Annotated in this window: 30 protein-coding genes and 3 pseudogenes; 19 read left to right on the plus strand and 14 right to left on the minus strand. The window is 68.2% G+C overall.

The genetic code is table 11. The features are described from left to right. Positions 1–482 precede the first annotated feature (482 nt). From QC283_RS39710 to QC283_RS37840, 7 genes are all read left to right on the plus strand, one after another. Entirely contained in the window at positions 483–1,154 is a 672-nt protein-coding gene (locus tag QC283_RS39710; protein ID WP_443032751.1) for an HNH endonuclease, read from the plus strand. Beyond that, complete coding sequence (locus tag QC283_RS37815; RefSeq protein WP_279566323.1) at positions 1,144–3,810, plus strand: DEAD/DEAH box helicase; 2,667 nt, start codon at positions 1,144–1,146, stop codon at positions 3,808–3,810. The genes QC283_RS39710 and QC283_RS37815 overlap by 11 nt, the downstream gene beginning before the upstream one ends. Before the next feature lie 161 nt (positions 3,811–3,971). Beyond that, positions 3,972–4,766, plus strand: a complete 795-nt coding sequence (locus QC283_RS37820) for a TnsA-like heteromeric transposase endonuclease subunit (protein ID WP_279566324.1) — start codon at positions 3,972–3,974, stop codon at positions 4,764–4,766. Then, entirely contained in the window at positions 4,763–6,670 is a 1,908-nt protein-coding gene (locus QC283_RS37825) for a transposase (RefSeq protein WP_279566325.1), read from the plus strand. Before QC283_RS37820 ends, QC283_RS37825 begins: the two co-directional genes overlap by 4 nt. Next, entirely contained in the window at positions 6,667–7,014 is a 348-nt protein-coding gene (locus QC283_RS37830) for a hypothetical protein (RefSeq protein WP_279566326.1), read from the plus strand. The genes QC283_RS37825 and QC283_RS37830 overlap by 4 nt, the downstream gene beginning before the upstream one ends. Next, positions 7,008–8,033, plus strand: coding sequence for a TniB family NTP-binding protein (locus QC283_RS37835; protein ID WP_279566327.1), 1,026 nt, complete (start codon positions 7,008–7,010; stop codon positions 8,031–8,033). The genes QC283_RS37830 and QC283_RS37835 overlap by 7 nt, the downstream gene beginning before the upstream one ends. A gap of 356 nt (positions 8,034–8,389) precedes the next feature. Continuing rightward, entirely contained in the window at positions 8,390–11,341 is a 2,952-nt protein-coding gene (locus QC283_RS37840) for a helicase associated domain-containing protein (RefSeq protein ID WP_279566328.1), read from the plus strand. Between the two features lie 115 nt (positions 11,342–11,456). On the opposite strand, the gene QC283_RS37845 is transcribed toward QC283_RS37840, so the two are convergent. After that, positions 11,457–11,615: a hypothetical protein gene (locus tag QC283_RS37845; RefSeq protein ID WP_279566329.1), complete on the minus strand. Its 159-nt coding sequence runs from the start codon at positions 11,613–11,615 to the stop codon at positions 11,457–11,459. Between the two features lie 63 nt (positions 11,616–11,678). Between QC283_RS37845 and QC283_RS37850 the strand changes: the two genes are divergently transcribed. Together QC283_RS37850 and QC283_RS37855 are read left to right on the plus strand one after the other, a co-directional pair. Next, positions 11,679–12,611 carry an ABC-three component system protein gene (locus tag QC283_RS37850; protein WP_235617476.1) on the plus strand — a complete coding sequence of 311 codons (933 nt, stop codon included), beginning with the start codon at positions 11,679–11,681 and terminating at the stop codon, positions 12,609–12,611. Beyond that, positions 12,604–13,083 (plus strand): three component ABC system middle component, encoded by a 480-nt coding sequence (locus QC283_RS37855; RefSeq protein WP_279566330.1) that lies wholly within the window; start codon positions 12,604–12,606, stop codon positions 13,081–13,083. Before QC283_RS37850 ends, QC283_RS37855 begins: the two co-directional genes overlap by 8 nt. A 1,458-nt stretch (positions 13,084–14,541) precedes the next feature. On the opposite strand, the pseudogene QC283_RS37860 reads toward QC283_RS37855, so the two are convergent. Continuing rightward, positions 14,542–15,678: pseudogene (locus QC283_RS37860) on the minus strand (IS701 family transposase). A 313-nt stretch (positions 15,679–15,991) separates the two neighbouring features. Between QC283_RS37860 and QC283_RS37865 the strand changes: the two are divergent. Then, positions 15,992–17,044, plus strand: coding sequence for a hypothetical protein (locus QC283_RS37865; RefSeq protein ID WP_279566331.1), 1,053 nt, complete (start codon positions 15,992–15,994; stop codon positions 17,042–17,044). A gap of 49 nt (positions 17,045–17,093) precedes the next feature. On the opposite strand, the gene QC283_RS39715 is transcribed toward QC283_RS37865, so the two are convergent. The 4 genes from QC283_RS39715 to QC283_RS37890 all read right to left on the minus strand — a co-directional run bounded on the left by QC283_RS39715 (position 17,094) and on the right by QC283_RS37890 (position 21,126). After that, positions 17,094–18,530 (minus strand): transposase, encoded by a 1,437-nt coding sequence (locus QC283_RS39715; RefSeq protein WP_383531235.1) that lies wholly within the window; start codon positions 18,528–18,530, stop codon positions 17,094–17,096. Positions 18,531–18,759: 229 nt separating this feature from the next. Continuing rightward, positions 18,760–19,842, minus strand: coding sequence for an RNA-binding protein (locus tag QC283_RS37880; RefSeq protein WP_279566332.1), 1,083 nt, complete (start codon positions 19,840–19,842; stop codon positions 18,760–18,762). 44 nt (positions 19,843–19,886) lie between these two features. Next, on the minus strand, positions 19,887–20,300 hold the full coding sequence (locus QC283_RS37885; protein WP_279566333.1) for a DUF5958 family protein: 414 nt from the start codon (positions 20,298–20,300) through the stop codon (positions 19,887–19,889). A gap of 64 nt (positions 20,301–20,364) precedes the next feature. Further along, a complete protein-coding gene (locus QC283_RS37890; RefSeq protein WP_279566334.1) occupies positions 20,365–21,126 on the minus strand; it encodes an SMI1/KNR4 family protein in 762 nt (253 codons plus the stop codon). A gap of 1,100 nt (positions 21,127–22,226) precedes the next feature. Here QC283_RS37890 and QC283_RS37895 point away from each other — a divergent pair. The 6 genes from QC283_RS37895 (at position 22,227) to QC283_RS37920 (ending at position 31,449) form a co-directional block, all read left to right on the plus strand. Then, positions 22,227–24,149 (plus strand): hypothetical protein, encoded by a 1,923-nt coding sequence (locus QC283_RS37895; RefSeq protein ID WP_279566335.1) that lies wholly within the window; start codon positions 22,227–22,229, stop codon positions 24,147–24,149. 23 nt (positions 24,150–24,172) lie between these two features. Then, complete coding sequence (locus tag QC283_RS37900; protein WP_279566336.1) at positions 24,173–24,676, plus strand: hypothetical protein; 504 nt, start codon at positions 24,173–24,175, stop codon at positions 24,674–24,676. Between the two features lie 231 nt (positions 24,677–24,907). Next, positions 24,908–27,430, plus strand: coding sequence for a DEAD/DEAH box helicase family protein (locus tag QC283_RS37905; RefSeq protein WP_279566337.1), 2,523 nt, complete (start codon positions 24,908–24,910; stop codon positions 27,428–27,430). Positions 27,431–27,672: 242 nt separating this feature from the next. Then, positions 27,673–29,337 (plus strand): hypothetical protein, encoded by a 1,665-nt coding sequence (locus tag QC283_RS37910; RefSeq protein WP_279566338.1) that lies wholly within the window; start codon positions 27,673–27,675, stop codon positions 29,335–29,337. 205 nt (positions 29,338–29,542) lie between these two features. Then, positions 29,543–30,709, plus strand: coding sequence for a hypothetical protein (locus QC283_RS37915; RefSeq protein WP_279566339.1), 1,167 nt, complete (start codon positions 29,543–29,545; stop codon positions 30,707–30,709). A 437-nt stretch (positions 30,710–31,146) separates the two neighbouring features. Next, positions 31,147–31,449 (plus strand): hypothetical protein, encoded by a 303-nt coding sequence (locus QC283_RS37920; RefSeq protein ID WP_279566340.1) that lies wholly within the window; start codon positions 31,147–31,149, stop codon positions 31,447–31,449. A gap of 141 nt (positions 31,450–31,590) precedes the next feature. Here QC283_RS37920 and QC283_RS37925 read toward each other — a convergent pair whose 3' ends face one another. Together QC283_RS37925 and QC283_RS37930 are read right to left on the minus strand one after the other, a co-directional pair. After that, positions 31,591–32,580, minus strand: coding sequence for a hypothetical protein (locus tag QC283_RS37925; RefSeq protein WP_279566341.1), 990 nt, complete (start codon positions 32,578–32,580; stop codon positions 31,591–31,593). Positions 32,581–32,998: 418 nt separating this feature from the next. Next, complete coding sequence (locus tag QC283_RS37930; protein ID WP_279566342.1) at positions 32,999–33,940, minus strand: hypothetical protein; 942 nt, start codon at positions 33,938–33,940, stop codon at positions 32,999–33,001. Between the two features lie 192 nt (positions 33,941–34,132). On the opposite strand from QC283_RS37930, the pseudogene QC283_RS37935 reads away from it, so the two are divergent. Further along, positions 34,133–34,850: pseudogene (locus QC283_RS37935) on the plus strand (IS6 family transposase). 336 nt (positions 34,851–35,186) lie between these two features. After that, positions 35,187–36,026, plus strand: a complete 840-nt coding sequence (locus QC283_RS37940) for an IS5 family transposase (RefSeq protein ID WP_279566343.1) — start codon at positions 35,187–35,189, stop codon at positions 36,024–36,026. Positions 36,027–36,050: 24 nt separating this feature from the next. Here the strand turns inward: QC283_RS37940 and QC283_RS37945 are convergent, their stop codons facing one another. From QC283_RS37945 to QC283_RS37965, 5 genes are all read right to left on the minus strand, one after another. Then, positions 36,051–36,500: a hypothetical protein gene (locus QC283_RS37945; RefSeq protein WP_279566344.1), complete on the minus strand. Its 450-nt coding sequence runs from the start codon at positions 36,498–36,500 to the stop codon at positions 36,051–36,053. Between the two features lie 272 nt (positions 36,501–36,772). Continuing rightward, positions 36,773–37,720, minus strand: coding sequence for a CU044_5270 family protein (locus QC283_RS37950; protein WP_279566345.1), 948 nt, complete (start codon positions 37,718–37,720; stop codon positions 36,773–36,775). A 1-nt stretch (position 37,721) separates the two neighbouring features. Next, positions 37,722–38,354: an RNA polymerase sigma factor gene (locus tag QC283_RS37955; protein WP_279566346.1), complete on the minus strand. Its 633-nt coding sequence runs from the start codon at positions 38,352–38,354 to the stop codon at positions 37,722–37,724. Positions 38,355–38,388: 34 nt separating this feature from the next. Beyond that, entirely contained in the window at positions 38,389–39,879 is a 1,491-nt protein-coding gene (locus QC283_RS37960) for a discoidin domain-containing protein (protein WP_336620689.1), read from the minus strand. A 148-nt stretch (positions 39,880–40,027) separates the two neighbouring features. Further along, the gene (locus QC283_RS37965; protein WP_279566347.1) at positions 40,028–40,819 is read right to left on the minus strand and encodes a helix-turn-helix domain-containing protein; all 792 of its coding nucleotides are present in this window, start codon (positions 40,817–40,819) and stop codon (positions 40,028–40,030) included. On the opposite strand from QC283_RS37965, the gene QC283_RS37970 reads away from it, so the two are divergent. Next, positions 40,778–41,581, plus strand: a complete 804-nt coding sequence (locus QC283_RS37970) for an NAD(P)H-binding protein (RefSeq protein WP_279566348.1) — start codon at positions 40,778–40,780, stop codon at positions 41,579–41,581. The genes QC283_RS37965 and QC283_RS37970 overlap by 42 nt on opposite strands. A gap of 295 nt (positions 41,582–41,876) precedes the next feature. On the opposite strand, the pseudogene QC283_RS37975 reads toward QC283_RS37970, so the two are convergent. After that, positions 41,877–42,029: pseudogene (locus tag QC283_RS37975) on the minus strand (SGNH/GDSL hydrolase family protein); the annotation flags it as partial.

Here is a 42,029-nt window from a genome sequence, read left to right on the forward strand (position 1 = left end):
GGGCTGCGCCCGGCGACGCGAACCACCGCGCTGTGCGCGGTGGTTGCGCTCCCGCTCCGCGGGAGCGCTGGTGGCTCGCTGCGCGAGCCACTCACCTCCGCTGCTGCTGCAGCTGCTGCGCAGCAGCAGCAGCAGCGGAGGTGACGCCCTGTCCGCTGCGCTCCCAGGGCCGCGGGGCTTCGCCCCGATGCCTCGAGTTTCCGCTTCGCTTCAACCCAGGGCCGGCGGGTCCGCTGCGCTCCCCCGCCTCAACGATCCTTTCGGCTGTGCCTCCGGTCCCTCAGGGCCCGCTGGCGCGGGCCTGGCTGGCTGTGGGGGCGGGGGCTCGTTCGTGTTGAGTTCCAGGGTATCCGGTGCCTCGTGCTGATGCACCATGTAGAGTTGGCGAAAATGTAGGACGTGCGTGGGGGTGGGGTCTAATGATTGATCAGGTGACGATAGGTAGGCGACTTCCTTCGAATCAGCCGTCCTGGGTCCAGCTGATGGTTCTGACGTCTCATCAAGGATTGTGTGTTTTCTGTGCAGCTTCGCCATCCGTAACCATAGACCATCAGGAACCTGTGGCTGATGGGGGAGCAGACATCTGGTGGAACTATCTCCCGGCTTGCTCCTCTTGCAATCGAAGGAAGAACAAGAGAACTGCACAAGATTGGGTCATTGATATGAAAATGGCCTACTCTCAACCCAAAGCTTACCGTGGTATGAAAAAGCTTCCCCTCGGTGTTTGTAACGGATTGATGGACCGCGTGAGAAGCACCCAAGATGAGATACGCGAATATTCTCGGCGTGAATGGTTCCGGCATCACTACGGAACGAGGCCACGGTCCCGCAATCAGCTTGAGATGTTGGAGCTGGTCGCTTCGTGTCAAAGGACACTCGCAACGTACCCCTACGCCCCATGGGAGAGCCCCGAAAGGCTGGACTATCCATTCGATTCTTGCACTAGGAGGATTTGCTGCGCATATACACACAAGGGGTGGAGCGTTGTAGAGGTTTACTTGACTGACGCTGAGCGCGAGGCGTTGGAGCGCCGCGCCTTTGAGCTCAAGATTCATAGGGGTGACTTGGTGGCGACGGCAATCCGTCAGTACCTGGCGAAAGAAGGGCCGAAAGGTATCGTCCTTACCGAAGAGGACACACAGGATGCGAATTAGCCTGCGCTCGCACCAGATCGATCAGAAATCAGCGTTCCGAAAATGGGTGGGATTTCCCACAAGGTCATCTGTGCCCCCGCAGGGTGCCCGTGCCACGATCGTGTCAGCGACCGGCTCGGGCAAGACGATCATGGCCGCCGCGTGCGCCTTGGAATCGTTCGCGGACGGCCGGATCCTCGTGACCGTCCCGACCCTGGACCTGCTCGTGCAGACCGCCCAGGCGTGGCGGGCGGTGGGCCACCGGGCCCCGATGGTCGCGGTGTGCTCGCTGGAGAACGACCCCGTGCTGAACTCGCTGGGGGTGCGCACCACCACCAACCCCATCCAGCTCGCCCTGTGGGCCAGGTCCGGACCGGTGGTCGTGTTCGCCACATACGCCTCGCTGGTGGACCGCGAGGACCCGGAGGACCCGACGGGCCGGCGGAAGGTTCGCGGGCCGCTGGAGGCCGCTCTGGCAGGTGGGGAGCGGCTCTACGGCCAGCACATGGCAGGCTTCGACCTCGCCATCGTGGACGAGGCCCACGGAACCGCCGGTGATCTTGGTCGTCCGTGGGCCGCGATCCATGACAACCAGCGGATCCCCGCCGACTTCCGGCTCTACCTGACCGCGACCCCGCGGATCCTCGCCGCTCCCCGGCCGCAGAAGGGCATCGGCGGCCAGGAGGCGGAGCTCGCGACCATGGCCGACGACCCCAACGGGACCTACGGCGCGTGGATCGCAGAACTCGGTCTGAGCGAGGCGATCGAGCGCGAGATCCTCGCCGGGTTCGAGATCGACGTGCTGGAGATCCGCGACCCCTCCCCGGTCCTCGGGGAGTCCGAAGAGGCGCGGCGCGGCCGGCGCCTGGCGCTGCTGCAGACCGCGCTCCTGGAGCACGCCGCCGCGTACAACCTGCGTACGGTCATGACGTTCCACCAGAAGGTGGAGGAAGCCGCGGCGTTCGCGGAGAAGCTGCCGGAGACCGCAGCCGAGCTGTACGTCAACGACGCCTCCGACGAGGACCTGGCGAAGGCGGAGAAGCTGCCCGCGTCGTCGATCGACGCGAAATTCTACGAGCTAGAGGCCGGCCGCCACGTCCCACCAGAGAGGGTGTGGTCGGCGTGGCTGTGTGGCGACCACCTCGTGTCCGAGCGGCGCGAGGTCCTGCGCCAGTTCGCCAACGGCATCGACGCCGCGGGCCGGCGGGTGCACCGAGCGTTCCTCGCGAGCTGTCGCGTGCTCGGTGAGGGCGTCGACATCGTCGGCGAGCGAGGCGTCGAGGCGGTCTGCTTCGCCGACACCCGCGGCTCCCAGGTGGAAATCGTCCAGAACATCGGCCGGGCGCTGAGGCTCAACGAGGACGGCAGCACCAAGGTGGCCAGGATCATCGTGCCGGTGTTTCTGGAGCCGAACGAAGACCCGACCGACATGGTCGCCTCCGCCAGCTTCAAGCCGCTCGTGGCCGTCCTCCAGGGCCTGCGCTCGCACGATGAACGACTCGTCGAGCAACTGGCCTCGCGGGCGCTGACGAGCGGCAAGCGTAAGATTCACGTCCGGCGGGACGAAGAGGGACGGATCGTCGGCGCCGGCGGCGAAAAGGACGGGGAGCACCAGGAGGGTGGCACCGTCGCAGCTGCCGAAGCCGCCCTGCTCCACTTCTCCAGCCCGCGCGCCCCGGCGACCATCGCGGCCTTCCTGCGCACCCGGGTCTACCGGCCCGAGTCCCTGGTCTGGCTCGAGGGCTATCAAGCCCTGCTGCGGTGGCGCAGGGAGAACGAGATCACCGGTCTCTATGCCGTTCCGTATGACGTCGAGGTCGAGGTCGGGGCGACGAAGGCGTTTCCGCTTGGGCGGTGGGTGCATCAGCAGCGAAAGGCGCTGCGGACCGGGGAACTGGAGGAGCGGCGCAAGACGCTGCTGGACGCGCCGGAGGCCGGGATGGTGTGGGAGCCGGGCGAGGAGGCGTGGGAGAACAAGCTCGCCGCGCTCAGGTCCTACCGGCGGGCGACCGGGCACCTCGAACCGCGGCAGGACGCCGTGTGGTACGACCCGGCCGGCGGCGGCCCCGTGCCGATCGGGCAGCACATGGCCAACCTCCGCAGGAAAGGCGGCCTCGGAAAGGACCCGGAGCGGGCGGAGGAGCGCGCGGCGCAGCTGGCCGCGATCGACCAGGACTGGAACTGCCCCTGGCCACTGAACTGGCAGCGCCACTACCGCGTCCTCGCCCACCTCGCCGCCGACGAACCCGACGGCCTCCTGCCGGACATCGCACCCGGCGTCCTGTTCGAGGGCGACGATCTGGGCAAATGGCTCCAGCGACAACGCCGCAGCTGGACGGAGCTCTCCCAAGAGCAGCAGCAGCGGCTGTCGAAGCTGGGCGTACAGCGCGACCAGGCGCCGCCTCCCGCCCCGGAAGCCGCTGGCGCAGCGAGGGGGCCGAGCAAAGCCCAGATGGCATTCCAGCGGGGCCTTGCAGCCCTCACACAGTGGGTCGAGCGTGAAGGCGCCCACCGGCCCGTACCACGCGGCCACAGCGAGGAGATCACGGTCGATGGCCAGGAGGAGCCGGTGACCGTGAAACTCGGCGTATGGGTATCGAACACCAAATCGAGGAGGGGCCGGCTGGACGCCGACCAGCTCGACGCACTACGACAGCTCGGCATGGAGTGGGCATGAGGCGTACCAAATGCGTACGAAAGGCGCATCTACCGCGTACACCCGTACTTGCACAGCCACGTCAGGCGGCGTGGCCACCTGCGGTGAAGAGTTCTCATCCGTTCGGGTGAGCGGCGAGGATCGGAACATCTGCGCTTCCGCTCATGCACTTGGCTTCGGGTATGGAGCCTGGCGGAGTTGTTGATGTGGATTCGGCGGGCGATCTCAAGGTGTCCGCCGCACCTGCGGTTACCGGCAGGGTCGACGCGTGCTTTCGCGATCTTCTGGGAAAGGCACATCGGGTTTCGTGGCTTGAGGCGGCGCAGGACGTCCCCTTTGAGGACTTTTCTACGGTACGGCCTTTCCCCGTCCGGCCCGGGCGGCGTGTGGCTCCGGGCTGGTGGTGGTCGTCGACGACCGGGCGGCTGGTGGCGTACGGGTCCGGTGTCATGCGGACCGAGCTGATGCTGCTGGACCGGGAACCGGCGGTGGTGGCGCTGGCCTGCCGGCCGGTGGAGCTGGTGTGGCGTGAGGAGAACAGGGTCGTCGGTCATGCGCCACAGCTGATGGCCAGGCTCCAGGACGGCAGCGGCCTGTTGCTCGACTGCGTCGGACGCAGCGGACCCTCCGCCCGGCTGGCGGCGCGGGCACGTGTTGTGGCGGCTGCCGCCAAGGCGGTGGGCTGGTCCTACCGGCTCGCGGGGCCGCCGGATCCGGTGCTGGTGGCCAATGTGCGGTGGCTAGCCGGTTACCGGCATCCCCGGTACGCCGCAGGGCCGTGGACGCCGGCTCTGGTGGAGGCGTTCGCCAGTCCGCGGCCGGCGGTGGAGGCGGTGTGTGAGCTGGGTGACCCGATCGCCGTATGGGCCGCGGTCTTTCACGCACTGTGGAGCGGCGTGCTGCGGGTACGGCTGGACGAACCGCTGCACGAGCATGCCGTCGTCTCGGTCGCACGGCAGGAGGCCGAAGCGGCGTGACGCAGGCGGTTGTCGAGGTCGGGGCGCGCCTTCGCTACGACGGACGGGTATGGAGGCTCGCCGTGCTGGAAGGCGCCCGGGCCACGCTGGTGACCGACGAGGGCGCCTCGGCGGTCGTACTGCTGCCCTACCTGTTCGCCCATCCGTCCTTCGAGGTGGAAGGCGGACCAGTGCCGGGGAGGGTGCCGCCGTTCGGCCTGCTGGAGGCGCTGCCGGTGGAGGTGCGGGAGCGGGCTCTGGCGTGGCAGCGGCATGTGCGGGAGGTGGAGACCGGCTTCCCGGACTCGGTCGGGCAGGGCGTCCCGCGTGAGCAGTTCGATCCGGCGACGCGGAGCCTGGCGCAGCGGGAGCGGGCGAAGGCCGAGGAGTTGACGGCGGCGGGCTGGGCGGCGAGTGCGGCGACGGTGCGCCGGATGCGGGCGCGCTACCGCAGCGAGGGCTTGTGGGGGCTAGTGGACGGCCGGGCGGTGCGGGAGCGGTCGGCCCTGGGGCGGGCCGATGAGCGGGTGGTCGCGGCAGTCAGGAAGGTGCTGGAGGGACAGCGGGAGCGGTCGACGGGCACGCTGGTGCGGCTGCGCCGCCGGGTGGGGTGGCTGCTGGAGGAGGAGTACGGCGCCGGGGCGGTGGCCCTGCCGCCGGCGTCGACGTTCAACCGGCTGGTGCACGCGGTGGCCGACGGACAGGGGCTGCTGGGGACAGCGGCGCAGCGGCGGTGGCATGCGTCGCGGCCGGCACCTCCGTTCACGCCGACGGTGGCACTGCGGCCGGGCGAGCTGGTGATGCTGGACAGCACGCCGCTGGATGTCCTGGCGGTGCTGGACGACGGTGTGACCGGCCGTCTTGAACTGTGTATCGCGCTGGACGTGGCGACGCGCAGCATCTGCGCGTCGGTGGTGCGTCCGGTGGGCACGACGTCGGTGGACGCGGCGATGCTGCTGGCGCAGATGGTGGTGCCGACGGCGATGCGGCCGGGCTGGGACGAGGCGCTGTCCATGCAGCGATCCGTCATCCCGTATGAGCGGCTGATCGCGTTGGACGCTCGGCTGGAGCAGGCGGCTGCACGGCCGGTGATCATGCCGGAGACGGTGATCGTGGACCAGGGCCGGGTGTATGTGTCGGCGTCGTTCGTCTCGGCGTGCGAGAGCCTGGGGGTGTCGGTGCAGCCGGTGCCGCCGGCGAACGGCCCGGCGAAGGGGAACGTGGAACGAACCTTTCGCGCCATCGCCGACGGGTTCAGCCAGTACCTGCCGGGCCACACCGGCTCGGACGTCTCCCAGCGGGGCGTGGCCGCGGAGCAGGATGCCTGCTGGAGCCTGGCGCAGCTTCAGGAACTGCTGGACGAGTGGGTCATCTGCGGGTGGCAGGAGCGCCGGCACGAGGCGCTGCGGCACCCGATGATGCCGCAGGTCGCTATCTCACCGAACGAGATGTGGGCAGCTTTGGTGGCGGTGACCGGGCACGTGCCCGTGCCGTTGTCCGCCGACGACTACGTTGAGCTGCTGCCCTTGCGGTGGCTGGCGATCAACGACTACGGCGTCCGCTTCGGCTACCGCACCTACGACCACCCCGGCCTCAACCCCTACCGGCGCCGCCGCTCACCGCAGGAGGACAAGAACGGACGGTGGGAGGTCCACCACAACCCCTACGATCCGAACCGGGTGTGGGTGCGCCTGTCCGAGGGATGGTTGGAGGTGCCGTGGGTCCACGCGGAGGCGGTACGGCGCCCCTTCACCGCGTTCACCTTCGACTACGTCCGCCGCACCGTGGAACGCCGCGAGGGCCGCGAAGAACACGAGGCGGCGATCGCCCAGGCGCTGGATGCGCTGCTGCGCCGTGCCAGCCAGGGACTGGGCAGCAGACGAGAGCGGACGGTAGCCGCCCGGCCCAGGCGGCCGCGCAGATGACCGACCCGTCCCCTGCCACCGCCCCGCAGCAGTGCCCTGCGCCTCTGGCGCCGGGGGCCTCGTTCGGGCTGCCTGGCTCCTTCACCGTCCCGCTTGAAGACGGCGACCGCTGGGACACCGACGACAGCCTGGACGACATCGAGGACGACCCGGACGGCGAGGACTACCTTCTCGCCGCCCTCGCCGACGGCCAGGACGCCGCGGCAGAACACGCGGATGAGGCCGAAGCGTCCGAGTCGACGGCCGGAACGGACCGGGACCAGGCCGCAGGGCAGACGCTGAACGCCGCCGGGGCGGGCGGCATGCTCATCTACGACCCGTACCAGGAGGCCCAGGCATGGTGACAGCGGCCCAGCCCGCCACCACGAGCGCTTTCAGCCCGCTGACCACGTGGGACGGGTGGCAGCAGTTCGTCGACACACCCCACGCCCCGGCACGGAACGCCGGCGACCAGGAGTGGACGCTGGAGCAGCGGGAGGACTACCACGCACGGTTCGTGGTGCTGAAGACCCCCGCCATGGACACCATCTCCACCGCGGTCCGCCGTCTGCTGCTGCTCAACCGCGGCCAGCAGGGCGGAGCTCGGCGCGGCCTGATCATCTCCGGGCCGGCGACCACCGGGAAGACCACCGCGATGCAGCAGCTCGGGCGCACCGTCGAACTCGCCGACCGGCGCCGCCACCCGAACCAGGACGGGCGGCTGCCGGTCCTGTTCATCACCGTGCCGCCGTCCTCCACCCCAAAAATGCTCATCAGCGAGTTCGCCCGCTTCCTGGGCCTGCCGACGCTGGAGCGGATGAACCAGATCCAGATCACCAACGCCGTGTGCGAGCTGCTCTGCGAGATGGGCACCCAGCTGGTCCTGGTCGACGACGTGCACCTGATGGACACCCGCAGCCGGGCCGGCGCCGAGACCTCCGACCAGCTGAAGTACCTCGGCGAACGGATCCCGGCGACGTTCGTCTACTCCGGCATCGACGTCGAAGCCTCGCCACTGCTGACCGGCGTGCGCGGCTCCCAGCTCGCCGGCCGCTTCAAGATCGTGCGCAACCAGCCGCTGCGCTACGGCAGCGCGGACAAGCAGGTCTGGAATGCCCTGGTGAACGGCATGGACAGCGCGCTGCGGCTGCGCCAGCACCGGCCCGGCACGCTGGTCACACACCCCGCCTACCTGCACGCCCGCACTGGCGGACGCATGGGCAGCCTCTCCCACCTCATCCGCGAAGCCGCCCTGGTATCCCTGCTGGACGGCACCGAAAAGATCACCAAGAAGCTGCTCGAACAGATCGAGCTCGACACCGCCGCCGAACAACGGGCCCGAGCACCCAGGCGCCACCGGATGCCCACGCAACGCCAGCCCTGACCGGCGGCGTCTGCCTCAACCGACCGCACCGATCCACCGTTCGGCCACGGCTCGGATGCCAGCACATCCGTGCCCGCCAGGAAACGACCTCTACTCCCTGATGCACGACTTTCTTCCACCACAGCCGCAGCCGCCGCGTACGGCTGCGGCACGACCGGGGCCAGCACGGCTCGCGCCGCTGCAGCGAGACGAACCTTTCGTACCTGGACCGGCTGGCCGACCGCTACCGGCTCGGCGTCAGAGACCTCGTCCCCGCGCTGCTGCATGTCGGCGGAGGCCTGTTCAAGGGCTACCGCCCGGACGGCGAGGTCTACCTCAACGCCGAAGCCCGCGCCCGTGTCTGCATGTTCAGCCGCGTGCCCGAGGAGATCCTTCAGCGTGCCCTGCCTGCCTGGACCGCCCAGGAACCTCTTTCGCCGGACGGGGCGGGCACGGCCGGGCGGTTCCGCTTCGGCTCCGTGGTCCCGGCTGCGGGGGAAGGCTGCTGGCTGTGCACAGCCGCACGCACCGGACGGGCCAAACCCGCACGGCTGTACTTACAGCCGCACACCCGGGTCTGCCCGCGCCACCGACGCTGGATGCTCGGCACCCACTGGATCGGCGGCTCACCGGCCGGCACCGAGCAGATCGACCTAACGGGGCTGCCGGAGATGATCACGGCACACCGGCGACACCTGAGTCTGCTGCGCCACCGGCCGGACGGCGTTCGTGCGTTCGAGGTCGCACATGCCGTGGCCGTCTCCTGGTGGGCACAGCAATGGCCTGAGGACGAGCAGTGGCCGCGCCGGGCACTGCAGCTCGCGCCCCCAGGCACCGATCCCGGCTGGTGGCGACTGCTGGCCAGGGACGCGGTCACCTACCCGGAGACGGTTGCCCTCGCCTCTGCTCTCGTTGACGAAGGCTTCAGGCGGCGACTGCTCGCCGAGAGCCGCGGCCACCTGCCGCACACCCTTGCGGACACACCCGCTCTGGTCAGCGAGCTGGCCCAGATCACCAACCGGGACTGGCTGCCCGAGAAGATCGCTTCGACCTCAGCCGGGCCCCTGCTGGTATGGGTGCACAACTGCGTGCGGTCCCCTGATGGAGCAGACGCCGCCGATCGTTTGTGGACGCTGCACATGGCACACCGGCCCCGGCCCATCACCCGGGAACTGCAGGCCTACCGCAATGGCAGTAAGCCGGAGGCGGTGGGAGGCAGCCCGTCGCGGGGCCGCGGCCTGCGGCTCACCCCCGAACAGGCATTTCATACCGGTCTGGCCCACGCCCGCGCCTACGCTGCCCTTCACGGCCACCTCGCGGCTCCGATCGGCGAGCGGTTCAACGGCTTCGCGCTGGGCCGGTGGCTGTCGAACCACCGGAAATCCCCCGCGGTACCGCCCGAACACGTCACGGAACTCGAGGCGCTGGACCCGTGGTGGCGGCCGCCTTGGACGGTGATGTGGCAACGCACCTACTACGAAGCCCGCGACCATGCCCGCGCACGGGGCGGCCTGCGGCCCGAGCGCGGCTTCCCCACCACCAACTTCGGTCTGGGTGAATGGCTGCACATGCAGTGCACCGGCTATGACGACCTGCACCCCGCGCAGCAGCGTCTGCTGTCTGACATCGGCCTCACTCCCGAGGCCGTACGGGCGGCCCAGCCTCGCCGCAAGCACATGGCCACCCACTTCGAACGCACCCTCGCAGGTGCACGCGCCTTTGCCCGCACCCACGGCACGCTGGTGACCGCGACCGCCGACACCGTCCAGGATGGATCCAAGCTAGGGCAGTGGCTGGCCAACCAGCGCAGCAAAGACCGGGCCTACCAGCTGCGTCATGGCGCTCCCTCACCCCGAGCACTGGCACTGTCGGCAATCGACTCCTGGTGGAACCCGCCCTGGGCCCTGAAGTGGCAGCGCTCCTGGCACCAGGCACACACCCACATCGCAGACGGTCACGTCCTGGACGCCGCGGCCGGATTCCCCGGCACCAGCCGCGCACTCGCCAGGTGGCTGACCAACCAGTGCGCCCAGTACGACACACTCCAGCCCGACCAGCAGGACCTGCTCACCCGGATCGGGCTGAGCGCGGTCCGGGCCCGCGGCGCGGCCGCACGGCCCGCCGAACGCGAAGCCGACTTCGCCGTCGGACTCGGCTACGCACGTTCCTATCACTCCACACACGGCACTCTCGCCGCCGCGATCAGCACCGTCCACGACGGGTTCGAGCTGGGGCGGTGGCTGCGCCGGCAACGCCAGCACGCCCGAACAGATGCCGACACGGGCGCGCCTCAGTGCGCCGCGGCGAAGGCGCTGACCGCGGTCGATCCGTGGTGGTGTCCGCCCTGGAGCCTGGCGTGGCAACGCGCCTGGCAGCACATCCACCATCAGGTCCAGGCCGGCCACCAGCCAGACGCCATGCACGAGTTCCGCAGCTTCGCCCCAGACGAGCGGGCCTGGCTACGCTGGCAGATCAGGCACTACGCCGGCCTGCATCCCGGCCAGCAGCGCCTCCTGGCCGACATCGGCTTCACCGAGGAGAGCACCCGCACCCGGCCCGTCACCCCGTATGCCGAGACCGCACTCGAGCACGCCCGCAGCTACACAGCCGCGCACGGCAGTCTGGCAACGCCGTACTGCGCCGTCCACGACGGCTTCCCCCTGGGATCCTGGCTCGCCCGACAACGTCTTCTGGCCCATAACGCGAACACCCCATACGCCGTTCACCGCGCACTGACCATGATCGACCCCTGGTGGAACCCACCCTGGCCCATGCGCTGGCAGCGCGCCTACCACCACGCCCGCACCACACCCATCAGCTCCACCACCCATTCCTGGGCATCCGCTCAACGCGCCGCCTGGCGCCGACTACACCCGCAACAGCACACGCTCCTCACACGCATCGGCATCACCCCGGAAAACCGCACCAGCACACAGCGCCGCAAAGCGACCCGCCCCTACCCGCCAAGCCCCGGCCTGGCCCACGCCCGCGCCTGGGCCAAGGAGACCGGCAACCTCTGCGTCCCCAAAAGCACGCACCATGAGGGCTTTCCTCTCGGGACATGGCTGATCCAACAACGCCGCAAAGCCGGCCAACGCCGCCTCTCCCCCACAACCCTGCACGCCCTCGACACCATCGACCCCTGGTGGAACCCACCCTGGCCCTACCACTGGCACCGCACCTACCACCAAGCCCACACATGCCACCGCACCGGCCAGCCCTACCCGCCACGCATCACCACATGGATCCACACCCAACACCGCAACTGGCCACGCCTGCACCCCCAGCAGCAACACCTCCTCAACACCATCGGAATTCACCCCGGGTAGAACCGACCACATCACTGCTGTCACACTTGTGTTCGATTACTGTGACGTTCTGGACTGGCAACATCAGAATCGGGAGACTGTGGCCATGACGTCCTCCGCGCATGAGGCATCTGCGTCAGCCCTGGGCTACATCTTCCAGGCGCAGCTCGCCCTCCTTGAGCTGCTGCGAGGACAAGAGGATCGCCCGGACGGGGCGATCAGCCTGGAGCTCCACGACGACGTTGCGTGGGAAGAAGACGGTCGGCCCGTTGAACTCCTGCAGGTCAAACACCACATCCGCAGTGTGCGGTCGCTCGGCGACAAGGACGACGACGTGTGGCGGACTATCCAGTCCTGGATGGACACCCACGCTCCTGGCGACGAGTACGGCCCCATGCTGACCCTGGTCACTACACAGGAGGCCCGGCCGGGTACGGCTATGGCCGCGCTCAAGGCACCCAATCCAGCCCCCGCACAGGCCCTTGACCTACTCATCGCCGCCGCGCAGGAGTCCAAGGCCAAGGACACGAAGGACGCACGGGCAGCTTTCCTGGCCCTTCAGCCGGCGCAGCGTGCCGTCTTTGTTCAGCGGATGAGGGTCATCGACGGTTCGCCGTCCATCGACGACCTTGACGCGCAGGTACGGGTGAAGCTCAGGGCCGCGCTTCCCGACGGGCACGCCGACTCCTTCATGCGGCAGCTGTGGGCGTGGTGGTACGAGCAGACGGTGGACATGCTGCAGAAGCGGCACACCAGCGTCTCCGTGACCCGGCTGATGCAGCGCATCAGCCGCATCCGCGACGACTACACCTCGGACAGACTGCCCACGCTGGTGGACCGTGAGGACTTCCCGCGGGAGGCCGAGACGGAGCTGGCCGATGCCTGCTTCGTCCACCAGTTGCGCTGGGTGGGCGCCAGCCGCCAGTTGAACAAGGCGATGGTGGACTACTACCGCGCCTACACCCAGACCGTGGCCTGGCTCGAAGACGACCTGGTGGACCTCGACGAGCTGGAACGGTTCGAAGGCAACCTCGCCGACGAGTGGCAGCGGGAGTTCGACTGGATGCTCGACGACCTGGGTGAAGATGCCACCGACCGGGAGCAGGAGCAGGCCGGCAAGGCGCTGCTGCGCAAAACCCTGGACCAGACCCGGTACCGAATCCGTGAGGCGTACGACGAGGCGTTCTTCTCCCGGGGCAAGCACCATGAACTGGCCGACCGCGGACGGGTCGGATGGCACCCCGACTTCGAGGCACGGGTGAAGAACCTGATCAGGGCCGCCCGTGCCTAGCTGGAGCCAGCGCCCGCAAGCCAGCGCCGCCTTCCTCAACCCTGCCCTCGTCGCCGCCGTCGCCGCCACCGCGGCACGCGACTACGAGCGGGAAGCCTCCGGCAGGCTGATGCCGTGGCCGATGGCCTTCGTCGTGGCCCCGCTCGTCCTGCACCGGCCCACGCGGCGAGCGCTGCCCACCTCGACGCGCACCCATCTGACGAACTGGGTGGCGGACCACCCGGCACTCGTCGCAGGCCTTGCCGCGCGCAGCACCTCACTGACACCCGCCGTACGGGAAGGCCTGCGCTTCGGGCTCCGCCACCAGATGCTCACCATCGAGCAGGGCTCTCTCAAGAGCAGGATTCCGTCGAAGTCCCGTACCGAGGGCGAACTCGCCGACCTGATCAAGGCCGCATCGCTGATAGGCCGCTGGACTGCCAAGTCCGACAACCCTTCCACCGTGTTCGCGCTGCTGGGCGTGAGACCCTGAGCCGGTGCAGATCCGGTCGATCATCCTTTACAGCAAGAGCGGCGAAAAGCGCGTCCTGGACTTCCGGCTCGGCGAGCTCAACATCGTCACCGGCACCTCCCAGACAGGCAAGAGCGCGCTGCTCGACATCGTCGACTTCTGCCTCGGCAGGGACGAGGCCACGCTCCCGATCAGCCCGATCTTCAACACCGTCGCGTGGTACGCAGTCATCCTGCAACTGCCCGACACACGCATCCTCGCCGCCAGGCCGGCACCTCGCCCCGGCGCCAAATCCGTCACCAACGCCATGCTCGAAGTCGGCAACGACCTCGGTGTCCCGGAACTGCCCGACCTCCGCGTCAACACCGACTCCACACAGCTGCACCAGCAGCTCGGACGCCGGATCGGCATCGGAGACACCCGCAGCGAGCCGGCACCGGGGAGCCTGCTCTCCCCGCTCAGCGCCAACCTCGGCCACGCTGTGCTGCTCTGCCTGCAGAACCAGGACGAAGTCGCCTCCAAGCGGTCGCTGTTTCACCGGCAGAACGAGCGCGGCATCCCCGAGAGCCTCAAGGCCACGATCCCCTACTTCCTCGGCGCGGTCCCCGAAGACCAGGCCGCACTCCAGCAGCAGCTGACCCAGGCCAAACGAGCCCTCCGCCGCGCCGAGAACGACCTCAAAGCCGCCCAGGAAGCAAACCAAGGCATCGAGGCCCGCCTTGAGTCCCTCCTCGCTGAAGCCCGCGTCCACGGACTGCTCCCCGACAGCGGTGTCGACACCTCTGACAGAGCAGCCGTCATCGAGGCCCTGCAGCAGGCTGCCTCATTCCGGCCCACCCCGGACAACGCGGTCGAGGAACAGCGGCGGCAGGAGCTCCTCCTCACCGAACAGTCATCCGCTCTCCGGCGGCAGCTGCGCTCCCTCGCAGAAGAACGCCAGCTCCTGAACGACCTGGAGACACAGGCTGCCGGCTACTCCGGCGCCGTCGCCCGCGGCATGTCACGCCTGTCCGCGCTCAACCTCGTACCCGACGGCTTCCCCGGCGAACACAGCTGTCCCCTGTGCGGAAACGAACTGGACGAGCCAGACCCCACCGTCGCCGATATGCACACCACCCTCGCGAACCTCCGAGGGCAGCTCGACAGCGTCCAAACCGTCCAGCCCCGCCGCGAGCAGGCCCTGCGCGAGATCGAGCAGACGGCGACGCGCCTACGCGAACAACTCCGCGGCATCGAAGGCGCCCTGAGCATCATCGCCGAACAGCGCAACCAGCAGGCCGGCCTCCTCGGACAGGCCGAAGCCCAGGCCTACACCCGCGGCAGGATCAGCGCCTACCTGGGCCAGATCAACACCGCGTCCGACAGCGGACACCTCCAGTACCTAGAGACGAAAGTCGCCGTCGCCCAGCAACTCGTCCAAAGCATCGAAGAACAGCTCGACACGGAGGCCGCCGATGACAAACTCACCCACGGGCTCAGCTACCTCAGCGGCAAGATGACCGGCCACGCCCGGACCCTGAAACTCGAACACGGCGACCGCCTGGTCCGTCTGGACCTCAAGAAGCTCACAGTCGTCGCCGACACCCTCGAGGGCAATGCGTGGGCAAGCATCGCGAGGGTGACCCAGCGGTGCCAGGACGTCCAGCGTCTGACCTGGTGTTCGTCCAGTCCGGCCAGCCCCTTCGACGATTGGAATGTCTCCTCCACCGTCCACCGGCGCCCCGCGGTCTTCACCAGAGCCTGCAGGGTGGTCGGGGTGGTCGAGTAGCAGCGGTAGTAGGCGAGTTCGCCGGTGCGGCGGTTGCGCCGGACGAGGAGGTGCCGGTGACCGGGACGCTCGTCGGCGATGGCGGCCAGTGCCCAGTCGTAGTAGCGCCGGCCTTCGGCTCCGGCCCCTGCGGACAGCTTCTGCCAGGCCTGTTTCGGGACCCGTTTGACCAGGGCGTCGGCGCGGATCTTCCCGGCCGGGGTGGTGATGTGGTGTCGGCAGGAGACGGCGAGGACGTAGTTCTGCCCGCGTCCCTCCAGAGTGTGCCGCAGGCGGGTGTTGTCGCCGTATGCCTCGTCCGCGGTGACCCAGCCCGCGGGGATCCCGGCGTCCAGGGCCCGTTCGATCATCCGGGCGGCGAGCTGGGGTTTTGTGGCGAAGGTGTGGGTGTCGGGAATGCCGGCCGCGTGGCAGCGGTCCGGGTCATCGGTCCAGGAGCGGGGAACGTAGAGCTCGCGGTCGATCGCGGCGTGCCCGCGTGGGGTGGAGTAGGCGAGGTAGACGGCGACCTGGCTGTTCTCGATGCGTCCGGCGGTGCCGGTGTACTGGCGCTGGACGCCGACGGTGCGGGTTCCCTTCTTCAGGTCGCCGGTCTCATCGACCACAAGGACGACGTCGTCGGTGCCGAGGTGGTCGACGACGAAGCCGCGCAGGTCGTCACGGACGGCGTCGGCGTCCCACTTCGCCCGCGCGAGCAGGTGCTAGTAGCCGTCCGGGGTGGCGTGACCGGCCTTCTCGGCGAGCGTCCAGCAGTTCTTGCGGGGCAGGCCCGCCAGCAGGCCGAGGACGAACTCCCGGGCGTGCCTGCGTGGTTCGACTCGGACGAACCGGCCGGCGATCCGGGCCATCAGGACCTCGACCGTCTCCCGCCAGCGGGCAGGATCTATGCTGTGGCCCGCGGCCACCAGCTGTTCTTCTGTCTTCACACCACTGATGATCACTGGTGGCCGTACGCGTGCCCCGGCACCCCTCAGCCAGCAAGATCAAGATCTACGGCTGGAGTATTAGCGCCATACGGGGAGCGGCGGTCTCGTACCGATGGTGCAGCGCCCCGAGCGGCCACAGCACCTGCTGGACGGGGGCTCGGCTGCCATTCATGCTGTGCAGATGTTCCGACGTAGATGGCGAGCGTGGCAGGACCGACGGGCACAGAACCGGGGCGTGGCGGCCCAGATGAACGCGTTCTACGACTCGCTGTCGGAGCAGGAGAGGACGCCTGTCCGAGGCGTCGCTATCAAGTACGGCCGAGAAGTCGACTACCTGTCTCTACTGCGCGCAAAGAACGCCTCGGCCGCCCCGTACTACGTCGGGCTGTCCTCAGAGATGGGGGGCTTCACGCATGTCACTAAGCGGGCTGTCCTGGTCGCGGACACAATGATGTTGTCCGAGCACGGCACCGGAGCAGTGCACGAACTCGGGCGCCTCGCAAGTGACCACCATAGAGTCGACCCATCAGAAACCGGAATTGCCTACGACACTGGTCTCATCCGCCGCTACGGGATGGTGACCAAGGACATTCGAGAGTTAGGCCAGTGGCTTTTGAACGCTGAGCCTCTGCTACGCAGCGGGCTGGTCTGGTATTGCCCGGTCAAAGTATTCGGGGACCCTGTCCCCCATTCGCAGCGTGACCCGGAGCCTGCGAGGCCTGATCCACTGCCTTCGTTCAGTGACCGGTCGATCGACTTCGTGGTGGAGCACGGCCGGGCCGTGGATCTGTCGAGGGACAAGCCCCTTGCCAGCCGGGTGGTCCGGCCGATTCTGGAGATCGATCTGCCCTTCATCAACGGGCTCAGCCTCAACGACTTCGCGCAGGTCACCAGCGAGGAGTTCAACTCCTACACCCAGTACCGTGACTTCATGCGCTCTCGGCTCCTCGAACTCGACGACGCGCTGGAAGCCGTCGACTCACAGGTCGCCCTGGAACGAATCGCGCTCGCCATCCGTGACGAGTTGAGCGCCGCTACTGCTGAGATACACAAGGCGACCCGGTCCCGGGCCCTGATCCGGTCCGGTGCTGTGCTGGGTTCGACGAGCGCCGTCCTTGCCGCAGTCCGCCCCGATGCCCTCCAAGGTGCGCTCGCCACCAGCGCGACGATCGCAGCTGGCGCAACCGGCCTGTGGCCGACCATCCAGGCATTTGCTGATATCAAACCCAAACGCGCACACGGCAAGTGGTACTACGTATGGATCCTGCAGAAGAAGGCCGCACGCTGAGCCTGCTGTCACTGTCACTTCTCTTGGCCGGGAGCGGCACCATCTACAACTACGTGCTCCAGATGGAGGGTGGTCGCCTCGCACGGGCGTCTGTTGCTCTGTTCGGACACGGAGTTGCAGATCGCGGAGTTCTCGCGGGGGAAAGCCCACCGTGCGGGCGCTGTCTGCGGTGCTGGTGCACTGCGCGCGGGTTGGGCAGGGGCGGCACTGGCTCCTGGTGAACCTGGCCACGATCAACGGGGCCGCGGTGGGTGAGGAGGTCGGGTAGGGGCCGTGCCAGCCGGCGCTGACCTGTCTCTGGGGGCAGGTGACCTGCTGGCGGTCGTAGTCGATGTGGAAGTCGTCCCGGGCGAAACCCTCGTTCCGAATGCTGGCGGGTGGGGTTGCTGTTCAGCGGCCCGGAGACGGTGACCTGGTGGTCACGGGCGGCTTGTTCCAGGTGGGGCAGGTACGTGTAGCCAGCGTCGACCAGGTGCTCGGCGGGCAGCAGTCCGCGACGGGCCAGGCGGGTGTGGATGCCGGGCAGGACCTTGCTGTCGTGGGTGGTGGCCGCGGTGGTGGCCACGTCCGTGATCACGTTGGGGCTGTCGGGAGCACAGGTCTCGGTCAGGTGAGCAGAAAACCCCTTCCAGCTGATGATGTGTCCATGGCGTGCGTAGCGGGCCGAGGTGTCGTAGGGGGAGACAATCGCCCGGGACGAGGGCGGCAGTCCGGGCCCGTCTTCCTTTTCGGCGGTGCGCCAGCGCAGGTGTCCCGCGGGGTCATGGTGGTAGTTCTGCACGATGATCTGGCGCAGGGCCTGGACGCGAGGGCCGGACGCGCGGGCCGCTCCGCGCTGGTAGAGGTGTTCCAGGAGCCGGACAGCATCATTGCCGGTGGCAAGGATCCTGGTCTTGGGCCTGGTGGGGTTCTTGCCCAGGCGGACCGGCCGCCCGTAGCGGCGCCCCCAGTCCTCGTCGACCAGTTCGTCCAGCAGGTGAGGGGCGGTGCCGGCGACTTCTTCGAGTGCGGCGCGGACCGCCTCGGTGATCAGCTCCAGGCGGGTCAGGTCGCGCACCAAGGCCAGGACGTGGGTGGAGTCGGTTCGCTGCGTGGTGCGCTCGCGCACCAGTCCGGCCTCCTTGAGGCGGGTCAGCGCGAGGTCGAGGAGGCGGTCGGCGCGGTCATCTTCGGCGAGACGGTCGCGGAAATCAGCCAGCACGCTGTGGTGGAAGCCGGGGTCATCCAGCTCCATGGCCATCGCGTACTTGAAGTCGATGCGGCAGCGGACCGCCTCGGCGGCCTGCCGGTCCGACAGACCAAGCAGGAACTGCAGCACACAGACGGTGGCCAGTTGAGCAGGTGAGAGACCCGGACGTCCGTCACGCGGGTACCAGTCCGCGAAGTCCTCGTCGCACCACAGCCCGTCCAGCCGATCGCGCACCCATATCGCCGTCGTGCCAGCCGGGTTGCTCGCCCGCGCGATCCGCGCAGTCAGAGGCGGCACTTGCTCACCGGAACGGGGGCGGAGGGACAACGGGCACCTCGACAGCTGTATCGGTCGGCTGAACTATCCGAGCATGCCCGTCGATCGTGCTGCCGCACCGGGAAACTCCAAGATCCCCGACAGAGTCAAGCTCAGGCAGGATGCCCGCTGTCTGGCCACTGAGACACACACGTCAGCGGCGCTTCCCGTGGAGAGCTAGAGGCTGGCCGCCCGCGGTGGCCGTGAGAGCTCATTTGGCCAAGTCGCTGAGGGATTGTTCGGCCTGCCAGCGCGCACGCACGACTCCGTCTCTGTCGGGCATGACAGCGGAGAGTAGAGGGACACGCTCATCGGCGTACACGGGCAGAAGCGCTGCAGCGTCGGCATCGGATATTCGGGCAGCCAGCTCCGGAAATTCGTCGTCGTCAGCGACGATGCTGTGGATCTGACCTTCCCTGTCCTGCCAGACGCCCTCGACGATGCCCTCGGTGGGAAGGGCGCCGAGGATGGCGCTGACGTCGGAGGAGAGGGCTGGCCACACGGCCAGGCGGGCGCGGGGAGCGAGCCCGGCGCGAACCGTGTCGATGGTGTCGCACGTGAGGCGATGCCATCGCGAGGCGTTTTGGACGTATATCTCTTCCAAGAGTCCAGCGCGGCCGCCGCCAACTGCGCTGTGCAGGCCGGCCCAGAAGTCGTCATCGCCTGGCCGTAGGACGCCTTCCTCCTCGGGCTCGAAGTCGTAGGGGGAAACGTCCAGGTGTTCTGGGAACAGCCCGAGTTCGCGGGCGCGAGCTAGAGCTCCTTGGCAGGGTCGGCTGCTGCCGACGTAGAGGTACTGGTCCCACCCGACGTGCACTGCGAAAACGTCTTCCGCCTCCAGCCGGCACCAGGCGCCGCTTTCGCGCAGCATGAGGCGAATCAGCTCCAGCCCGATGTCCAGCGGCATCTCTGCTCCGTCGTGGAAGTCGGCAAGACCGCCGGGAAGGAGCCTGTCGAGACCGAAGCCGTCCAGAGATCTCTCAACGCCGAAATGAGCAAGAGACGAGACCTCCGGCTCGCGGACAGACAGATGGTCGATGCTGGTGTCCGCGGCGAACGCCTTGACCGCCTGAAGATAGGCCGCCTCGATCTCGCCGTGATCGCTGATGGTGTCCTCGGTGCCGGTGTAGTGCCCGTGATCGTCACGGTCGGCGGGGTCGTACTTGCTGACGAGATAGACGTAGGGGAGCTGCACATCGCCATCTTCCAGCGCTTGCTGAGGAAGTGCCACGGCATTTGAGACAAGGGCATCGGTGCGCCCTCTGAGACCCATCCGAATCTTGCTGGTCAGCACGCTGCGTCATGACACGAGCCGCGAGATCCTACAAGTGCGAGGGATCAGGCCGAGGCTTCGGGGGTGTCGACAGACAGGCGATGCCACGCGTGGCCGCAACCGTCGGAGCAGAAGCGCTCTCGTCGGCGTTCGTCGGCGACGGCCAGCACCGCGATCAGTAGCCGGAATGACTTGAGGCGCTCGTCGTGCGGGGTGAGACTGGCGATCTTTCCGAGTTGCTGGTCGATCCGCCCTCGTGTGATCAGAACTGCCGGTGTGTGCGTGGCGCGAAGTCCGGCGCGTCGGATGCTTTCCGGGCCGTCCTCGGCGGTGGCGTGGGCCTGAATGCAGAAATGTGACAGGAGGCGCAGGGTGTTGGACTGCTCCTCAGTCGAGAGGCTCTCGAACCACTCGATTCCCTGTGGCATCGGCCGAAGTTCTTGGGCGAGTTCGTTGAGAATGATGTAGGGATCAGCCATTCTCGCACCCCCGTTGCGCTCGATTCACAGTCTTTCCCGGTCATCCAAGCAGACCCTCGGGTCCCTAGAAAGGCAGTTTGTCGGCTTCCAACGGCTCTGAGTACCCACGTACCCAGTGGCCGGGGAGGGCGGCGCAGAGCGACTCCAGGTCGGCGAACGTACTTCCCCGAACGTGCAGCCAGCTGTGGTCACTCCGTCCGTCGAGCCGCAAGAGCTTCCCCGGCGCGGAAAACCAGCACACGGGTGACTCTTCCTTCCCCGTCCACATCGGGTACTCGGGAAACTCCACCGGCGCGAACCGACTCGGCAGCTCTCGAATCAGGCTGGCGGGAAGTTCGCAGGCGTTGTAGAGCCGTCCTTCGCTGCCAAGCAGCGTCTCGCTGAGTACGAGCTCGACGCAGGCCAGGGAGACCCTGCCAAGGTAGCGGACCCAACCATCCCGTGACTGGACGAACACCGGCGGATCGTCCTGGCCGAGGTCCCGCAGCCGCACTCCCCAGACAGCGCATCCCTGGTTCTCGCTGCGGAAGACGAGCACTCCACCGAACTCGTCGTGCACGAACAGCTCGGAAGGGCGCAGCAGCGGGTCCTGGTTGCCGGTGAGGTCGTGACGCGTACCGAGAAGCGAGTACGCCTCGCGCAACGCGGTCGGCAGCGTGAGCCCCAGCATCTCCTCGGCTCGCTCCAGCTCGTCCGCTCGCGTACCCGCGCCGTCGGCGAGCGGCTCCGCCCATGCTGCGGCAAACTCCCGAACGAAGGCCCAGGCTCGCGCCCTGTCGGGTATCCCACCGCGCAGAGCTTGAGCCACATCGAACTCGTCAACCATGCGGTGGACCGTACAGGCCGGCCAGCTTCGCCGGACTCCGCCAGGTCGTTTGCCAGAACCACTGGGACTCGCCACATCTACTGAGAACGGACAGTCGGCACCCAGCCACAACCACCCTGACCACCCGATGCTGTACCGACCGGCAACTAAATGACCCGCATCAACACCAAAAACGTCAGCACCAAATCGGCATCCCTGACAGCAACCGAGGCACACACAACAACCCCCTGAACAGCAGAGAGTCCGATACTCACCCACTGACATCACGATGCCGAACCACCACCGACAAAACCCCGCAGATCATCATCCTGATTGCTCTCCAGGCGTACGAGACGGCCACAAAGTGGGAGACATGCTTGAGGCGCGCTCATGAGGCGTTGCTTGCCTCGCTTCCGCCAGGCACCCACCATGCCCCCCACCTGCTGGATGGGGTGTCGGACCATGCTCGCGAGCTCGTACGGACGGGCGCGGTGCAGGAGTTGATGCGGACGGGCGCGGTGGTCAACCTGGAGGGGCCCGACGACGTCGCCGCCGTTGCCATGATCACAATCGGATGCGCTCGCCGTGTCCGGGCGACGGCCGGTTCCCTGAGTACGGCGCGCGCCGGTCAGCCCGACCCCTTGCTTGAAGTGCACGGGCAGTTGGGGGCCGCGATCTCGGAGTTCGTGCGAGTGGCTCGCGCTCATCTCAACGGAACTGCCGGGTGACCTGCCGGGCGGTGCGGCGGGCGTCCTGCTCGGCCTCACAGGCCCGGAACGTGCGGCCCTTCATCCGCCGGCGGAACTGAGGAGGGTGAAGAGCGAGCTGTCGGCTTCGGGGAAGTGTGGCTGCGCACCCTGAATGAGCAGACGGAGGCCGGGGGTGCATCGGCCGGTGTGGGGTGAGAGAGGCGTGAGAGACACAGGGGTGTGTAGAGGTATTTCGAAATTGATGATCTTGTGGCTCTACGCGCGTAACTTGTCGGTTTTACCGCGTATCTGACACCCTGTCGGGGCACGTCAGTGGTCTCGACGACCTATCAGCCCCGTGCCGCCGTCGGCGGAGAGGGCGTGAGCCGTGCGCCGCGGTGCCCCGCTGCTTCTGCGCGCATCAAGGCTGAGTTGAAGTCCTGCGAGCAGGCTCTGGGCGAGCGGCGCCCGCTGCCGGTGGTGCAGGCCGTCACCGAGGACGGGATTCCGCTCGCGGCGCTCACGACGGAGGCGGTCCGCGCCGAGGTGGCCGTCGAGGTGCAGCGCTACGCCGTGGAGACGCTGCGGGAGCTGGCGCGGGGGCGCTCGTACGACCTGGTGGAGTCCCTGGTGCAGGAGGGCCAGCGGGATTCCACCGTGGTCGTGCTGCAGCGGACGCCGGTGATCGACCAGGACGGGGCCCGGCGGGAGATCTGGCGGGGCCAGCAGGCCACGGGTGCCAACCGGGCCGATGCCCGGCTGGACGTCCTGGGCGTATCGCCCCAGCACCTGCTGGCCGGGGTGCCGCAGTCTCTGCTGCGGCTGCCCGGGGAGGAGGACAACCGGCGGATGGTCGTGCGGGGGCTGGGCGAGATCCTGCGCCGGATCAGCTTTCTGCTCAACACCGAATACGCCGTCCCCGAGCGGGACCAGGAAGGGCGTGCGCAGCGGGCGGTGCGGATCGCCCAGGTGCCGGCCCGTGTCGTAATCGGCGCCAGGAAGCCTCAGCGGCTGGAGGAGTCGTTGCGCCAGCTGAACGTGCACGAGCACCTGCGCGGCCAGCTGGACTACGCGGACGTGGACCGCGCCCTGGGACTGTGGTCGACCCTGGTCAAGGCCTACCAGGCCGCGGGGCGGCTGGGTGAACTGCTCGCCCAGGAGGTCGCCCAGGGCCGTATCGCGGCCGGTGAGCTGGACGAGGACGCGATCGCCGACGCCCTGGTCGGGGCGCGGGCGCTCGACGTCCTCGCCGTGCTGCTGCCGCCGGGCGACGAGGTGAGTCCTCTGACCCTGCGGGACGTGGCGATCCGCTGCGCCACCGTCCTGGTCTTCCCGCCGTTTCCTCCGCGCCCGCAGAACCTGGCGCCGCGCGCGAAGATGCCCACGGGCCGGTACTGGCCGGTGGTACGCACCGCCCTGCAGGAGGCTTCCTGGGCCCGGGAGAACGCGGACAAGGCCAAGCGGCGGACGGAGATCTGGGCGGCCGTGGTCGCCCAGCACTTCCGCCGCCCCGGTCCCCTCGCCGCCGCCGAGGGCCTGTTCGGCAAGCACGAGGTGCAGTTCGGGGTGCGCCCCGATGCGCGCAGCCTCGCCTCGCTGCTGACCGCCTGCCGCCAGGGAGATGCCGGGGCTTGGGAAACCCTGGTGCGGCGGCACCTGACGCCCGGCCTGATCAGCGCAGCCGAGCCGTTCATCACGCCCAACCAGGGCTCGCTCGACAGCGCGGCCCGCAAGGGTGTGCGGCGTGCACCGTCCAACGCGGTCCAGGCACTGGTGAACGCCTACAGCGTCTCGCCCGAGGGCGTCACGCGGGAACTGCTGCTCGCGTTCGCCGAGGCGGTGCTGCGCACCCCGGACTCCCCGGCCGAGGACGGTCTCAGGCCGGGCACCTTCTGGGTGCCCGACCCACACGGCAATCCGCGCAAGGGAATCCTCGCCGACAAGGAATGGTTCGACGCCGTGTTCCCTCCTCTGGCCTCGGTCCGCAGGGCCAAGCGTCAGCAGCCGCCTGCGGACGTCGTCACCGGCGCCGGGAGCGAAAGCAACGGCGGGGACACCGTGGAACTCGACGACGAGATCCCCGAGACCCCGCTCGCCCGGATGACCCGCCTGCGCGCGGAACTGGCTTCCGCGGTGGCCAGCGGCACGGTGAGCGCCGCCGCCGTCGCCGAGGAGATCGGCCGGCTCCTCGAGATCGTCACGGAGGCCGTGCGCGCTCGTGAGGAGGCCGGCGACGAGAAGGAGCCCGCCGACGTGCGCGCGCTGTACGTGGAGGACTTCAACAAGATCAAGGAGGAAGCCGCCAAGATCGCGCCGCTGCCGGACAAGGCCACCCTGGCGGTGATGTCGCTGTGAGCCTGGACTGTTGCGCGGAGCCGGTGGCAGGGCCAGTGGCCGACGCGCGGGTGCTGCGGCATGCGTGGACGGCGCTGGGGCCGCTGCGGTGCGGCGGCTGGCCCACCCCGTACAGCCTGGAGCCCGGCCGGCGGGCGCAGACCCTCGCGGTGCTGGACGAGGTGCTGGCCGGGCTGTACCTGGTGGTCGACGCCGACGGGCGGCTGCGGTGGCTGGGCAAGGCGCACCGCGGCGACGGAGTGGGTGCCCGGCTGCGGGACCACTTCCGTCATCCCGAGCGCGCCCGCGTCTACGCGGGAGTGTTCGTCGTGGAGGCCGATCCGTTCAGCCCTCCGCAGGCGGTCGAGGCCGCTGAGGGCCGGGCCGCCGACCTGATCGGGCTGCGCGGCCGCATGGGCCCCCGTACGTGGCCCGTGGTCACTCAGGAGCAGTGGCTCGCCCTGGTCGCCTCCCGGCCTGCGTCACGGATCGTCCGTCCCCGGCCTGCCGGGGACGACACCGGTGACCGGCCGACGACACCGGCTTGACGAACCCGACCCGGTCCGCGAACGGGTGCCTTCCCGGCCGCCGCTTCCAGGCGGGCCGGTAAGGCACCCCGCCGGCGGGCCTACGTGCCAGAGCCGCAGGAGGGGCGGCGGCCCCCGATGCCGGGAGACGTCGGGGCGGCACGGGGGCTGTCGCCAGGTGTGCGACGGCCCTGAATGAACGAGGAAGTGCAGGCGGCGCGGGCCGCCGTAGCAGGCGAGGGAGGACGGCGCGTGGCGCTGGATTGGGATCGGATCGGTACGGGGGACAGCGAGGCGCTGCTGCGGCCCCGGGACATCTACGCGGGGCTGACGAGCCGGCCGTGGCCGTATCTGCGGCATGAGCAGGGCGAGGTGCTGGACAAGTGGTTCGAGCGGCGCGGTGACCGCGATGTGGTGATCAAGCAGAACACCGGTGGTGGCAAGACGGCCGTCGGCCTGCTGATCGCGCAGAGCACCCTGAACGAGGGCGTCGGCAAGGCCGTTTACCTGACCCCGGACAACTACCTGGTCAAGCAGGTGCGTGAGGAGGCCGCCAAGCTCGGTGTGGCCACCACGGACGATCCGTACGACCCGGCGTTCCGGGCGGATCAGGCCGTGCTGGTGACGAACTACCAGAAGCTGCTCAACGGCAAGTCGGCCTTCGGCGTCCTCGGGGACGGCAGGGAGCCAGTCGATCTGGGCATCGTCGTCGTTGACGACGCACACGCCGCGCTGGCCCGGACCGAGGACCAGTTCCGGCTGCGGGTGCCCGCAGCCCATGAGGCGTACGGGAAGCTGCTGGAGCTGTTCGCGCAGGATCTGCGGCACCAGTCGGTGAATGCCTGGGCGGAACTGCAGGACAAGGACCCCACCGCGTTGGCGCCGATCCCGTTCTGGGCGTGGGCCGACAAGCGCGAGGAGGTGCTGAAGATCCTTCGCCCGCACCGGGAGGAGACGTCCTTCAGGTTCGTGTGGCCGCTGCTCGCCGAGGTGCTGCACCTGTGCGCCGCGACGGCGACGTCGTCGGCGATCGAGGTCAGGCCCTCGTGCCCGCCGATTGACCGCATCCCGTCGTTCGTGCGCGCCCGCCGCCGGGTCTGCCTGACCGCGACGCTCGCCGACGACAGCGCCCTGGTCACCGACTTCGGTGCCGACCCGGCTCTCGTCGCCCAGCCCGTCACGCCGGGCAGCGCCGCGGACCTCGGGGAGCGGATGATCCTGGCCCCGGTGGCACTAAACCCGGACCTGGACGAGGAGGCCGTGCGCGTGCTGGCGCGCCAGTTCGCCGACGGGGACCAGGACGGCGACGGCATCGCCGAGACCGAACCGGTCAACGTCGTCGTCCTGGTGCCCAGCGACCGTGCCGCGGCGGCGTGGGAGCGTTACGCCGACCACACGTGGCGGGTCGGTGATCTCGAGACGGGCGTGAAGGAACTCCAGTCCGGTCACGTGGGCCTGGTGGTGCTGGTCAATAAGTACGACGGCGTCGACCTCCCGGCCCGTGCCTGCCGTCTGCTGATCCTCGACGGGGTCCCGCGGCCCCTGGACGGGGTGGAGCGGCGCGAGGCTGTGGCCCTGGCCGACAGCACCGTCCGTCTGGCGAGGGAGGTCCAGCGGATCGAGCAGGGCATGGGCCGCGGCGTGGGCGACGGCGAGGACTACTGCGCGGTCCTGCTGCTGGGCGCCAAGCTCGCCACGGCCATCCACGAGGCCCGTCACCTGGCCCTGTTCTCTCCCGCGACGCAGGCGCAGCTGAAGCTGAGCCGGGACATCGCCGGGCAGATCAGGGGCGAAGGGCTGGACGCGGTAAGGCAGGCGCTGCGGGCCTGCCTGGGAAGGGTGCCGCAGTGGACGCAGCGCAGCCGGCGGGCGCTGGCGGAGGTGCGCTACGCCGAGCACGGGACGGTGCGGGGCGAGGCCGTCGCACTGCGGGAGGCGTTCAACCTCGCGGCCACCGGCCGCACCCCGGCCGCGGCCGAGCGGGTGCAGAAGGCGGTGAACGACCTCGGCGGGAGCGACAGGGCGCTGCGGGGCTGGCTGCGGGAGCAGAAGGCCGCCTACCTGCACCTGACCGACCGCGCGGCCGCCGAGCGTGCCCTGGCCGGGGCTCTGGACGACAACCCGTTCGTGCTGCGGCCCGTCAACGGCGGCGCCCCCGTCCAGCTCAAGGCGGCCGCGGTGCAGTCCCGCGCCGCCGCCGAGTTCCTGGCCGGCCGCTACCGCGACGGCGTCAGCCTCAGGCTCGGCGTGCAGGCGCTGTTCGAGGACGTGGTGTGGGGCGAGGAAGAGCGCTCCGATGACGCGGAGCGGGCCTGGCAGGAACTGGGCGAGCACCTCGGCTTCGCCAGCAGCCGCCCGGAGAAGCTGCACGGCAGGGGCCCGGACAACCTGTGGGCGCTCACGGCTACGCGGCAGGCCGTCATCGAGCTGAAGACGGGCTGCACCACCGACACGATCGCGAAGAAGGACATGGACCAGCTCGGGGGCAGCGTCCGCTGGCTCAACGATCACAACCCGGAGGTGGAGGCCGTGCCGGTCATGCTGCACCCCAGCCGGGCCGTCGACGCCAAGGCCACCGCGGTGCCGGGCATGCGTGTCATCACGCCCGAGCTGTTCGGGAAGCTGAAGGGTGCCGTGACGGCCTACGCGGCCGCGCTCGCCTCCAGTCCGGACCGGTGGGCGGACGAGCAGGCCGTCCGTGAGCAACTCGCGCACCACAAGCTCACCGGCGACCGGTTCCTCACCGCCTACGCCGAACCCGTGCCCCCCTCCTGACGCCGTCCCCCGGCCGCGGAGGGCCCCGGGCCCGCCTCGTCTTCTGGCGGGCCCGTCCCGGTCGGCGGGCGGCAGGTGCGGCCTCTCCTTCAACAACCCGGTGGGCAGCCGGCTGGCGGCTGCCGGCTGGCGGCTGCCGGCTGCCGGCGCGGCGGCGCCCTTGGCCAGGAGCGGCGTCTGGATGGTGAGTTCGACGTAGCTGGGCAGGGTGTGGTGTCAGTGGGGGTTCGTAGGGTGGGCCTGTGGTGAGAGTTCCGTGGGAGAAGCTGGCCGAGAACCCCAGGCTGTCGGAGTCCTTGGTGACCTTGCTGGTGATGCGGCTGCGGGAGCGGGCGCAGCCGGTCGACGGGACAGGCGGTGACGGCGGCCGGGATCTGTTCGAGTACACCGACGACGACAAGCTGGTCGTGTACGAGGCGAAGTCGTTCACCGGCCGCATGACGCCCGGCCGCCGTCGGCAGGTACGGAAGTCTCTGGTGTCGGTAGCCCGTCACCAGCCGGATCACTGGGATCTGCTCGTCCCGATCGATCCGAACCCCGCCGAGCAGGCCTGGTTCGACGGCCTGCGCGGCGAGTTCGAATTCGTGCGGCACTGGCGGGGGCGCAGCTGGCTGGACGAGAAGTGCGCGGCTCATCCCGATCTGGTGCGCTACGCGTTGCAGGAATCGGCCGACTACATCCTGGAGCGGATCGCCCAGGCGCGTGCCGAGCGCGACGTGCTGCACGGCGGGATCAGTGACTACCTCGAGCGGGCCCGCGCGCTGCACGGGAGAGTCCAGGAGATCTCCCCTCACTACGCGGTGCAGACCCTTCTGGATGCCGACGGCCGCACGGTCGTGCACCTGTCGCCCCGCGGGCCCGACCCGGACGGGCAGGGTGCGATCCGGCTCACCGGCCCGGTCCGTTTCGCCGGACACGACGGGCAGGAGGCCCGTCGAAGGCAGCGGTTCGAGGAGGTCATGCGCTTTGGCGGAGAGGTGGAGCTGAGCGCGGACAATCTTGCCGAGGCCACGCTGTCGGGTCCCGCGGGGCTGGGGCTGGAGCGCGTCGCGGTGGGTGGTGTGCGCATCTCCTCGGTCCGGCAGGAGGTGACACCGCCGCTGCAGGGGCAGGTCGCGGTCCAGCTGTCTTCGGGTGTTCCGCTCGCTTCCCTGCCCGTGCGCTTCACGCAGCGGGTGAGCGGCTCGGACGGCGGCATCCTGTACGGCAGCGACATGACCGGGGTGATGCGCGTGCGGCTGCGCTACAGCCATCGCGACCGCTCCGCCCAGCTGAAGTTCACCTTCCAGCCGCCTGAGGCGGCGATGCCGCTGATGCTGGTGCCCGCGCTCAGACTGCTCAGCCAGGCCACGGCCGGCCATTTCATGGAGCTGGCCTTCGCCGGCGAGCCGGCCGGCCGGGTGCGGGCGCCGGTCAGCACCGGGATGACGCCTGTGGGCTGGGAGTCGGGCGAGGCCCGGCTGTGGGCCGACGCCTTCGACGACCTGAGCCGGCTGCAGAGCAGGACGGGCCGCTTCTTCCCGGTCCCCGACAACTTCACCCAACGCGATGCGCGCGAGGTCAAGGATATGCTCGCCCTTCTCGACGGTGAGGAGACCGTGCTGCGGGGCGGCACCGTGTCGGTGGGCGTCGACAGCGCCGAGGCCCTCGACAAACTGGGCGACATCCGCGCCGGGATGTTCCGCGTCACCGCCGGCTATCTGGGCCTGCTCTTCACCCTCGGCGAGCAGCAGTTCGACCTCGGGCCCTGCACCGAGATCTACACGATGGACAAGATCCTCAACATGAAGGAGGCACGGCGGGACCTCGCCGCGCACGGGCACGCGACTGTGACGATGCGCGTCGCCAAGCGCTTCCCGCCCGTGCGCTATCTCGGGCCCCTGCGCGACGGCGGCGCCGAAGGGTGACAGGCGAGAGCGCCGCGCCGGATCCCACGGGCAGGATCAGAACGTGGGCGCGGCGGTTCGGCAGTCGTGCGGGACGCGGCCATGGCGGGCGATCCCTCCCACCGAGTCCCTGCAGACGACGGTGGTACGGGAGGCAGAGGAGACGACCGCGGGAAGCGGACTCTGGCGGCCGTGCTGCTGGCGGCCGTGCTGCTGGCGGCCGACGATGTCCTGGAGGATCACGACGGGGGTGGGCGTGGAGCTGGCGGCGTTCTTCAGCAGCGGTGACGGATGGGCGCAGCCCTGGGTGCTCGACATCGAGCTGGTCGAATCCTTGCGGTTCGGTCCGCCGGCCGGGCACACCGACCTGGAGGTGGCGATCGCGCTGACCCGGCTGCTGCACCACGACTTCGTCTCCTACGGCACCGACGGCCAGGGCCGGCATCTGGACGACGAGAGCGTGCCCCTGGTCATCAAGGCGCACCGCGCTGTCCTGGAGCGCCTGGCCCTGGAGCCGCCCGCCTGGCCGTTTCGTACCTTCGACGGACCGCGCGGGTTCGGCACCTACTGGCGCGCCAACGATATGAGTGGCAGTTGGAAGGCGCGGCGGGACTGCATCGAGCAGATCCTCGGCCCCACGCGGGACGCGCTGGAGGACCTGGAGGAGCTGGAGTACGAACGGCGTTTCACCAAGGGGCCGTCGGGCAGCTTCAAAAACCTGATCTTCGCCGCCGACGGGGTCAAGCCGGAAATCGTGCTGCGGGACGCGGTGAACAACGAGGTCGAGATCGTTCGTCACGCCGACACGTGCCTGGTGTTCACCGACCCCCTGCCCCCGCACGGGCTCACCTGGCGGCAGATGGTCGCCTGGTGGCAGAAGTACCACCAGCCGGGCGCCGACGAGAAGACGGCCGCCGAGGGGCTGTACCGGCGTCTGTACCGGTCGCTGGACTCGAAGCCCGAGCAGCTCCTCATGATCGCCTACTGCGCCCAGTACGCCGAGGAGGGCGGCTTCGACCTGCCCGCGCTGATCCCCCAGGTCTACCTCCACTACGACCCCTACACCCGCAGGAGCGGCAAGCAGTCCGGCGCGCTGTACCGGCAGCGAATGGACTTCCTGCTCCTGGCCCCGGACCGCTCCCGCATCGTCCTCGAGGTCGACGGGGTACAGCACTACGGCCGGCCCAACCCGCCCGACGAGCAAGGGCGCATCACGCATACCGCGGTGCCGCGGCTGTACGCGGAGATGGTCGCAGAGGACCGCCGGCTGAGACTCGCCGGATACGAGATCTACCGCTTCGGCGGCTGGGAACTGATGGAGCCGGGCGGCAGGCGGCTCTTGGAGGACTTCTTCACCGGCCTCCTCGCACGGCATCAGAAGCCGACGCTGTGAAGTGATGGACTCACCCAGCCGAGCGGGTGGCAGCGCTACATGGATGGTTTCCCGACTCCTGTGCACAAGGGACGGCGAATGCCGATCAGGCAGTCGTTCGCGCGGGGCGTGCAGCACTGTCCGTGGGAGTGGGTCTTGTGGTGTTGTGCATGCTGAGCAGGGTTCATGAACCGGCTCGTTGATGAGCGGCCTGGTCGGCCAGCCTGAAACGTAGGGGTGTAGAAGTGCAAGTTTCCCAGCGAATAGCGAACGTCAGAATAACCCGGGAGCCGGTAATGAAGCGCGTTATAGCCGCAATAGCCATCGCAGCTAGCCTGCTTGCGGCGAGCGGCTGCTCAGGATCGTCCGAGACTGCTGAGCCTCAGTCGACTACGGTCTCTCAGGAGGCAGAGGCACCAGCTCGAGACGACGAGCTGACGCAAGAGGACACGTCGGACGTGAGCGATGGGCTGGGCCAGTACGAAACTGAAGTCGATGCTGATGTAAACATCGTGGACGTCATGCGCTCCGACTCGGACCCGGCTTACGCAATGGCCGTCGTCAGGGTCAAGAACCGAGGGGAAGAGTGTCCTGTCGGTGCCGTGACGGTCCTTTTTTACGACGCGCAGGGAACCTTCTACTCAGAAGGGGTTAACCATTTCATGGAGCTCGGCAAGGGAGATACCGTCACCGTCAATGTGGAAGCCATCAGCGACGGGAAAGCAAAAAGAGCAGAAGTGGTCGAGGTGAGCTGCCAGTAGGCCAGTTCAGGTCAACGCGGTAGTCGGCAGGCGTCTACGCCAGGAAGGCGGGGATGGCGGCCTCGGACGCCTGGTTGCCGTCGGAGCGCGGCAACCAGGCGGACATCGTTCTTGGGGATCGCTCCCGCATCCGGGCCGTCGTCACGCCGCGGGACCCGGTCGCTCCCGCATCCGGCTCTGGTAGGCGTGAGCATCGGCGCACAATTCGCGCAGATAGTGCAACAGGGCTGTCGGGTCGGGATTCACCAGCGCGATTCGGGCGAGCGTGCTGACGACCGTCGTGTCATCCAGGGACGTCGCCCATGCCTTGATCGTTTCTTTGTCGGCGCCTACCGGCGGCATGGAGAGGATTTCGGGAAGATTACGGCGAGCGATTGTGGCCTGCATGCTCAGGGCGCCCCGTTCTGCTGCAGGCGCGGTGCCTGCCGACTGAAGGGCTTGCCGGAGATCGCTGTGTCCGATCGTGATGTCGAGCTGGGGCGGGATCGCGGTGCTCTGGCGGGATCCGGTGATGAGGACCGGAATGGCCGTGGTCCGAACCCACTCTTCGAGGTAGCCCAGTTCCTTCACCGCGATGTTCCAGACCCCGGTGTGTGGGCGCTGCAGGCAGACGGGCGGGACGATCGAGAGCGCAATGCTGGCATCGCGGGGGCCGCTGGCCAGGGTGTCTCCGGGCTGGAGAGGAAGGCCGTGTCCGGGCTGCGGGTTGTGCTCCAAAGGGAGTGCGACGGTGAGACCGGGGTGGGGACGGTCGGGATAGACGGCGCCGAGGCGGGTCGCAGCGACGGCCGGGGTGCGGTGCTTGGCCAGGTTGGTGTGCTCGGCCAGGAGCCGGAGCGGGTGGTCCTCGACGTCGCGGCGCTGGAAGGGCTGCAGTGCTCGGATGCGCTCGGCGAGCACGGTACCGGCGGCGAGTGGGGCCAGTCGGCTCCGTCGCCCGTGTGTGAGCCAGGTATCGAAGCGGGCCGGCTCGGTGCACGCCGGCATCTCGATGCATCGTGCTTCCTGGTCAGTCAGCGGGCGCTGCAGAAGGTGCTCGACTTCGGCGTACAGGGTGTGTTCCAGGGCGGCGCGGAGCTGAGTGAGGGCATCCGCGACCAGGCGGGGCAGCACCTCGGGTATCGGTGCCACAGCGGCCACCTTGAGGTGAGGTCAGCCGCGCGACGATGAACCGCGTACACGCCGTCCTAGCCGAGTGGGACGCCTACGTCGCAACCCACGGGAAGAAGACTACGGGTGAAGCGCAGCGCGACGCGGAAATCACGGAACTCAAGCGACGCCTCACCAAGAAGACCCAAGAGTGCACGCTTCTGAAAAACAAACTGAAGGCCGCAATCACCGCCCTCGACCACGACAACGAAGCCCTTCGCCAGCAGTTGACTCGGGACAGTTCAGCCCCCCTACGCCTATCCGTCCCCGAGGCCCCCGCCGGCGCCGCTAATGGGCATGAATCTTGCATCGCTTGAACCCGCCGGGGGTATCGGATTCCCTAATCAGGGGCCCATTAGTGCCCTAAACTCCACCCCGCCCAGGAGGGGCTTTTCACTGATTATACCAAGCTGGTGAGCCTTTCCAGTGCGGAAACAATAGCCTGCCCGCCGAGGTGGCTACCGCCGTTGATGAGTGCCGCCTTGATGCGCTGGCCAGCACTAAGGCGATCCTGGGGCGGTTGGTCAGTATCCTCCAAAACCTCGACGTCACTCAGGAATTCTTCCCGTTCGGCCGACGGGAGCTGGGGAGCAATATCACGAAGTTGCCGGATCAGGTTAGCCAGCTGATCCGGCTGCACGCCGACGTTCTGAGTCACGTTCACGCCTTGCGCGGCAGCACCTCCATACACGTTCTGATTGAAGACCGGCCCTGCCCCTGCGGAACCATGCGCGCTCAAGTATTCCCTCACATTCTTTCCGGAAAGCACGCAATCGATCCCGCGCGCCGTTAGCTTCAATTCCTTGTGTCTGATGATCTCGACAGTCCTCATGCGCTTATTCCACCATCTATACCCAACATCGCGAACCTGATAGGAATATGTGGACGTGGTGAGTTCAGCTAGTCCGCGGTCCCTTAGGTAGTAGGATACCCGCTTCACCATATCCGAACTGCGAGAACTGGATCCGTTAAGATCACTGCCCCAAAATAGTAGATTCTCGGCAAAGCTGGAAAGTCCTGAACTGCTAATATCCTTGAGGAAAGCGGCATGGACGAGCCGTTCAACGGTGTGATTGAACCAGGCCCCCGGAGCTTGGCGTTCGGCTGTGATTCTCGTTGCTTCACGCTTCCCAGCCCAGGTTAACTGGATTCTCTCTCGTGAGCTTTGGTATCGCTGTACCACATCAAGAAGATCGCGATCTTTCAGCAGTTGAATGGCGGCTTCCATTTCTTCTCGCCTTCGCCATGAGAGCTTGCCATCACTGAGATCGCTTGGGAGGACAGGGGAGAAGACGTCTCCGGATGTGTGATCCATCAGCCGCATCAGCAGCACGCAGGCCATGTCTTTGATCCTGAAATGGTCTCGACTATCCACTATGTCCCCACCGGGCTGACGTCGCTATGCAGACCGTCTCACATACCCAGGCGTCAGAGGGTGCACTCTGACTTGCTTCAGGGAGGCAAGACGGGGCTGTCACGTTGGCTGTCCGGGTGGGATGCTCTTGGGGTTGGTCATGGTGGAGGGAGACCGCCCGTGGACAGTGCGCCGTCGTACAGGGGGCACCGGTATCCGGTCGAGGTGATCTCGCACTGCGTGTGGCTGCACTTCCGCTTTCCCCTCAGTTTCCGGGAGGTCGAGGAGCTGATGCTGGAGCGCGGCATGATCGTCTCGTACGAGACCGTCCGGCGCTGGTGCCTGAAATTCGGTCAGCAGTACGCCAACGGCCTGAGCCGCCGACAGCCTCAGCACGGCGACAAGTGGCATCTGGACGAGGTCTTCATCAAGATCAACGGTGAGCGGAAATACCTGTGGCGGGCTGTAGACCAGGACGGGACGGTACTGGACATCCTGGTGCAGAGCCGCCGGGACACGGCTGCGGCCAAGCGCTTCTTCCGCACGCTGCTGACGAAGACGGGCTGGGTGCCGCGGGTGATCGTCACGGACAAGCTCCGCTCCTACGGCGCGGCCCACCGCGAGACCATGCCCTCTGTCGAGCACCGTTCACACAAGGGCCTCAACAACCGGGCCGAGAACAGCCACCAGCCCACCCGGCAACGAGAACGGGCGATGAAAGGCTTCCCGCAGCGTGGGCGCCGCGCAGCGGTTCCTGGCCGCGTTCAGCGGCATCTCACCCCACTTCCGGCCCCGCCGCCACCTGATGACCGGCACCCAACACCGCGCCGAGATGACCGTCCGCTTCGCCATCTGGGAGCAGGTCACCGGGGTCACCAGCAGGCCCGCCGCGGCCTGAACCCAGGGCCGGCGCCCGGCCCCACCACACCTCGACACGCCGTCAGACACCCACACACCCAACAACGCCGCATCATCTGCTTGAGACGACTCCGCACCTCATTCTGAAACCATCAGTTAAAGGGCGTTTTGCCCCGGCAGGGTTGATTGGTGGCGTTTCGTGGAGCCGATCCGGTACGGGACCTTTGGGGCAGACGTGTCTGATGGGAGATGTGGGGTTCGTGTCGACAGTCGGCAACCCGCTTCGCTCGGTCCGCTCCTGTCTGATCCCAACACGCCCCCGGTTGGCCTCGTTTGCGCCGTGGGGAGGCGGTCTGCTCGACGGTACTACCGAAACATGACGCGACACCGCCCGTATCCCAGCGACCTGTCCGATGCGCGCTGGGAACTGATCGGCCCCACACTCTCCGCCTGGCGGGCCGACCGGAGAGGCAAGGGTCTGGACATCGGCCGCCCGCCCGAGCACGACCTGCGCAGCATCATGAACGCCATCCTCTACGTCGACCGCACCGGCATCCCCTGGCGCTACCTGCCGCACGACTTCGCCCCCTGGGAAACCGTCTACGGCTACTTCGCCGCATGGCAGAGGGAAGGCGTCTTCGACCAGCTCAACGGTCTCCTGCGGCGCCTGGTCCGCCAGGCCGAAGGCCGCGACGGCGAGCCGAGTGCCTGCGTGCTGGACGCGCAGAGTGTGAAGACCTCCAGCAACGTGCCGGCGACAGGCCAGGGCATCGACGCCGGCGTGAAAATCGCAGGCCGCAAGCGCCATATCGGGGTGGACACCCTCGGCCTGCTCCTGGCCGTCTGGGTCACCGCGGCGAGCGTTTCCGACAACGTCAGCGGCATGCACCTGATGTCCCACATCGCCGCCACCCACCCGCGTGTGACCAAGGCATGGGCCGACACCGGCTACCGCACCAAAGCCATCGAGCACGGCGCCCGCCTCGGCATCGACGTCGAAGTCGTCCGGCGTCAGGCCGGCGTCCAAGGCTTCAAGGTAATTCCCCGACGGTGGGTGGTCGAGCGGACCTTCGGCTGGCTCATGCACCACCGCCGGCTCGCCCGTGACTACGAAACCCACCCCCACCGCTCCGAAGCCATGATCCACATCGCCATGATCGACCTCATAAGCCGCAGACTCACCCGAGAATCCACCCCGAACCGGCGCGACACATGACGCACAACCTGACCGCGCGCCGCGTCACCTCCGGGTGTTGATGCTCTCGTCGGCGGCAGTCGCGTCCAGTGCATGTGGCACGACCACGATCTGTACGTCGTCCTCGTAGATGACCCGCCCCGGGTCTGCGGAACGCAGAGCCCGACAGTCGACGCCGTGCGCGGACAGGACCTCCAGATAACCGGAGACGCGAGCGAGGAGATGAGTGGCTGACGGCTTGAACCATGCCGCCGCGCCAGGGTTGATCTCATCGTCGTAGACGTGGGGGTCAACGGTCGAGGGGTCGGTGTACGCGGCGTCGTACCAACTGTTGTTGCAGCGGCGGAAGTTCTCCTGCTCGTCCGAGAGCTTTCCCTCCCTCGCCAGATTATTGACGAGCCCGAAAACGCCGGTGAAGTGGCCTCGGCTGTTCCGGTGAGGCGATTGGAACCGTACGTACTGGACGGCCTCACTGTCGCTATCGATCATCCCCATCAGCACATCTTGCCACTGCCCCTCTCATGAACCAATAGCGTCCCGCATTGGGAGTAAACGCATAAAAAGGGATGAAACGCTCTTTTAGAAACATCTGTGGAGGCGTCCTCCTGCTGCGAGGAGCTGATTGTTTCATCCCGGATCAGCGAACTCGCCGTGGCGGAGGGCCGGACTTGATGCCCCTCCGCCTCTGCGCAGGGCTTGCCGCTCAGCACCGCCGGGTCGGCCCGCCGAAGGGCGCACGAGCACTGGGCCACTTCCGCCCGGCCGGTTCAGGGCTTCTCGCCGTCCCGGTCGACGAGGGACTGGGTCACCTTCATCTCGCAGAATGTGACCTCGCCCTTCTTGTACGAGCGCCCAGCCGACCAGCCGTCCTCGTACTTCTCCTCGTAGTCGCCCACCACAACCGACTGGCTCCCCCGGTACTGGAAGGTGTCGGGGTCGAGGAGGTACTCCCGGCGCTGAACGGCCTTGCTGCCCAGGTCCGGGTATATGGCGATGGCGTCATGCCCCAGGGGGTCCTTCACCAGGTGCGGGACCACCTCGATCCCGGGGTCTGCGGCCAGGGCCCGGTACAGCTTGGCCATTCCCTGCGGATGCACGGGATAGGCCTCGTTGAGGGTCGCCAGGAGCGCGAAGGTCTCGATCTGCTCACCCGTCAAGCCGGTGTCCTTGCCCATGGGGAACATGTCCGCCGCCTGCTTCCGGATCTCGGCGGGGGCATCCGGCAGCGAGGCGAGCAGGCGATACAGCCGCCGCTGCGAGGGCTCGTTGTCGCCGTCCTTGTCGTCCTCCCTAGCAGGACTGTCGTACTGGACCCACTCCTCGCTCACCTCGAGCTTGGCATCGGGCGCCGCGTCCGACGCTCCGTATAGGCACTGCGCGGTCTTCAGGTAGACCCACTGGCCGTCACGCGGATGCAGATCCGGCTGCTCCGACACCACTTCCGCCGCCTGCTCCAGGAGTGCCGTCGCGGACGTCAGGTCCGGGCCGGCAGGCTCCACGCCTCGCTCGGGTCCATCGCCACCGACGAGCATGGTCACCAGCACCGCAATGGTGATCACCGTCGCGGCGCCCCCCGCAGCCGTCACGCGCCAGTCCAGCCGCATCCTGCGGGCAGAGCTCTGCTGCGCTGCTCCCAGCAGCTTCTGGCGGCCGGGAACCAGCCGCACCCGGTCCGGCGTCGGCGCATCGGCGCGCAACTCGTGCATCCTGGTCATGTCATCCATGAGTTACCGCCCCGTTGTGGTCGCTTACGAGGGTGGGGTCGGCGCCGAGCGCCGTACGCATCTTGCGCCGCGCCCGGCTAAGGCGAGAGCGGACCGTACCGACCGGCACCCCGAGGGCGTCGGCACACTCCTGGTAGGTGAAGTCCGCCCAGGCGACCAGCAGCAGCACATGCCGGTCCTTCCCGGGCAAGGCCGCGATCGCCCCTGCCAGCACCTGCTGCGAGGCCTCGGCCGTCACCCGCTCGTCGGCCCGTTCCGACCAGGACTCGGCCACCGGGTCGACGCCGGTACGGGCCAGCGCTCGCAGCGCCCGCACTTCGGAACGGCGGTGGCTGCCGATGAGGTTGCTGGCGATGCCGTAGAGCCACGGCCGGGCACTGGCGCGCGCGACGTCGTAACGGGCGCGGTTGCGGAAGGCGATGAGGAAGGTCTGCGCCGTGATGTCGTCGGCGTGACTGTCGCCCAGCCGGCGCATCACATACCGGTGGATCTCGGCGGCGTGTCTGTCGTAAAGCCTGGCGAATATCTCCGGCCGCTCCAGGGATTCCTGGATGACCAGCGCGTCGTCGGTGGGTGGATCCCCCACGAGGCCCTCACTTCTTCGTGCAGTTGGAGTGGAGTGCATTCCACCCTCTGTTGTCCGAAGCGGCCAGGAGGGTTCACGTGCAGGAGATGCGCCAGTTCGTGTGCCCGGACAGCCCACGAGCTCTCGCCGCCAAAATCGGTGGTCCTTCGCGGCGACGATGGCCGACAAGTGCGCGCCGTCGGGAAGTTCCCCGCGGGACGGCAGCACTTGGTGGGAACGGATTCGCCGCAGTTGGCTCCGCACCGTCGGTCGAGGCGGCCCGCCACAGCTCCAGACCGCTGAACCCGCGGTCGGCCAGCAGCGGGTACCCCTCGACGAGATGGCCGACCAGGCTGCTTGCCAGGGTCGGGTCGACCGATGTCAGCGGCCTCAGGGCGGTGGTGACGGCGTGGGTGTCACACTCGGCCAGTGCCACTATCCGCATCCGCGGATACGCACACCGCTCGGTGCGATGGGTCTTCGGCACGCCGGAGCATTCCCCCACCGGATGGATGCGGCCCGGGGTGATCACCCACTTCAGCGAGGACTCCTCGATCAGCCGGAAGTGGTTGCGGGTCAACCGCACATGGTTCGAGCCGGTGATCTTCAGTGTGTCGCTGTTCGTGAACTTCAGCCCTTCGAAGGTGACGTAGGAGGAGTCCGCCACTTCAAGCTGCCCGTCGTCGACCACCGCCTTGCCGCGGTTCTCCGCGATCACGGTGACGGGCTCGGTTGCCGTTCCGTTCTTACCGTTCATCTTGCCGATCGAGTACGTACCGTCCGCGAGCACGATGCGATCCCCGGCCCGAGCATCCTCGAACGCGCTCTTCAACTCGTCCGAGTCCGCGACACCGACCGTGCGGACGGGGCTCTGCTCCCCGTCGTCACCGTCCCCGCCGTCGTCACCATCGTCGTCTCCGCCGCCGCTGCCGTCGGCTCCGTGGATGTCGGTCTCGGTGATGCTGGTCCAGTCGTTGACCGTGTTGCCATGGCCGACGATCCGCACGTAGCGGGCCGAGGCGTCGGCGAAGCCGAACCTCTGCTGCTCACGTGTGCCCCCGCTGCTGGTCTTTCGTTCCAGGACGGTCTTCCACGACGATCCGTCGGCGGACAGCTGGACGTCGAAGGTGCTCCTTCTGCTGTCCCCCTGGTGCCAGGCGACCGGCACCGACCCGACGGTCTGCGCCGAGCCGAGGTCGTAGCGTGTCCACGCCCTGTCGCCCTCGGCCGACCAACGGGTGCTCAGGTCGTTGTCCAGGGTGTTGGCGGGAACGTTGCCGTCGTCCGCGCTCGCGGAGACGTTCGCGACCTGGACCGGGGCATCCCCGCCGGGGTCGGTGGGGTCCTCGCCCGCGGGCTTGATGTCGTAGGTCCGGACCCAGCCGACCTCGAGCACGGCCGGGCGCAGACCGCTGTCGCCGGTGAAGTTGTCGAGCTGGATGTTCAGATGCCCCGACGGCATCGTCTGGATGTCCCCCCGGTCGGCGTCCGCGCCGCCCGACTCCCGGAACCACTCGACGCCGTCGACGTAGCCGACCCATGCGTCCGGCGTCCACTCGAAGGCGAAGTTGTGCCACTGCGTCATGTCCACGGAGCAGACTTCGCGGTGCTCCTTATTGTCCGAAGGGCTCTTGGGGTAGTGCAGGAAGGCGCCGAGGCACTGCGACTCGGGGTCGGAATTCTCGCCCCCGTCGTACTCCCCGCTCTCGAGCCGGTCCTTCGTGCCGTGGAACTCAGGCAGTGCACCGAGTCGCGGCGGGGCGCCGACCCGCGGTGAACGCGGCCGGTGGGACGCCCATGAAGTGGCGGAACTCTGCCGTCATGTGGGATTGGTCGTAGTAGCCGGCCGCCGCGGCGATGTCCGCCCATCGGTCCGCATCGGCCGCGAGCACGGTGCGAACGCGGTTGATGCGTGCGAAGTGCTTGGGGGACAAGCCAGTGGCGTCGGTGAACAGGGCGTGCAGGCGGCGCTCACTGATGTGCAACCGGGCCGCGGTCGCGGTGACAGTGGCGCCGACCAGTAGACGCGCCGCCTCTTCGAGCCGCTCCGACGGGTCCGGGCGGTCGGCCCATGCTTTTTCGAGAGCGGTGACCGGGTCGGCGGCGAGCTGGTCGATGTCCAGGCCCGGTAGTTCGCGGAGCGGCAGGGCTCCGTCGGCGAGACCACTCAGCGAACGTCCGAGCAGGGCTCGGGCACGACCCGGCCGCATACGAACCCGCACGCACGAGTGGCCGGGCGTGGCGACGTGATAGGCGGCCCGGGTGCGGGGGCCCATGACGATCAGCTCGCGCTTGTCGGTGCGCAGGAGAAGTGTGGTGGCGTGATCGGGCACATCGACCGCCGCTGAAGCACCCGCCGTAGCGACATCGATCCCGGCCACCCAATGCAGAAGGGCAGGCGGCACGTTGAGAGAACTCACGCGGCCCACGATAGTGCCGAAACTTCCTATCCCGAGGTGTGAGAGCGCTGTCATCGTCGGGACATGATCCTTGTTACTGGTGCCACCGGCACCATCGGTAGTCACGTCGTCCGTCTGCTCACCGAGCGGGGCCTACCGTTCCGGGCGATGTCCCGCAGCGAGCGGGCCGGCGGGGTGAGGGCCGACTTCGACGACCCGGCGTCGCTGGCGCGCGCAGTGGCCGACGTCGACACGGTCTTCCTTGTAACCGTGCCCCCCGTACCGACCGCGGACCACGACATCGCCCTGGTCACGGCCGCGCGGGCGGCAGGCGTCCGTAAGATCGTCAAGCTGTCCGCCATCGGCAGCGGTGAGCGGTTCGACGGGGCGACCGTCGGCGCGTGGCACCTCGCTGCGGAAGAGGCAATCGAGGCCAGCAGGCTCGTGTGGACAATGCTTCGCCCGCCGAGCTTCGCCTCGAACTTCTTGTGGTACCGGGCGCTCATCCAGGCTGGAGAGCCGATCCCGAACCTGGCTGGCGACTCCCGGCAGGCCATCGTCGACCCGAGGGACGTGGCCGCGGTCGCCGTCGCCGCCATGACCAGCGATGCGCACGACGGGCAGCGGTACGACCTGACGGGGCCGGAGCTGCTGACGTTCGCAGACCAGGCGGCGATCCTGGAGGGCGTGCTGGATCAGCCGGTCAGGATCGTCGACACGAATGCGCTCGACCAGTTGCCGGCCGGGATGAGCACTGACATCGGCTGGGCGCGCGCCGGCGGTGCGGCCTACGTCACCGACCACGTTCCGCAGGTGCTCGGCCGACCGGCGGGCACGTTCGAGCGGTGGGCACGCGACCATCGCGAGGCATTCGCGGCAATGCCGTAACCCAATGCCGCCGACAGCCGTCAGGCTCTCGTAGCTCAAGGGACCGACCCGTTCTCCCTTGGTGCTACGGCCGTGTACTGGTGGACTCTCGTCATCAACTGTCGCCAGTTCCCCGTGGAACCCAACCTGCCGGTGACCGTGTGTGATCCCCAACGGCGTATCGGCTCCAGGTCCCGCCGGTCTCGTTGAGCCGGCGGGTGGTGGGTTTGTCGTGGTAGCCGAGAACGTTCGTCGTTGACTGCCCCGGAAAGGGTGGGAACCGAATACGCAGGAAAGGGGCCGCCGTCGGAACCGGCTACGCGCTCCGGGTCGGGAGCCAGGTGTCGATGACCTCGGCGACAAGGGCGGCGCCGCGGCTGTTCTGGTGGATGTGGTCGGTCGTGAGCACGAGACCTCGGCGCCGCGAGATCGTGTCGAGGCTGTGGCGCAGCAAGGCGCGCCGGACGAG

Source organism: Streptomyces sp. DH41 (assembly GCF_029813785.1).
Lineage (GTDB): Bacteria > Actinomycetota > Actinomycetes > Streptomycetales > Streptomycetaceae > Streptomyces.

What these genes read in the sequence shown, in the direction of transcription:
- QC283_RS39710 (WP_443032751.1), top strand. Translation starts at nt 483, where the DNA reads ATGGTTCTGACGTCTCATCAAGGATTGTGTGTTTTCTGTGCAGCTTCG.
- QC283_RS37815 (WP_279566323.1), top strand. Translation starts at nt 1,144, where the DNA reads ATGCGAATTAGCCTGCGCTCGCACCAGATCGATCAGAAATCAGCGTTC.
- QC283_RS37820 (WP_279566324.1), top strand. Translation starts at nt 3,972, where the DNA reads ATGGAGCCTGGCGGAGTTGTTGATGTGGATTCGGCGGGCGATCTCAAG.
- QC283_RS37830 (WP_279566326.1), top strand. Translation starts at nt 6,667, where the DNA reads ATGACCGACCCGTCCCCTGCCACCGCCCCGCAGCAGTGCCCTGCGCCT.
- QC283_RS37835 (WP_279566327.1), top strand. Translation starts at nt 7,008, where the DNA reads ATGGTGACAGCGGCCCAGCCCGCCACCACGAGCGCTTTCAGCCCGCTG.
- QC283_RS37850 (WP_235617476.1), top strand. Translation starts at nt 11,679, where the DNA reads ATGGACACCCACGCTCCTGGCGACGAGTACGGCCCCATGCTGACCCTG.
- QC283_RS37885 (WP_279566333.1), bottom strand. Translation starts at nt 20,300, where the DNA reads ATGGCTGATCCCTACATCATTCTCAACGAACTCGCCCAAGAACTTCGG.
- QC283_RS37890 (WP_279566334.1), bottom strand. Translation starts at nt 21,126, where the DNA reads ATGGTTGACGAGTTCGATGTGGCTCAAGCTCTGCGCGGTGGGATACCC.
- QC283_RS37915 (WP_279566339.1), top strand. Translation starts at nt 29,543, where the DNA reads ATGTCCTGGAGGATCACGACGGGGGTGGGCGTGGAGCTGGCGGCGTTC.
- QC283_RS37930 (WP_279566342.1), bottom strand. Translation starts at nt 33,940, where the DNA reads ATGGCCTGCGTGCTGCTGATGCGGCTGATGGATCACACATCCGGAGAC.
- QC283_RS37940 (WP_279566343.1), top strand. Translation starts at nt 35,187, where the DNA reads ATGACGCGACACCGCCCGTATCCCAGCGACCTGTCCGATGCGCGCTGG.
- QC283_RS37945 (WP_279566344.1), bottom strand. Translation starts at nt 36,500, where the DNA reads ATGGGGATGATCGATAGCGACAGTGAGGCCGTCCAGTACGTACGGTTC.
- QC283_RS37950 (WP_279566345.1), bottom strand. Translation starts at nt 37,720, where the DNA reads ATGACCAGGATGCACGAGTTGCGCGCCGATGCGCCGACGCCGGACCGG.
- QC283_RS37955 (WP_279566346.1), bottom strand. Translation starts at nt 38,354, where the DNA reads ATGCACTCCACTCCAACTGCACGAAGAAGTGAGGGCCTCGTGGGGGAT.
- QC283_RS37960 (WP_336620689.1), bottom strand. Translation starts at nt 39,879, where the DNA reads ATGACGCAGTGGCACAACTTCGCCTTCGAGTGGACGCCGGACGCATGG.
- QC283_RS37970 (WP_279566348.1), top strand. Translation starts at nt 40,778, where the DNA reads ATGATCCTTGTTACTGGTGCCACCGGCACCATCGGTAGTCACGTCGTC.